At 68.8% G+C, this 45,105-nt stretch carries 38 protein-coding genes, 1 tRNA gene, 1 pseudogene and 2 riboswitches; of the genes and pseudogenes, 19 read left to right on the top strand and 21 right to left on the bottom strand.

Annotated elements, in window-relative coordinates:
- The first annotated feature begins 103 nt into the window (after positions 1-103).
- The 4 genes and pseudogenes from BL254_RS21705 to BL254_RS21690 all read left to right on the top strand — a co-directional run bounded on the left by BL254_RS21705 (position 104) and on the right by BL254_RS21690 (position 1,329).
- Positions 104-433 (top strand): type II toxin-antitoxin system Phd/YefM family antitoxin, encoded by a 330-nt coding sequence (locus BL254_RS21705; RefSeq protein WP_200902511.1) that lies wholly within the window; start codon positions 104-106, stop codon positions 431-433.
- A gap of 135 nt (positions 434-568) precedes the next feature.
- Positions 569-712, top strand: coding sequence for a type II toxin-antitoxin system RelE/ParE family toxin (locus tag BL254_RS27915; RefSeq protein ID WP_200902510.1), 144 nt, complete (start codon positions 569-571; stop codon positions 710-712).
- Positions 713-881: 169 nt separating this feature from the next.
- Positions 882-1,112: pseudogene (locus tag BL254_RS21695) on the top strand (ABC transporter); the annotation flags it as partial.
- Entirely contained in the window at positions 1,102-1,329 is a 228-nt protein-coding gene (locus BL254_RS21690; protein WP_047224420.1) for a hypothetical protein, read from the top strand. The pseudogene BL254_RS21695 and the gene BL254_RS21690, both read left to right, overlap by 11 nt.
- Before the next feature lie 283 nt (positions 1,330-1,612).
- Here BL254_RS21690 and BL254_RS21685 read toward each other — a convergent pair whose 3' ends face one another.
- From BL254_RS21685 to fbaA, 7 genes are all read right to left on the bottom strand, one after another.
- The gene (locus BL254_RS21685; protein WP_235433727.1) at positions 1,613-1,900 is read right to left on the bottom strand and encodes a DUF6247 family protein; all 288 of its coding nucleotides are present in this window, start codon (positions 1,898-1,900) and stop codon (positions 1,613-1,615) included.
- A gap of 215 nt (positions 1,901-2,115) precedes the next feature.
- Positions 2,116-2,832: a hypothetical protein gene (locus BL254_RS21680; RefSeq protein ID WP_047224418.1), complete on the bottom strand. Its 717-nt coding sequence runs from the start codon at positions 2,830-2,832 to the stop codon at positions 2,116-2,118.
- A gap of 355 nt (positions 2,833-3,187) precedes the next feature.
- Positions 3,188-3,568, bottom strand: coding sequence for an ATP-binding protein (locus tag BL254_RS28760; protein WP_235433726.1), 381 nt, complete (start codon positions 3,566-3,568; stop codon positions 3,188-3,190).
- A gap of 115 nt (positions 3,569-3,683) precedes the next feature.
- The gene (locus BL254_RS21670) at positions 3,684-4,118 is read right to left on the bottom strand and encodes a DUF3151 domain-containing protein (RefSeq protein ID WP_047224417.1); all 435 of its coding nucleotides are present in this window, start codon (positions 4,116-4,118) and stop codon (positions 3,684-3,686) included.
- A gap of 250 nt (positions 4,119-4,368) precedes the next feature.
- Positions 4,369-5,109: a transglycosylase family protein gene (locus tag BL254_RS21665; RefSeq protein ID WP_047224416.1), complete on the bottom strand. Its 741-nt coding sequence runs from the start codon at positions 5,107-5,109 to the stop codon at positions 4,369-4,371.
- 5 nt (positions 5,110-5,114) lie between these two features.
- Positions 5,115-5,280: riboswitch (cyclic di-AMP (ydaO/yuaA leader) on the bottom strand.
- Positions 5,281-5,830: 550 nt separating this feature from the next.
- On the bottom strand, positions 5,831-6,571 hold the full coding sequence (locus BL254_RS21660; protein WP_076844867.1) for a transglycosylase family protein: 741 nt from the start codon (positions 6,569-6,571) through the stop codon (positions 5,831-5,833).
- Positions 6,572-6,578: 7 nt separating this feature from the next.
- Positions 6,579-6,734: riboswitch (cyclic di-AMP (ydaO/yuaA leader) on the bottom strand.
- Positions 6,735-7,306: 572 nt separating this feature from the next.
- The gene (fbaA, locus tag BL254_RS21655) at positions 7,307-8,344 is read right to left on the bottom strand and encodes a class II fructose-bisphosphate aldolase (RefSeq protein WP_076844865.1); all 1,038 of its coding nucleotides are present in this window, start codon (positions 8,342-8,344) and stop codon (positions 7,307-7,309) included.
- Between the two features lie 950 nt (positions 8,345-9,294).
- Between fbaA and BL254_RS28755 the strand changes: the two genes are divergently transcribed.
- The 4 genes from BL254_RS28755 (at position 9,295) to BL254_RS21635 (ending at position 13,653) form a co-directional block, all read left to right on the top strand.
- Positions 9,295-10,350, top strand: a complete 1,056-nt coding sequence (locus BL254_RS28755; RefSeq protein WP_235433725.1) for a CAP domain-containing protein — start codon at positions 9,295-9,297, stop codon at positions 10,348-10,350.
- 314 nt (positions 10,351-10,664) lie between these two features.
- Positions 10,665-11,732 carry an NAD(P)-dependent oxidoreductase gene (locus tag BL254_RS21645; protein ID WP_047224413.1) on the top strand — a complete coding sequence of 356 codons (1,068 nt, stop codon included), beginning with the start codon at positions 10,665-10,667 and terminating at the stop codon, positions 11,730-11,732.
- Positions 11,725-12,237, top strand: a complete 513-nt coding sequence (locus BL254_RS21640) for a GNAT family N-acetyltransferase (RefSeq protein ID WP_076844863.1) — start codon at positions 11,725-11,727, stop codon at positions 12,235-12,237. The genes BL254_RS21645 and BL254_RS21640 overlap by 8 nt, the downstream gene beginning before the upstream one ends.
- A 297-nt stretch (positions 12,238-12,534) precedes the next feature.
- Positions 12,535-13,653, top strand: a complete 1,119-nt coding sequence (locus BL254_RS21635; protein WP_047224411.1) for an SMODS domain-containing nucleotidyltransferase — start codon at positions 12,535-12,537, stop codon at positions 13,651-13,653.
- 55 nt (positions 13,654-13,708) lie between these two features.
- Here the strand turns inward: BL254_RS21635 and BL254_RS21630 are convergent, their stop codons facing one another.
- The 8 genes from BL254_RS21630 to BL254_RS21590 all read right to left on the bottom strand — a co-directional run bounded on the left by BL254_RS21630 (position 13,709) and on the right by BL254_RS21590 (position 26,354).
- Positions 13,709-15,889, bottom strand: coding sequence for an MMPL family transporter (locus BL254_RS21630; protein WP_076844861.1), 2,181 nt, complete (start codon positions 15,887-15,889; stop codon positions 13,709-13,711).
- Between the two features lie 104 nt (positions 15,890-15,993).
- Positions 15,994-16,938 (bottom strand): pseudouridine-5'-phosphate glycosidase, encoded by a 945-nt coding sequence (locus BL254_RS21625; RefSeq protein WP_047224409.1) that lies wholly within the window; start codon positions 16,936-16,938, stop codon positions 15,994-15,996.
- 212 nt (positions 16,939-17,150) lie between these two features.
- Entirely contained in the window at positions 17,151-19,745 is a 2,595-nt protein-coding gene (gene clpB / locus BL254_RS21620) for an ATP-dependent chaperone ClpB (protein ID WP_047224408.1), read from the bottom strand.
- Between the two features lie 557 nt (positions 19,746-20,302).
- Complete coding sequence (locus BL254_RS21610) at positions 20,303-20,842, bottom strand: heat shock protein transcriptional repressor HspR (protein WP_047224406.1); 540 nt, start codon at positions 20,840-20,842, stop codon at positions 20,303-20,305.
- Complete coding sequence (locus BL254_RS21605; RefSeq protein ID WP_076844859.1) at positions 20,839-22,041, bottom strand: DnaJ C-terminal domain-containing protein; 1,203 nt, start codon at positions 22,039-22,041, stop codon at positions 20,839-20,841. The genes BL254_RS21610 and BL254_RS21605 overlap by 4 nt, the downstream gene beginning before the upstream one ends.
- A 90-nt stretch (positions 22,042-22,131) precedes the next feature.
- Positions 22,132-22,845 (bottom strand): nucleotide exchange factor GrpE, encoded by a 714-nt coding sequence (grpE, locus tag BL254_RS21600; protein WP_047224404.1) that lies wholly within the window; start codon positions 22,843-22,845, stop codon positions 22,132-22,134.
- Positions 22,842-24,674, bottom strand: coding sequence for a molecular chaperone DnaK (dnaK, locus tag BL254_RS21595; protein ID WP_076844857.1), 1,833 nt, complete (start codon positions 24,672-24,674; stop codon positions 22,842-22,844). The genes grpE and dnaK overlap by 4 nt, the downstream gene beginning before the upstream one ends.
- A gap of 378 nt (positions 24,675-25,052) precedes the next feature.
- Complete coding sequence (locus BL254_RS21590; RefSeq protein ID WP_076844871.1) at positions 25,053-26,354, bottom strand: nuclease-related domain-containing protein; 1,302 nt, start codon at positions 26,352-26,354, stop codon at positions 25,053-25,055.
- 440 nt (positions 26,355-26,794) lie between these two features.
- On the opposite strand from BL254_RS21590, the gene BL254_RS21585 reads away from it, so the two are divergent.
- Entirely contained in the window at positions 26,795-28,990 is a 2,196-nt protein-coding gene (locus tag BL254_RS21585) for a (Fe-S)-binding protein (protein ID WP_076844855.1), read from the top strand.
- A gap of 116 nt (positions 28,991-29,106) precedes the next feature.
- Here BL254_RS21585 and BL254_RS21580 read toward each other — a convergent pair whose 3' ends face one another.
- On the bottom strand, positions 29,107-30,849 hold the full coding sequence (locus BL254_RS21580) for a phosphatidylglycerol lysyltransferase domain-containing protein (protein ID WP_047224427.1): 1,743 nt from the start codon (positions 30,847-30,849) through the stop codon (positions 29,107-29,109).
- A 405-nt stretch (positions 30,850-31,254) separates the two neighbouring features.
- Here BL254_RS21580 and BL254_RS21575 point away from each other — a divergent pair, with 405 nt between their 5' ends.
- Complete coding sequence (locus BL254_RS21575) at positions 31,255-32,073, top strand: HAD family phosphatase (protein WP_076844853.1); 819 nt, start codon at positions 31,255-31,257, stop codon at positions 32,071-32,073.
- 13 nt (positions 32,074-32,086) lie between these two features.
- Positions 32,087-34,441: a glycoside hydrolase family 65 protein gene (locus BL254_RS21570; RefSeq protein ID WP_076844869.1), complete on the top strand. Its 2,355-nt coding sequence runs from the start codon at positions 32,087-32,089 to the stop codon at positions 34,439-34,441.
- Between the two features lie 25 nt (positions 34,442-34,466).
- On the opposite strand, the gene dcd is transcribed toward BL254_RS21570, so the two are convergent.
- Positions 34,467-35,093 (bottom strand): dCTP deaminase, encoded by a 627-nt coding sequence (gene dcd, locus BL254_RS21565; RefSeq protein WP_076844851.1) that lies wholly within the window; start codon positions 35,091-35,093, stop codon positions 34,467-34,469.
- Positions 35,094-35,157: 64 nt separating this feature from the next.
- Positions 35,158-35,940 carry a TNT domain-containing protein gene (locus tag BL254_RS21560; RefSeq protein WP_076844849.1) on the bottom strand — a complete coding sequence of 261 codons (783 nt, stop codon included), beginning with the start codon at positions 35,938-35,940 and terminating at the stop codon, positions 35,158-35,160.
- 205 nt (positions 35,941-36,145) lie between these two features.
- Between BL254_RS21560 and BL254_RS21555 the strand changes: the two genes are divergently transcribed.
- From BL254_RS21555 to BL254_RS21545, 3 genes are all read left to right on the top strand, one after another.
- Positions 36,146-36,219, top strand: a tRNA-Gly gene (locus tag BL254_RS21555).
- A gap of 489 nt (positions 36,220-36,708) precedes the next feature.
- Positions 36,709-36,942: a FitA-like ribbon-helix-helix domain-containing protein gene (locus tag BL254_RS21550; RefSeq protein ID WP_076844847.1), complete on the top strand. Its 234-nt coding sequence runs from the start codon at positions 36,709-36,711 to the stop codon at positions 36,940-36,942.
- Positions 36,939-37,346, top strand: coding sequence for a PIN domain nuclease (locus BL254_RS21545; RefSeq protein WP_076844845.1), 408 nt, complete (start codon positions 36,939-36,941; stop codon positions 37,344-37,346). Before BL254_RS21550 ends, BL254_RS21545 begins: the two co-directional genes overlap by 4 nt.
- A gap of 248 nt (positions 37,347-37,594) precedes the next feature.
- On the opposite strand, the gene BL254_RS21540 is transcribed toward BL254_RS21545, so the two are convergent.
- The 3 genes from BL254_RS21540 to BL254_RS21530 are packed head-to-tail and all read right to left on the bottom strand — an operon-like array spanning position 37,595 to position 39,182.
- Complete coding sequence (locus tag BL254_RS21540; protein ID WP_047224399.1) at positions 37,595-38,491, bottom strand: exonuclease domain-containing protein; 897 nt, start codon at positions 38,489-38,491, stop codon at positions 37,595-37,597.
- Positions 38,492-38,505: 14 nt separating this feature from the next.
- The gene (locus tag BL254_RS21535; protein ID WP_047224398.1) at positions 38,506-38,937 is read right to left on the bottom strand and encodes a type II toxin-antitoxin system VapC family toxin; all 432 of its coding nucleotides are present in this window, start codon (positions 38,935-38,937) and stop codon (positions 38,506-38,508) included.
- Positions 38,934-39,182 carry a FitA-like ribbon-helix-helix domain-containing protein gene (locus BL254_RS21530; protein WP_013872141.1) on the bottom strand — a complete coding sequence of 83 codons (249 nt, stop codon included), beginning with the start codon at positions 39,180-39,182 and terminating at the stop codon, positions 38,934-38,936. Before BL254_RS21530 ends, BL254_RS21535 begins: the two co-directional genes overlap by 4 nt.
- A gap of 524 nt (positions 39,183-39,706) precedes the next feature.
- On the opposite strand from BL254_RS21530, the gene BL254_RS21525 reads away from it, so the two are divergent.
- The 5 genes from BL254_RS21525 to BL254_RS21505 are packed head-to-tail and all read left to right on the top strand — an operon-like array spanning position 39,707 to position 44,872.
- Positions 39,707-40,531 (top strand): SDR family NAD(P)-dependent oxidoreductase, encoded by an 825-nt coding sequence (locus BL254_RS21525; protein WP_076844843.1) that lies wholly within the window; start codon positions 39,707-39,709, stop codon positions 40,529-40,531.
- Positions 40,531-41,838 carry an aminotransferase class I/II-fold pyridoxal phosphate-dependent enzyme gene (locus BL254_RS21520; RefSeq protein ID WP_076844841.1) on the top strand — a complete coding sequence of 436 codons (1,308 nt, stop codon included), beginning with the start codon at positions 40,531-40,533 and terminating at the stop codon, positions 41,836-41,838. Before BL254_RS21525 ends, BL254_RS21520 begins: the two co-directional genes overlap by 1 nt.
- Positions 41,839-41,840: 2 nt before the next feature.
- The gene (locus BL254_RS21515; RefSeq protein WP_371391140.1) at positions 41,841-42,785 is read left to right on the top strand and encodes a diiron oxygenase; all 945 of its coding nucleotides are present in this window, start codon (positions 41,841-41,843) and stop codon (positions 42,783-42,785) included.
- Between the two features lie 7 nt (positions 42,786-42,792).
- Positions 42,793-43,641 carry a tryptophan 2,3-dioxygenase family protein gene (locus BL254_RS21510; protein WP_047224395.1) on the top strand — a complete coding sequence of 283 codons (849 nt, stop codon included), beginning with the start codon at positions 42,793-42,795 and terminating at the stop codon, positions 43,639-43,641.
- Positions 43,634-44,872: an alpha/beta hydrolase gene (locus BL254_RS21505; protein WP_083731295.1), complete on the top strand. Its 1,239-nt coding sequence runs from the start codon at positions 43,634-43,636 to the stop codon at positions 44,870-44,872. Before BL254_RS21510 ends, BL254_RS21505 begins: the two co-directional genes overlap by 8 nt.
- Positions 44,873-45,105 lie beyond the last annotated feature (233 nt).

Below are 45,105 nucleotides of genomic sequence, written 5' to 3'. Positions count from 1 at the left end.
GTGAACGTATCGGGCCACAGCACTAGCGCATCATCTGGTCTTATTTCCGGTCTCAGTTGCAAAGGCGTTGGAGTTGCGGTTGGCGTGGGGTTGGTGTCGGTGAGTGTTCGGTGCGGTCGGTACGCGCTTGGGGTTGGTCATACTTCTGGCTATGGCGATGTTGCCGTTGGGTGAGGTCAAGGCCCGCCTGTTCGAACTGGTCGGTCGCGTGCACGATCACCATGAGCGGGTGACCGTCACCGTGCACGGGCGCCCCTCCGCGATCCTGGTCGCGGTGGAGGATCTGGAACGGCTTGAGGAGACGCTTGCGATCCTCAGCGACCCGCTGACGATGCGTCAGCTCGCGGAGTCGGATGCCGAACTTGCGCGTGGTGAGATCGTGACGGCGGAGGAGCTGGCCGAGGACATGCGGCGCCTGTTCGGCACCGCGTGACCGGTGCTGTCGGTCGCTACGTCCTCCAGATGTCCCCAGCGGATCGCCGCGCGCTGGGCGAGGGTCTTCCTCAGGCTGTCGCCGCGGCGGTCTACGAACTGATCACCGGGCCGCTTCTGGAGGCGCCCTACCCGGGTGGGTAAGCCGCTCATGCCGCCGCTGGACGACCGGTTCAGCGCGCGGCGCGGGACCTACCGAGTCATCTACCGGATCGACGACAAAGCGATGACCGTCACGGTCGTCGCCATCGACCCTCGCCGCGACGTCCACCACCGCTGAGCACCGGCGGGAGAAGCCACCCGCGCCATCCGAGCGTGACGGCCGCCCGGAGCGCGTCGACCCGGACTCGCTTTCGCCCATGGCAAAGCCCCGGCGCACGTCCCCGGGACCAGCACAATAGCGCCGATGGCCGCCCCCCCGGGGCGTTCCCTACGGCCACCCGTTCAGTATGTACGAGCTGGGGCGGTCCGGGGCGCAGGTGATCTGCGCGACACACTCCCCGATCCTGGCCGCGACCCCGGATGCGGACATCATCGAGATAGGCGAGCACGGGTTCCGGCGCACTCGGTGGGAGAAGCTGGAACTGGTGGACCACTGGCGGCGCTACCTGGACAACCCGAGCGCCTACCTGCGCCACCTCGTCGACGGCGGTGGCGATGACGGTGGCGATGACGGCTGAGCGCGACATGGACGTCGAACAGGCGGACGAGCGGTTTCGGGAGTGGATGCGCAGCAACCTCGCACGCGTGGCCGAGCATTTCGGGCTCACCGTGGTCGGGCAACCGGCGTGGGGGTGGCGGCTGCGCACGATCGGCGCGTCGGCCAGCGGTCCTGACGGGCCTCGTTGGCTGCGTGTCGTCACAGAGTTCCCAAAGCGGGCATGCGGGGACACCTGATGGGTCCAGCCGATGCCAGCGCTCGATGGTGGCGCAGGCCAGGAGCCGGGTAGTCATCCCGAAAAAGCCATACTCTACTCTTCTGATTTTACTGCCTATGAACTGCCTTCCTGTCACAGAAGCCGGTTTGCTTAATCAGGTTGTGAATGGGATTCATGCTGCTTGATCAGTGTTTTAACCGATCCAGGTGACTCGGAGCACGGTGATGGTGATCCATCGGTCTTCGATGCTGTATGTCAGCAGCCCGTACCCGAAGACCGCCCGCCACAGTTCGGTGCGCTTGTTATAGGTGTCCTGACGGCGCGGGTCGTTGACCAGCCGCTATGCGTCGACGGTCCGCGAGAGCGCCGGCTTCGATCTCTGGGTTGGCGGTGAGCACCGCCTGCCCCCACCACTTGTCGATCACCGCGTTCACAGGGTCGAGGTTGAGGGTGTTGTCCGCCTCCGCCAGYGCGATCCGCAGTTCCGCCACGAACATGTCGCGATCGTCTGGACGGAGCGCGTCGCGGATCGCGGGCCCGTTCTTCTCAACGCGGTTGCGGACCCCGTAGATCGGGATGGTGTCGGCCATGCGATCCATTGTCCCAGCCCATGGGTGGAGCAACGGGGAGGAGAAGCGGTCGCCCGTGTGATCCGCCGTTCTCGTAGACAGGGCAGGTCAACAGAACGGTTGCCGCCCGCCGGCCTCGGTGCGGAATGCGACCGACCTCGTCACAACCCAGACAGAGACCTTCGCCAAGGGCTGGGCCACCGGCGGCGGGTAGGTGGGATGATCGCTTGGGTGCGCTACTCGTTGACGACGTCGGCGGCGGTGGCAGCGGTGACCGCGCGGCGCAGCCAGAGTTTCAACTGGGCCTGCTCGGTGCAGGCCAGGATCTTCTCGCGCACAGCCTCGGGCACTGGCACGCCGCGCGTGTCGAGCACGGTCAGGACCGCATCCCCATCCCGCCGGGCGGCGATGTTGCGGAACAGTTCGCTGCGGTACTCGTAATCGGCGGTGGTGGTCATGAAAGCCTCCCGACGGGCCCGGGCCGCTCCGGGCAGCCCGGCCAGTACAACGTCATAGTACAAGATCTCTTTCTTCGGGCCCACGGAACGCAACGCCTCCAACAGCGCCGGGAACGCCGTGTCCACCTCGGGGCTACCGCCGTGGCAGAGCGCGGAGAGCACCACCAGCGCCGGGTTCGCCCGGGCCCGCTCCACGTCCACCACCAGCGGCACGTCACCCGGCGTAAAGATCAACGGCTGGAGCAGCAGGCCGCTCGGCCCGTCCGAGGGGAGCAGGCGCCGGTACCAGCGGGCTGTCGCCGGGCCGGGGCAGAAGATCACGAGCGCCGTGTCGACGTCCAGCTCGGCTTCCAGCTGGGCTACGTACAGCTTCCAGGTCCGCTGTTTGGCGAGGTCCCGGCCGCGTTGGACCTCCAGCACGGCAGCCAGTAGCGGYCGGTCCATCGGATCACAGAACAGCACCATGCCGTCGGCGTGGTAGGTGCGCGGGACCATGACGTGGACGTCGGTGGCCTCCGTGCGGGCGTGATGGTATTAGGGCATCTTTACGTTGAACACGGTGGCCAACAGCCAGGCCATCAGGTCCGGGTCGAGCTTGGTCAGGGCGACCGGGGATTCGTGTTCGGCAGAGGGCATGGAAGCACGGTATGCACCGAATCTGCATACATCGGGCCTTGTCCGTACTGAAGCCGGTATCGGCAAACAACAAGGCCACTGTTCCGGCGGCTGTGGCTGTGGCTGCCGAACGATGTGAATTCGGTGTCGCGGCCACAACCCTGGATTCACATCGTTTGTCGTGCCGCCCAGGAAATCCTGGAGACACCGGCCCATTCGAKGCGGTTTACGGACGTCATGGATCGGGATGGTGCCCGCCACGCGCTCCAGCGTCCCCGTCGATCTGCCGACCCGTCGACCCCACCGACCTGCCGACAGCGGACCGGTCCCGGAGCCCGGCAGCGTCAGGGCGGGGAGAAGATGTCGCTGACTGTGATGGTAAGGGTTTCGGGTGGCGAGTTCCGGATCTCCTCACGGGCGCAGGCGGCGCCAGCTCACCCGGGGCGGCGCGGCCGGCGCCGGTATGGAAGATCGACCGCCGTCCGGCGGCGAAGCGGTGCAGCAGGGCGGTCTTGCCGACTCTGCGCCGTCCCCAGACCACCGCCGGCCGTGGGTCGGTCGAGGCCCACCAGCGTTCCAGCGCGGCAAGCTCTTCGGTGCGATTGACGAACGCCATCCGCCCCTACCTACATCACCTGTAACTTACATCGGACGTAACTTACATCGGACGTAAGTAGCCTGCCGGCAGGCTGTGGATACCCCACGCTGGTGAGGCGATGCTCACGAGTGGCTCAGGTGGTCTTGAGCCCTAGGACGCCGGCCGCCTGGGGATCGCTGTCGGCGAGGAAGTCGCGGCAGCGGGTGGCCTCCTCGGTCTCGCCGATCGCGGTGGCCGCGCGGGCCAGTGCCGCGATCGCCCGCAGGAAGCCCTGGTTGGGCTCGTGGGACCACGGGATCGGCCCGTGCCCGCGCCAGCCCGCGCGGCGTAGCTGATCGAGACCGCGGTGGTACCCCGTCCTGGCATAGGCGTAGCTGGTTACCGGTCTGCCGGCGTCGAGAGAGCGTTCGGCCAGGGTTGCCCAGGCGAGACTGGAGTCGGGAAAGCGGCTGGCAACGGTCTCCGGATCTTCGCCGGCGCCCAGCGCCTGCGCCGCGGCGGGATCGATGGTGAGCCTGGCCGGTGGTGGGCCACCGAGCAGATCCGGTCGTCCGGGCGAGGTTGTCATGGGGCTCATCCTGCCGGATCCGATCGGCCGCGCATCCAACTGGGGGAGGGAAATCCGTCAGATGATGAACCCACCGGGAGGGGGTGAACCGGTAGGTCCATCACTTGATCGGGGTACGAGGCGGGTAGGTCACCCGGCCGCGACCCGGCGGCAAAGGAACGGCGTTGAACGTTCCGTAGCCTTTGGCCGTAAAAGCCTTTGGCCGCAAAGTTTCAAGCTACAAAATGGCGCAAAAGGTACACCCGGTATGCTACAGGACGGCCGGGTCGGTGACGGTGACGTCCCAGAGGTTCTTGCCGACCACACCGGTGCTGCCGTCGTCCACCCGGGTCAGATACGAGTAGAGCGATGCCAGGCCCTGGGACTCCTGYCCGAAGCGTCCGTCCACCTGGAGGATGAACTTCTTCTGGCGCATCTCGCTCTGCCAGACGTAGGCGTCGGGGCGGACCTCGCAGGCCAGYGCGGTGGACAGTGCCGTCCCGGTGAAGTCCTCCGAGTTCAACAGGGATTTGGCGCGTTCCAGTGTCATCGCCGGCTGCACCGGAGTGATCGCGCGCTGTATCGGGCTGCTGGGAGCGGGGGCGGCGGTGCTGCTGGACGACGACGGTGCCGGGCCGGTGCGGGTCAGGCCCAGCTTGGCCGAGCAGGACGGCCATGGGGACCAGCCGCGGGCGTTGTAGAGCTTGTAGGCGGCCTCGTCCTGGAGCGCCGGCGGTGCGTCGCTGGGCAGACCGGAGTAGCCCAGGCTGTGCCAGGTCTTGGCGTCGAACTGGTAGGCGCCGTAGTAGCCGTTGCCGGTGTTGATCCGGTAGTTGCCACCGGACTCGCACTGGCGGAGTTTGGCGAAGTCGTCAGCGGTCGCCGCACTCGCGGGTGCGGCCGTGACGGCCAGGCCGCTGCTCACGAGTGCCGTTACGGCACCGGTGGTACGCAGAACCTTCATGACGGTGGAGGGAGGTTGCGGGGCGCGGTGCCTGCCACCAGACGGCATGTGGGTCGGTCCTTCCCGTCGCCTACGAGGTGAGCTGTCGGGTGYGGGCGGGAATCAAGCCCGGCCGGCGACGCCGAGAGACGCTGCCGGCTTTACCCCAAGGACTCCGTGAGAGGACGTCCGGATGGTGGTTCCCCCGATCCTGTCCTTGTGGCTCCGCGGTAGCTCGGGCCGTACCGAACGGGGACAGGACTCGGCGTCCGTCCGGGCGGCCTCACCGATCCGGCGAGTGGGGAGGACTCTAGCGAGTCTGGTTCTATCGAAGCAAATCGGGGTGTCGGATGAACTACACCCACGTGACCGCTATCACCCGAATGGGCTAAGCACCGTGAATGTGTCACCGTACCTGACGGTGCGACCCAGCTTCGCTGCGGGGTCACCTTCTCTGGATTCTGTGACTTATGGTGACGGGTAAAGCTTCTTGCGTATCGATAATGTGCTTATTGTCACTTCTGGAGCACACCGGGGAGCGGGATCGTCCGGGTCGGTTCCCGACCCTGCGGGATCGGCTCCCAGGCCGGCCGGATCCGGGGTTCTCCCGGATGCGGCCGGAGGCCTGACACGAGAAGAGATCATGGCTGTGCTGTCCGTGGTGCTCCAGCCCGATCCGTCGGATGTCCAGCCACGGGTGGGCCGCCTGTTTTCGGGCCGTGCGGGCCGCCGGTGGGCGGTGCCGGCCGCGTCGAGGGCCGTTCGACTGCCGGGTTGTTCAGCCGGTCGTTCAGCCGAAGGTGGCGGCCCGGGTTCGTGGGCCGCAGATGCCGTCCACCTGCAGGCCCCGCGAGCCCTGCAGGAGGGTGGCGGCGAAGGCGGACTGGGGGCCRTAGCGGCCGTCGATCCTGATCCGGTAGCCGAGCCTGTTCATCTGGCGCTGCCAGGTTCGTACGTCCGAGCGCACCTGGTAGATCAGTCCGGTGGTGAACAGCGTGTTGTCCGCGAGACGCTGCGCGCTCTGACTCACCACCCAGCGCTGGGTCCCGGTCGACCCGGTCGACCCACCCGCGCTCACCGAGCCGCTGCCGGACGAACTGGCCCCGGACGAACTGGCCCCGGACGAACCGGCCCCGGACGAACTGGCGCCTGCCGCCAGCTGGTCGGCGCCCATCCCCTGGCCGCAGATCGGCCACTGGCCGAAGCCGGACCGGTTGGCCAGTCTCAGCGCGGCCTCGTCCTGGGTGGCGGGCGAGGCGTTGCTGGGCAGCCCGGTGTAGCCGAGGCTCTGCCAGGTGCTCAGCGAGAACTGGTAGGCACCGTAGTAGCCGTTGCCGGTATTGGTGCTGTAGTTCCCTCCGGACTCGCACTGGCGTAGCTGTGCCCAGGTGGTGGCGGYGCTGGCGGGTTGTGACATCACGATGCTTCCGCTGACCGCCGCGGCCAGGGCGGGAGCGACCACCAGCGCMCGAGCGCCCAGCCGGGTTCGGCCGGTTTCGTGATGTCGATTTCGGGAACGTGCACTGGACATATTGGTTTTATGCCCTTCCCCACGCCTGCGAAGTGAGCTGTCGGGTTCGGGCTGGGACTGCCCGGCCGCATTTGCGGCTTCACCCCGAGGACGCCCGATATCGGCGCCCGGAAGTGGGTCCCCCGTTCCTGCCACAAGTTTGGGTTTTCGTCGGACGAGGGCAGGATTCGGCGTGCCGCCCGACGTGTGTTCGCTGTATCGCGAGCACGGCGCAGACCATAACAACAATTGCTGGGCGCCGAACAAGCGGGGAATCCGCTTCGTGAGGATGCGCACATCGGGCCGACAGCTCTTGCCGGGGCTCGGGAGCGGATGGTAGCGCACGGGTACGCGCGCTTATTGCTTTCATCGTACTTTTATTGCCAGGAAAACTCGGTATCCCGTCGTGGCGGTGACGATCGGAACCAGATTATCCGGGTAGGAACCCGTGTGCGAGCCGGCGGTCTGCGTGCTCCGGGCCAAAGGCCGGGCCCGGCCGGCCGGGCGCACGCGGCGCGGAACACCGTTGATTTCGCTGAAGACACATCGAACGGCAGGACGGTGTGTACCGTACCCGTGATCCGACGATGGTGCGACCTTTCCGGAACCCGCGCCATATGCGGAATGACCGCTGACGGGTGACGGGTGACGGCCACCCGATGCCCGGGGACTGACGCCCACACGCGAACGCTCGCCAGCCGGACGACGAAGCCCGGTCTGGCGAGCGTGTTGTGGAGCCGTCCCGTCCGAGCGGGGTCAGTTGGCGAGGGAGCGTCCCGCGGAACGCAGGTCCTCACACGCCTTCACGACTCGGGCGGCCATGCCGACTTCGGCCGCCTTGCCGTAGCTGCGCGGGTCGTAGTGCTTCTTCACGCCGACCTCGCCGTCCACCTTCAGGACACCGTCGTAGTTCCGGAAGACGTGGTCGACGACCGGCCGGGTGAACGCGTACTGGGTGTCAGTGTCCACATTCATCTTGATCACGCCGTAATCCACCGCTTCACGGATCTCGGACAGGTCGGAACCGCTCCCGCCGTGGAAGACCAGGTCGAGGGGTTTGGCGTCGGCTGGCAGCCCGAGCTTCTGCGCGACATACTGCTGCCCATCACGCAGGATGCTCGGACGGAGTTTCACATTGCCCGGCTTGTATACCCCGTGCACGTTTCCGAAGGTTGCCGCGACCAGGTAGCGGCCCCGTTCCCCGGCGCCGAGGACCTCGACGGTCCGCCACATGTCCTCGGGCGTGCTGTACAGTTTCTCGTCGATCGCGCCGACGATGCCGTCCTCCTCGCCGCCGACGACACCGATCTCCACCTCCAGGACGATTTTCGCCTGGGCCGTGTCCGCCAGCAGCGCGTCGGCGATTTTGAGGTTCTCCTCGATCTCGACCGCGGAGCCGTCCCACATGTGGGACTGGAACAGCGGCTCGCGGCCCTCCCTGAGCACCCGCTCCTTGGAGATCGCGACCAGCGGGCGCAGGTAGGTGTCGAGCTTGCCGGCAGGACAGTGGTCGGTGTGCAGTGCGATGTTGACCGGATACGCCTTGGCGACATGGTGGGCGAACTCGGCCAGGGCCTGCGCGCCGAGCACCATGTTCTTCACCCTGGTGCCGGAGAGAAATTCGGYCCCGCCGGTGGAAATCTGTACGATACCGTCGCTCCCGGCGTCCGCGAAGCCCTTCAGCGCGGCATTCAGGGTTTCACTCGACGTGACGTTGATCGCGGGGTAGGCGAATGCCTCCGTCTTGGCCCGGTCGAGCATCTGGGCGTAGACATCTGGGGTGGCAATGGGCATCGGTCTGGCTCCTGTGGACAGTCGGGGCGCGGCGTGCCCGGTTCGGTGATATTTTACCGATTCGGACGTGTGCCGTGCCGGGAAGTTGCGCGAAGGGTATGACGAACACTCCCCGTCCGGTAGGACGGCCGCAACGGGTGAGTACGGATGGTCTGCCGGGCTTGGTGCACCATGCCGTCGTCCTCACTCTCGGCCTCGTCGAGAGCGGTGTCATCCGTTGGTTTTTGGCTACCCGGTGGCATCGTCCCGCTCGCCGCCGGGGTTGCCCGTGGTCGGCCCGGGCGCGGGCGCGTCGCTCACCGCGCGGGAGCGCATCCAGCGGATCCTCGATCGCGTGGATCTCGTGGCCGCGGCCCGCGTCGATCCGTGCCCGGCAGACGCACCCTGGCGACCGGGGGACCGTCGATCGCGATTTCCGGTGCCATGGCTGGTTATGTTACCGGGAAGCACTCGGCCGCGCCCCGCGCGAATGCGTCGAGAGCCGTCCGTACGACCTGGGCGGTGCCTTCTATCAGCACTTTGGTACTCCGGCCCGTGGCCGTGGCCCGGTTTGTTCCCGACTACGGGCCTTATGCCCCGCCATGCCCTACCGGGATGCCCCGCCACGTGTACCCGCCACATGTCCCTGTCGCGATGCCCTGCCGCATTGCTCCCGCCGTGCCCGAAACGCGCTCCCGTCGCGGCTGGGCGCGTGACGCGACCGAACCGTCCGGTGCCRTCCGCCGGAGCGGGCGAAAAGATGGCCGTCGGGCCGTTCACCGGCGCGGCGGTGGGCGCGCGCCCAGCCCCCGATGGCCCGTTCTGTCTGCTATTCGCTATTGTGAGCGCCGGCTGGACGACCGACGGCGACACGGTAATGACCTTGGTGGCCGATGGTCGGTCCGGTAGGCCCGGATCCATGGGCCGGCGGAGGGGGACATGCGCGGGGGGCCGACCGGACGGAAGGTTCCATGGATCGACATCGCGGGTACGACCACGCCCGCCGGAGGTGGCCTGCCGTCGTACCGGCGGTCGTCCTCGGCGTTCTCGGAACAGCCGTGCTGCTCCTGACACGACTTGCCGCTCCGGCCAGCCCGGCCGGCACGGACGGGTCGGTCGTCGCCGCCCCGGCACTGGCGTCGTCGACGGCCGTGCTCGCGCTCGCCGCCCGGTCRACGGCGCAGCCGACAACCGACCGCGGCACCGTCAGCGGCGTCGTGCGGCTGCGCGCCACCGCTCCCGCGGACACCCGGACCTGGGTGGCGTTCGTCCTGCGAGGGCCCACGACGAACGTTCAGGTGGCGCCCACAGCCCCGTACGAGGCCACCGTGGACACCCGGCTGCTGCCCGACGGCGCCTACACACTGGCCGAGATCGTGTTCCATCCGTCCCAGACCCCCTCGATACGCGCGAGCCAGCTACGGATCGTCAACATGCCGCCGCGGCCGACCGCCACCCAGGTGCCCACCCAGCCGCAGCCCACGGCCGACCTGCCGGCCGTCCCGGCCCCGGTGACGCCGGCGACCCCGGCGACCCCGGCCACGCCACCACCGGCGACATCAGCCGTGCCGGCCCGGGTGGCACCGGTACCGTCCCCGGCGCTCCCGGTCACGCCGGTGACGAGTGCGCCGTCCGACCGGCTTCTGGGTGAGGCGTCCGAAGTGATCGCGCTTACGAACGCCGAGCGGGCGAGAGCGGGCTGCGCGGCGCTCACGACGGATCGCCGGCTGATCACGGCCGCGCAGGCGCACAGCGCTGACATGTCCGCCCACGACTACTTCAGCCACGACAGCCTGGACGGCCGGACGCCCTTCCAGCGCATAACGAAGGCCGGGTACGAGTTCTCCGCCGCGGCGGAGAACATCGCCGCGGGCCAGCGCACACCCGCGGAAGTGGTGCGGGGCTGGATGAACAGCGCCGGGCACCGCGCGAACATCCTGAACTGTTCGTTGAAGCAGATCGGTGTGGGCTATGCCACCGGAGGCCGCTACGGCACCTACTGGACGCAGGATTTCGGGACGCCGTAGGCCGTGCCTGACAGGTGCTGGCCGGTGCCTGACGGGTGCTGGCCGGTGTCCGACGGGTGCTGGCCGATGTGGTCGTCCGGATGCGCTCGGGGTGCTCCAGCGGTTGTCGCGCTCCGCTTCCGGACGGTCGTGCTCGTGGCATCCAGGCGTGGGCCGTGACGGCTGTGACCGTCATCACCGGCTAGTCTGGCTTTCCGGTCACGTCGGGTCGATGTCGAGCCGCTCGAACGACGTATTGACAGCGGAACGTGACGGGATGCGACGCCTATGATGTTGGCTCTTCCAGAGCTGCCAGGAAAGCGATGAGGGGGGACGTGGCTCGCGCGGTCGTTACTGGCGCCGGCGGATTCATCGGGGACGCGGTCGCGCACGAGCTGCGCCGACGCGGTTACCACGTCATACCGGTCGATGTCCGCCGTGGCCCGGGCATTGTCGTGGCGGACGTCACCCGGCCGGCGGATCTGGACAAACTGCTGGTCGGTGCCGATCTTGTCGTGCACGCGGCGGCCGTCGGCACGGGCGGCGGCGGGGAGCTGGGCGCGGTGCGCGCCGGCGTGCGCCGACGTCTGGCACCGCTCACCGACAGTGAGCTACGCTCGGTGACGCTCGGGGGCATCGCCGGACTGCTGGACGCCTGCGAGCGTGCCGATGTCGGCCGCGTGGTGCACCTCTCCTGCGTGAGCGTGCTCGGCGCCTCCTTCCCGGACCTGGTGGACGAGAGCGCGCCGGTCACGGCCACCGGTCTGACGCGCCCGGACGCGCTCGCCGCGGCCGAACGGGCGGCGCTCGCCGCGTCCGCCCGGGGGCTGCCGGTGACGGTGCTGCGGGTCGGCGACGCCTACGGCCCACGGGCCGGCCGGTGGACGCTGTGGCCGCTGCTGCTGCTGCGGGCGGGGCGTTTCGCCCTGGTGGACGGCGGCCGTGGGCTGTTGAGCCCGATCCACGTCGACGATCTGACCACGGCTGTCGTCACCGTCGCCGGTGCCGAGCGGACCGCCGGTGAGATCCTGCACGTCACCGGTGGCGAGCCGGTCACCGCGTCGGACTTCTTCGGCCGGTACGCGCGGATGGCCGGCGTGCCCCTGCCGGGACAGGTGCCGGCGGCGCTGGTACGTGCGCTCGACGCCACCGACCGGCTGCTGGCCGAACGCGGCTGGCTGTCCGGCCGGGTGACCTCGCGGCTGCATCCCCGCGGCTATGTGGATCTCGGACCGCTGACGCTGGCCGAACTGACCCGTACGGGAACCTACTCGATCGCCAGCATCCGAGAGCTGACGGGCTGGCAGCCGCGCGTCGGCCTGGACGAGGGGATGGCCCGCACCGAGGCGCTGCTGCGGGAACGGGGACTGCTCGGCGTCGCGGAGCCCGCCCGCCGTGGCTGATGCGCCGACCCTGACGACCCTGCGTCTGCTCGCGCTTCCGCTGACCKTCTGGAACGCCGGGTTCGTCGCCGAGGAACTTGGGCCGCTGCTGGTGGGCACCCATCTGCACAAGGTGCAGGGGATCACCGTCGACGTCACCGGTGATCCCACCGAGGCGTTACGCCGCGCGCTGCGCCGCCGGGCCAGCGCCGGCCGTGGTGTGATGACCTGGACGATCCGTGGTGACGACTCGGCGGCCATCGGGCTGCTGGCGGTGGACGCGTTCGGCCGGCGCGCGCTGGTGTCGGTGTCCATCGGGCGGCCCTACCGGCGTCACGGCTATGCCACCGAGGTGTTGCGGGCGTTGGCCGGCTGGCTTGAGTTTCGCKGCCCGATCGTGGTTGAGGCCCGGTTGCGCCTGGGCGACCGGACGAGCGAGCGGCTGGCCGTCGCGACCGCGTTCGTGCCCACCAGCGTCATCCTGCCCGACGGCTGGCGGGTCTGGTATCGCCCGCCGCCATTCTGATCATTATTATTCTGATCATTGTGTTGTAATACTGATCGTTTTTGTGTTATCCCTGCTCCGGCCCGCTTTTGCCGGGCCTGGTAGCTGCTGCCTGATCCGGCTGTTTTCGTCACGTAACGCGACCGATCTGGCCCCGGTGTTCACCGCCCGACAGGATGCGGCACCATAAGATGCGATGTCGCGAATCGGGTGGTAAGGCTGGCCGCTCACTTCGCAACTCCGTGTCGGCTGACCGGCCGCGCGTGTCCTGGATKGGGGGCGTACGGCTGGCGCGCAGGCGCTGGGGAGGTTCTCAGAGTGAGCGTGGAAACTCAACGCGAAGCCGCGTTCGCAGGAACCCTGGACGGATCACTGCCCGGGCAGCGTGCCTCGGAGGTCACCTACGACCATTTGATCATTCCGCCGCACTGGCGCCGCTCGGAGGAGTCCGGCCCTGGAGCGCACAACCCGCTGTTCGCGGGCGATCCTGCCGTCAGCCCGCTGAACCCGCCGACGGGCCCGATCACCGGGCCGATCACCGGGCCGATCACCGGTGGCATGACCAGCCCCCTGTTGGTCGGTACCACGGCCCGTGCCTTTGCCAAGCTCGACGACCTGATCCGGCTCAACGCCGACGACCGCGCGGTCATCGACGCCCGCCGCAACGACGCCGAGCAGGCCCTGCGGACGATCTTCCCGCCGCGGTGCGCGCTGCCGCTCGTCGGAGTGGCGACCATCGGCTCCGCGGGCCGCGACACGATGATCCGCCCGGTGGACGAGGTCGACATCATCGTGGTCTTCAGCGCGGCCAACAGCGCCTGGAAGCGCTTCCGCTGGGACTCCCGCGATCTGCTGCTCCGCGTCCGTAACGCGATCGGCGGCGACCGCATCCAGATGATCGGTAGTCGCGGCCAGGCGATGCGCGTCGTCTACAACTGCGCGCCGGACGTTCACCTGGTGCCCGCCTTCGACCATCCGCGGGCGGGCTACGTCATGCCGGACTGTGTCGGCGGCTGGCTGCCGACCCGCCCGGAGCGGCATGCCAGCTGGATGGCGGACGCCGGCCCCCGGGTCGCGTCGGCCGTGCGGCTGCTCAAGGCCTGGAACCGGGTCTACGGCAGCCGGCTGCGCTCCTTCCATCTGGAGGCGCTCGCCGGCAAGGTTCTGATCAATCGTGGGCTGAACACCCGGCAGGGGCTGGCGGCGGTCTTCCGGCACATCGAGAGCAGGGGATTCGCCGCCTACGACCCCGCGGAGGTCGGCGGCGACCTGTCGACCTATCTGCAGCCGCAGGACGTCGACGCGCTGCGGGAGCCGGTGGCCTTCGCCCGTGCCCGTGCCGACGAGGCGGTCGAGGCGGAGCAGGTCGGCCGGCACGAGGAGGCGGTCAACCTCTGGCGTCTGATCTTCGGCCCGGAGTTCCCGACCTTCGGCTGACCAGCCGGCGGCTTTGGCTGGGTAGCGGTCGCCCATCCGAAAGGTCCTGTAAAAACTACTCGTCCGAGGGCTGTGTGAGCATTGTGTTCGTACGGCCGGCGGCTCCATAAAGAGTTCCAACGGCGGCCGCGTCGCTGTCCGCTTCTCGGATGGCGACGTCGGTCGCCGTCGTGGGCTGGTCCGGTGGCAGCTTCGCGAGCCGGCTGGGCCACCAGATTTTCGGGCCGATGTCGATGGCGAGCGCGGGGACGAGAACAGAACGCACCACCAGCGTGTCGAGCAGGACGCCGAAGGCCACCAGGAAGCCGACTTCCGCGAGCTGCACGAGCGGGAGAATGAACAGCGCCGAGAACGTGGCCGCGAGCACGACCCCGGCGGAGGTGATGACGCCGCCGGTGACGGCCAGGCCGTGGCGTACCCCCGGCCGCGTGCCGATTCTCCCGGCTTCTTCCCGGACCCTTGTCATGAGGAAGATGTTGTAGTCGATACCCAGCGCCACCAGGAAGATGAAGCCCAACAACGGCAGGGCGGGATCGGCTCCGGCGAAGTCGAACAGCCAGTCGTAGGCCAGCGCGCTCGCGCCGAGCGCGGCAAGGAAGGACAGCACCACCGTCGCGATCAGGAGCAGCGGGGTCACCACCGACCGCAGCAGCAGCCCGAGAATCACGACCACGATCGCCAGTACGGCCGGAATGACGACTTTCCGGTCGTGCACGGAGGCGGTGCGTACGTCCAGGTTCACCGCCGTGTTYCCGCCGACCAGCGCGTCCGCCGCCGGTATCGCGTGAACGGTGTCCCGAAGCTGTCTGATCGTGTCGAAGGACGCCTTCGTGTCCGGCGGCTGCGAAAGAATGACGAGGAACTGCACCAGCCCCGCGCCGCGGTCGCTTTCCACGACGGTCGCGACCGCGGGATTTTTCGCAATGGCCGCGTGTACCTCGTCCGCCCTGGTGGCGTTCGCGACAATGTATGTCGGTGCGGTGGTACCGGCCGGGAAGCTGCGTTGCACGATTTCCTGGCCGGTGACCGAGTCCATCGGTCTGGTGAATCCCTGGTCCTGACGCAGGCCGGTGTTCAGATGTGTGGTCGCGAGCGCGAGCCCGGCCAGCACCAGGACGGTGGCGATCCAGATCGTGCGCGGCCGGGCGGCAATCGTCGCACCGATCCGTGACCAGGTCCCGGACTCCTCCCGCGTCTGCGCGCCGTAGCTGGGGATGAACGGCCAGAACAGCCTCCGTCCGCACACGACCAGCGCCGCCGGCAGCAGCGTCATCATGGTCACCAGCGCCACGGCGATACCGATCGCGCTGACCGGGCCGAGGCCACGGTTGGAGTTCAGCTCGCCCAGTAGCAGGCAGAGCATGCTGATGATGACCGTGGCGGCTGAGGCGACGATCGCCGGTCCGGCCCGGTGGATCGCGACCCGCATCGCCGCGTGCGCATCGACGTGACGGGTCAGCTCCTCGCGGTAACKGGCGATGAGAAGCAGTGCGTAGTCGGTGCCGGCGCCGAAGACGAGTACCCGCAGAATGCCCGCGCTCTGCCCGTTGACGGTCAGCCCCGCGTGCTCGGCCGCGAGATAGACCAGAGCGGTGGCGGTCTGGTCGGCGATAGCGACCGTCAGTAGCGGGATCAGCCACAGGATGGGGCTCCGATAGACGAGCAGAAGAATGACCGCCACGACTCCCGCGGTGACGAACAGCAGCCTGGTCTCCACTCCGCTGAACACCTCGAAGGTGTCCGTCACCAGCCCGGCCGGCCCGGTCAGCGACGTCTGGAGCCCCGGCGGTGCCGCGTCCCGGGCGATCCGCCGGATTTCCTTGACCTTGTCGGTGAACACCACGACGTCGGCGCTCTGGGCGATACTGGCGGCGAGTAGCAGGGTATTTCCCCGTGGTGAGGAAATAGGCATGCTGACCGGGCGTTCGGAGAATTCACCGATCCGGCGGCCGACCTCCTCGACCACTTTCCGATCGGTAGGCGTCAGCTCAGGGTCACGAGAGAAGACGACAATCGCCGGTACRGAGTCCCCGCCCGGCAGGAGTTTCTGGGCCTCGAACAGCCTGGTGGACTCGGCGCGCGAGGGCAGAAAGGACGAGGCGTCGTTCCGCTGCGCGTCGGACAGCCTGAACGCGAGTGGGCTGGCGACAGCCGCGATGACGATCCAGCCAAGGAGAAGCGCCCATTTCAGACGCGGCCCCGCCGACCATGCCACGGCCTGCCAGATCCTGCCCACCGGACCCCCTCCGCGCTGTCCACGACAATCGATCGTCGCAGGTAGGAGGCCTGACACGAAAGCGGTACGGCTGCTCAGGGGCCGCCGGCGCCTTTATGTCTGGTCTATGTCTGGTCCGGGGATGTCTGGTCCGGGCCGGTCGGGTGGGCGGACCAGGCAACGGCGATGTCGGCGGCGACGGTGACGTTGTTACGGACCACGGCGATGTTGGTCTCCAGGCTGGCGCCGGCCGTCTCGCGGTGGAACGTCGCCAGCAGGAACGGGGTGACGGCCTTCCCCCGCAGCCCCCGGCGGGCCGCCTGCGTCAGCGCCTCGTCCAGGACCCGGTCGTGCAGCTCCTGGTCGAGCTGGTCCGCCTCCGGCACCGGGTTGGCGACGACCACGGCCGCGCGCAGGCCCAGCGCCCGCGCGTCCGCCATGACGGTCGCGACGTCGGCGGCGGCATCCACCCGCCAGTCCACGACAAACTCGGTCCGGGACAGGTAGAAGCCCGGAAAGGTACTCGTCCGCCAGCCGAGCAGCGGCACACCGAGGGTTTCCAGCCGTTCGAGGGTCGCGCCGACGTCCAGGATCGACTTCACCCCCGCGCAGACCACGGTTATCGGCGTGCCTGCGAGAGTGACGAGATCGGCGGACTCGTCGGCACTGTCGGCCCAGCCGCGGTGCACCCCACCGAGCCCGCCGGTGGCGAACACGCTGATACCGGCGCGGGCGGCGAGCAGGGACGTGGACGCGACCGTGGTCGCCCCGGTGCGGCCCAGCGCGGAGGCGACCGGCAGATCCCGTACCGACAGTTTCGCCACATTCGGGGTGTTCGCGATTCTGGTGAGTTCGATGGCATCCAGGCCGATGGTGGGCGCTCCGTCGATCATCGCTATGGTCGCCGGTGTCACACCACGGTCGCGGAGCAGGGTTTCCAGATCGGCCGCCACCTCCAGGTTGCGTGGGCGCGGCAGGCCGTGCGCGATCAGCGTCGACTCCAGGGCGACCACGGGCCGCCCCGCCTCCACCGCCGCCCGCACCTCGTCAGCGACCACCAGCTTCAGCACGACCGAGAGTGTATCGCCGATTTCGGATAGCTACCGCGCGGAAAGCGCTGGTGGTTTTCGGCCCTGTGACGGCCCCGTGACGGCCCCGTGAGGGGCCCTTGCCACCCCACGGCTTCCGCGTCTGTAGGTCGAAAACGTCGTCATGACGACGAAAACCACCTACGGGTCGGAGGCCTGTAGGTGGTTTTCGTCGGGGTGGTGACGGTTTTTGCCTACGCTTTCTGGACGGCCAGGCCGTGCTGGTTCGGGGTGACGTCCACGAGGACGTCGTCGCCGTCCCGGATGGTGCCGGCGAGCAGTTCCCGGGCGAGCGGGTCGCCGATCGCGGTCTGGACGAGCCGGCGCAGCGGCCGGGCGCCGAAGACCGGGTCGTAGCCGGCGTCGGCGAGCCAGGAGCGGGCGGCGTCGGTGACCGTCAGGGTGATCCGCCGGTCGGTCAGCCGGGCGCGCAGCAGGTCGAGCTGGAGATCGACGATGCGGGCCAGGTCGTCCTTGTCGAGCTGGTCGAAGATGAGGATGTCGTCGAGCCGGTTGAGGAACTCGGGCTTGAACGCCTCCTGTACCGCGATCATGACCGAGTCGCGCCGCACCTGCGGGGGCAGGGTCGGGTCCGCGATGAACTGGGAACCGAGGTTGGACGTCAGCACCACGATCGTGCTGCGGAAGTCCACGGTGCGCCCCTGCCCGTCGGTGAGGCGTCCGTCATCGAGGACCTGCAGGAGAATGTCGAAGACGTCGGGGTGTGCCTTCTCCACCTCGTCCAGCAGGATCACGCTGTAGGGGCGGCGCCGGATCGCCTCGGTGAGCTGCCCGCCGGACTCGAAGCCGACGTAACCGGGCGGGGCGCCGATGAGCCGGGCCACCGAGTGCTTCTCGGCGTACTCGCTCATGTCGATGCGAACCACCGCGCGTTCGTCGTCGAACAGGAAGTCCGCGAGCGCCTTGGCCAGCTCCGTCTTGCCCACGCCGGTCGGGCCGAGGAACAGGAACGAGCCGGTCGGCCGGTCGGGATCGGAGATGCCCGCGCGGGCCCGGCGCACCGCGTCGGAGACGGCCCGCACCGCGGCGTGCTGGCCGATGACGCGGGCGTGCAGCTCCTCCTCCATGCGCAGCAGCTTGGTGGTCTCCCCCTCCAGCAGCCGGCCGGCGGGAATACCCGTCCAGGACGCGACGACCTCGGCGACGTCGTCGGGGCCGACCTCCTCCTTGAGCATGGCGCTGCCGGGCTCGCCCGCGCCGGGCAGCGCGTCGGTGGCCGCGGCGAGCCGCTTCTCCAGCGTCGGGATCGTGCCGTAGCGCAGCTCACCGGCCTTGGCCAGGTCGAGATCGCGTTCGGCGAGGTCGAGGGCGCGCCGGGCGTTCTCCAGCTCCTCCTTGGCCTTCTGCACCTCGGCGATGGAGCTCTTCTCACGCTGCCAGCGGGCGGTCAGGCTGGACAGCTCCTCCCGCTTCTCGGCGAGCTCGCGCTGCAGCCGCTCACGGCGCTCCTTGGACGCGCTGTCGCTCTCCTTGGACAGCGCCATGTCCTCGATCTCGATGCGCCGGACGGCGCGCTCGAGCTCGTCGATCGCCACCGGCCGGCTGTCGATCTCCATCCGGAGCCGGGACGCGGCCTCGTCCACCAGGTCGATGGCCTTGTCGGGCAGGAACCGCCCGCTGACGTACCGGTCGGACAGGGTGGCGGCGGCGACGAGCGCGGCGTCGGTGATCCGGACACCGTGGTGCACCTCGTAGCGTTCCTTCAGCCCGCGCAGGATGCCGATGGTGTCCTCGGCCGACGGCTCGCCGACCAGCACCGGCTGGAAGCGGCGTTCGAGCGCCGGGTCCTTCTCGATGCGGGTGCGGTACTCGTTCAGGGTGGTGGCGCCGATCATGCGCAGCTCGCCGCGGGCGAGCATGGGCTTGAGCATGTTGCCGGCGTCCATGGCGCCTTCGGCGGCGCCCGCGCCGACGACCGTGTGCAGCTCGTCGATGAAGGTGATCAGCCGGCCCTCGGCGGAGCGGATCTCGTTGAGGACGGCTCGCAGCCGCTCCTCGAACTCGCCCCGCAGCTTCGACCCGGCCACCATCGAACCGAGGTCGAGCGAGACGATGCGCCGGCCGCGCAGGGACTCCGGCACGTCACCGGCGACGACCCGCAGCGCGAGCCCCTCGACGATCGCGGTCTTGCCGACGCCGGGTTCGCCGATGAGGACCGGGTTGTTCTTCGTCCGCCGGGACAGGACCTGCACGACACGGCGGATCTCGGCGTCGCGTCCGATGACCGGGTCGAGCTTGCCGGCGCGGGCCTGCTCGGTGAGGTCCACGGAGTACTTGTCCAGCGCGCGGTAGGAGCCCTCGGGATCGCGGCTGGTCACCCGGTGAACGCCGCCGCGCACGGTGTCGAACGCGCCGCGCAGGGCCTCCGAGCTCGCCCCGAACTCGGTGAGCACCCGGGACGCCTCGCCGCCCTCCTCCGCGAGCGCGACCAGCAGGTGCTCGACCGAGGTGTACTCGTCGCCGAGCCGGTTCGCCTGCCGTTCGGCGTTGTCCAGGACGGTGATGAGCTGCCGGGACAGCTGCGGCGGGGCAACGGACGCGCCGGTCGCGTGCGGCAGCCGGCTGACCGCCGCCTCGGCGCGGGCGCGCACCTGGGCGACAGGCGCGTCGACGGCCTCGAGCAGGTCCACCGCGACCCCGCCGGTCTGGCTCAGGACGGCGACCAGCAGGTGCAGGGGGTCGACGAGCGGTGAGCCGTCACCGGTGGCGCGGCTGACGGCGGAGGACAGGGCTTCCTGCGAGCGAGCGGTGAGGCGGTCAGCGTTCATCGGAATCCTAAGATGATCGTTTTGGTCGTACCATCTTCATAACGCTCAGGATAGTTGAGTCATTCCCGCTTAAGTTTGCGTGATGCGAAGCTTCGCGACGCGGCGTTCCCAGGCGTTGCTGCCTCCTGGAGCCCGCTGGTGACAGGGCCGTCGAGCGCGGGGCGTGGCAACCGGCTGCCCCACGCTCGACGGCCCTGGCCCTGGCCCTGGCTCGGGCCCACGCCGTCCGCGTCGTTTGCTCCGGCCGCTCCCGCTCACCACTCGGCGGCCTCGCCGCGGATCGTCGACGGCGCGCCGTTCGGTGAAACCGATAGCCGACGAAGAACCGGTGCTCGACGAAGGAGGACGAAGGAATCAGTACCCGACGAGCCGGCGCTCATGGCTGCCGACCTGGTCCAGGGCGTGTCTGACGGATGTTCGATCGCGTGGGCGGCGCCCAGATGGCCACCTCCCGCGTTGTCGTCGTCGCCCATAGCCTCCGCTATGAGCTCCTCCTCCGCCTCGGAGGAGGCCATCTGGATCGCCGCCCGCATCGAGCAAGATCCACAGGAAGCACCCTAGCGGCGGGAGCCGGGCCGCCAGACCACTATTGCGCTGCGGTCGACGGGCACCAGGTCGCGCCGGTGGCTGCGATGCGCCTCGGCGACCCGGCGCTCGGCTTCGGCGCGGACCGCCGCCAACTCCTCGGTCAGCTGCCGGACCTGCGCCTGCAACATCATTACCTGGCCGCCCAGCTCCAGGATCCGTCGGATGCCCTGGAGGTTGACGCCCTCCTCCTGGGACAGCCGCTGCACCTCGCGCAGCAGCGCGACGTCCCGCACGGAGTACCGTCGCCCGCGTCCGGACGTGCGGCCGGGAGTGACCAGGCCGAGACGGTCGTAGGCTCGCAGCGTCTGGGGGTGCATGCCGGCGAGCTGCGCGGCAATGGAGATCACGTATACGGGTGTGTCGTCGTCGTGGGCGGGGCTCGGGCGGGGCGCCGACGGCGTCCCGGGCGAGCCGGCCGGGACGCCCGAGGCCCTCGGTGGCCCCGGGGACGGCGGCGCCGCCGGTGCCGACGCCGGCGGGTCGGCGGTACGGCTCGGTCGTGACTTCATGACCGGCCCTCCATCTGTTCCATCAGTGTTGTGCGGGGATCCTCGGGATGGGCGTGGGCGAACTCCTGCAGCGCCGTCCGCGCCTTCGCGGAGAGATCCGTCGGTTTCGGCACCGTGACGTCGACGGTCACGATGAGATCGCCGTGACCGCCGCCGCTACGCGGCACTCCACGACTACGTACCCGCAGACGACGTCCACTCGACGTGCCGGGCGGGATCTTCACCGTCAGCGGGGCACCGTCGATCGTCGGAACCTTCACCGAGGCGCCCAGGGCGGCCTCCACGAAGGTCACCGGCAGGACGATCGTCAGGTTCTGCCCCTCGCGGTCGAACACCGGATGGGCCAGTACGTGGACGGTGACCTCCAGATCGCCTGCCTGGCCACCGCGTTCACCCGGCGATCCGMGTCCGCGTACCCGCAGCCGCTGGCCGTCGGCGACCCCCGGTGGGATGCGGATCCGCTGTTCGCGTTCGCGCCGGCCGCTGCCCCGGCAGTCCGGGCAGGGCGAATCGATCACCGTTCCCTTGCCGAGGCAGTCCCGACAGGGCTCGGAGAGCGCAAAGCCTCCCTGCGACCGCGACACCACACCCAGCCCCCGGCAGGTCGTGCACGTCCGCGGTGTGGTGCCCGGCCGGGCACCGTTGCCCCCGCAGGTCAGGCAGGTCGCGGCGCCGGGCAGGCGGACCGTCGCCTCCAGACCGGAGAGGGCCTTCTCGAACGAGATCGTGACCTCGGCCGTGATGTCGGCGCCACGGCGTGGCCCACGGCCGCCCGGTGACCGCTGGAACAGGTTGTCGAACAGCCCGCCCAGCCCGCCCGGGGCCGTGCCGGCGCCCGCCCCGCCCAGCAGGTCGTCGAGGTTGAACGCGGTGGATCCGCCATGGTAACCGGGCCCACCGGGCCCGAACCCGCCCGGCTGGAAGCCGTAACCGCCGGCCTGGCCGCCGGGGACACCACCCGCGGCGAACAGCGCCCGGGCCTCGTCGTACTCCCGCCGCCGGGACTCGTCCGAGAGCACGTCGTACGCCTCGGAGACCTCCTTGAACCGGGCCTCCGCCTTGGGGTCGCCGGGGTTCTTGTCCGGGTGCAGCTCAAGCGCGAGGCGGCGGTACGCCTTCTTGATGTCGGCTGCCGAAGCGTCCTTGGGCACGCCGAGAGCGGCGTAGTAGTCCTTTTCGACCATGTCGCGAACACTCACGGCGCCCCTCCTTCCGTCATCATGTCGTCTACCGACGCCCGATGTGGATGCTGTTCAGCAAGAACCGCGATGGCATTGACTACTCGGCGGCTACTCGGCGGCTTCTGCCGAGCCGCCGCCGGCTTCCGGCGCGGCCCCGGCGGCCGTGCCGCCGTCGGCGCCCTGACCGGCGTCGGGGTCTTCCGCCGCCGGTTCGGCGACCGCGACCTGCGCCGGCCGCAGCACGCGGCCAGCGTGCCGGTAGCCGGCCCGGAAGATGTCCACGCAGGTCGGCCTGGTCACCTCGGCCGAGTAGGTGTGCATGAGCGCATCGTGGACGAGCGGGTCGAACTCGTCCCCGCGGGCGCCGAACCGCTCGAGCCCGGCGGTCTCAAGGGTGGCTTCCAGCGACTCCGCCACCGCCTTGAACGGGCCCTCCAGATCGCCGTGGTCGCGGGCGCGGCCGATGTCGTCGAGGGTCGGCAGCAGCGCCAGGAGCAGCCTGCCGGCTGCCTGCTCGGCCAGGGCCTGCCGGTCACGCTCGACACGACGCCGGTAGTTGTCGAATTCGGCCTTGAGGCGTTGCAGGTCACTGGTGCGCTCAGTGACCTGCTGGCGTAGCGACGCCACCTGGTCGGCCTCTCCGGCCGGCGGCACCCCGGCCGGAGACGTGACGGTGTCCCCGGCCGGGGAGGCGGTCTGCGTTCGCGCGGCCTCCACCCGGACCTGCCCGCTCTGTGGGTCTATGCGGCGCTTGTCCCGGACGATCACTGGCTCGTCCGGCGCGGGGGCGCTCTGCGTCCAGTCGTTGGGGGCCGAGGTCACTTCTTGTCCTCCTCGTCCACTATCTCGGCGTCCACCACGTCGTCGTCCGCGCTCGCGCCGGCGGCGCCGCCGGGGTTGCCGGCCGAGCCCTGCGCGTCCGCGTAGAGCGACTGGCCCATGACGGAGCTGGCCTTGGCGAGTTCGGTCGTGGCGTCACGGATGGCCGCGATGTCGGTGCCGCCGACCGCCGCCCGCAGCGCGGACAGCTTCTCCTCCACGTCGGCCTTGACCGCGGCGTCGATCTTGTCGCCGTTTTCGGCCAGGAACCGCTCGGTGGAGTACACCAGGGTCTCGCCCTGGTTGCGGGTCTCGGCCTCCTCGCGGCGCTTGCGGTCCTCCTCGGCGTACTGCTCGGCGTCGCGGACCATCTTGTCGATGTCGTCCTTGGGCAGCGCCGAACCGCCCGTGATGGTCATCGACTGTTCCTTGCCGGTGCCGAGATCCTTGGCCGAGACGTGGACGATGCCGTTGGCGTCGATGTCGAAGGTGACCTCGATCTGCGGGACGCCGCGGGGCGYCGGCGGCAGGCCGGTGAGCTCGAACATACCGAGCTTCTTGTTGTAGGCGGCCATCTCGCGCTCGCCCTGGAAGACCTGGATCTGCACGGAGGGCTGGCTGTCCTCGGCGGTGGTGAAGATTTCCGAGCGCTTGGTCGGGATGGTGGTGTTGCGCTCGATGAGCTTGGTCATGATCCCGCCCTTGGTCTCGATGCCCAGGGACAGCGGGGTGACGTCGAGCAGCAGGACGTCCTTGACCTCACCCTTGAGGACGCCGGCCTGCAGGGAGGCGCCGACGGCGACGACCTCGTCGGGGTTGACGCCCTTGTTCGGCTCCTTGCCGCCGGTGAGCTCGCGGACCAGGTCGACCACGGCCGGCATCCGGGTGGAGCCGCCGACGAGCACGACGTGGTCGATGTCGCTGACCTTGACCCCGGCGTCCTTGACGGCCTGCTGGAAGGGGTGCTTGCAGCGGTCGATGAGGTCCTGGGTCATCCGCTGGAGCTCGGAGCGGGTCAGGGTGATGHCGAGGTGCAGCGGACCCTCGGCCGAGGCGGTGATGTAGGGCAGGTTGATGCTGGTCTGGGTGGACTGCGACAGTTCGATCTTGGCTTTCTCGGCGGCCTCGCGCAGCCGCTGCAGAGCCATCTTGTCCTTGCCCAGGTCGACGCCGTVCTGACCGTTGAAGGTCTTGATCAGATGGTCGGTGATGCGCTGGTCCCAGTCGTCACCGCCGAGGTGGGTGTCCCCGGAGGTCGACTTGACCTCGACAACGCCGTCGCCGATCTCCAGCAGGGACACGTCGAAGGTGCCACCACCGAGGTCGAAGACCAGGATCGTCTGCTCCTTCTCGCCCTTGTCCAGCCCGTAGGCGAGGGCAGCGGCGGTGGGCTCGTTGACGATCCGCAGGACGTTCAGCCCGGCGATGGTGCCAGCTTCGGTGGTGGCCTGGCGCTGCGCGTCGTCGAAGTAGGCGGGCACGGTGATGACCGCGTCGGTCACGGTGTCGCCGAGGTAGGACTCGGCGTCCCGCTTGAGCTTCTGCAGGATGAACGCGCTGATCTGCTGGGGGGTGAAGTCCTTGCTGTCGATCTTTATCTTCCAGTCGGTGCCCATGTGGCGCTTGACCGACCGGATGGTCCGCTCGACGTTGGTGACCGCCTGCCGCTTCGCGACCTCGCCGACCAGAACCTCGCCGTTCTTGGCGAAGGCGACGACGGATGGAGTCGTTCGCGAGCCCTCGGCATTGGCGATCACCGTGGGTTCGCCRCCCTCGAGCACGCTCACGACGGAGTTCGTGGTGCCGAGGTCGATGCCGACCGCTCGTGCCATGTCTGTGCGCCTTTCGAATCAGGATGGATCCGGCTCCACCGGCTCCGTCGGGATGCCGCGTGGGCCGCTCATGTGGTAGTTGAGCCGTGCTGGCTCAGGATCCAACAATAACTCTCCTGCCGTCAAACCTGAGCCTATTCTGCTCATGTTTTTTGCGATGGCCTTTGCGATAGTCGGACGGCGCTGGTGCGCCGCGTCATCACGGGCACGGTTCGGGCGCGACTGGATGCGGGGGCGCACGACCTGCGCGACCGGCACGACCGGCGCACGACTGAGGCCGGCGGGATGTCCGCCGGCCTCAGGTTGCTTCAGGATTTTTGTGCATACTTTCGGCCATTATGTCCTGTTTGACCGTGATTCTGCTGGTCTGCGCCCTGTTCAGGCGCTGGACGGTCCGGTGGGGCCRTATGGCGGTCGGCCCGGTCCGTCGGCAGAGCCGTCGACGTCCAGGTCCGCGCTGGTGCCGCCGTCGTTCGCGACGTCGTCCGCCGGGCGGCTCGCGGCCGGCCGCAGCGGGCGGACCGCGGCCAGTATGCGCCCCCGCCGCCGTCCCGTCGACGGGTCGTCCGCGGCACCGGGCGCGGGCCTGCCGGCCGGGCCGGCCGAGCCGGTGAGTTCGTTGATGAGGTCGTCGCTGTGACCGTCACCGCTGTCACCGTCACCGCTGTCACCGTTGTCGCCGGTACGCGCTCCCGGGATRCCGGACCGCCCGCCCGGCTCGGCGAGCCGGGCGAGATCGTTCTCGATCCGGGTGAGCCGGTCGAGCATGTCGGTCGCGTCCCCGCCGCGTTCCAGGATGGTGCGCAGCGCGTCCATCAGGGTCAGCCACTGGTCGCGGTCCAGGGTGACGTGATCGGCGAGCTGGTTGGCCGTGGCGGGCGGGAACAGCCGCTGGGCGACGGCGACCACCTTCGTCACCTCGGCCGGGTTGAGCCGGTCCGGCCGTCCGCGGACATAGGAGACGAGGTCCTTCAGGCTGATCAGGGTCACCCCGTCGATCGCCCCGTCGCTCCACAGGACACCCGCCTCAACCATGATCAGAATTGGCCGGACCGGCACTTTGAGCATCGGCAGGGCGTCGCGGGTCTGGTTGCGGACCTCTTCCCCGAGCCACCTGGTCAGGTCGAGCGGCTTCTTCAGGGACTGCCCGTCGACCTTCGCGCCGTCCTTGGAGTAACGGACCGTCCCGGGGGAGGCGTCGCTTTTCATCACCATGACGCCGCCCGGCCCGACCAGCAGGTGCCCGATGCTCGCCTCGGAGTGAGCCACCCGACGGTCGTGCATCACCACGTAGCCGTACCGACGCAGCCTGTTGACGATACGTGCCGTCTTGCGCTCGGATTCGGCGCCTTCGCGCAGCGCCTCGATCTCGGGAACCGGATCGAACGAACGACCGATCACGACCAGTGGCCAGCCGAGCTGGACCACCAGGTACGCCGTCACCGCGACGGACGCGGGCAGCCGCAGGCCCGAGGCGACCAGCACGGCGAACACCACCGCGATGGGGAAGGCCCGTAGCGCGGCCCGGGGCACGGTGTAGGCAAGCCGCTCCCGACGCATCTGYGCCTGCTGCTCCCGGGCTCGCCGGTAGGCCACCTCCAGGGAGTGGCCGGGACGGTCGCGGGTGTGGTCGCGCAGCGGGCCGCTGCTCCTGATCGGGCTCTTGGTCGTGCTCGCCATCATGTCCACCGTGGATCGTGAGGTCGTGGTCCGGAACCTGAATCATCAGCGGTCGTCGCCGTGCCGGCGCGGCAGAGCGCAGACATGTTACGGGCTGCACTGATGGTGCAACCGGAGCACGTCCCCGGACAAGAGAATCCCGAAACCGGTCCAAATTTTCCGGGGCCGGTGAGACGTTGATCCCAACTTTATCTTAGACGATCATGTCTGGCTCGATCCTGGTCGGCGGTGCCGGTCGGCGCTGTCCGGGCCCTCGCGCCGGCCGTGTCCGACCGGCGATCGGCTGCGCCTAGCCGGTGCGAAGAGGAAGGTGAAGGCGCAAAGGGGTGAAATGGCCCGTCGCGGATCCCGGCGGTGCCGGCGGCGGTGGGCTGGTTCGGCGTGCAAGTTACCAATGGGTAGCGATACGCTCCCACCGTCGGTAGAAGACTGGAGGACGTGTGAGACTCGCTATCGGCGGCGTGATCGTCGTTGTCGCCCTCGCGGTGGCCGGACGCCGGTTCTACTGGCTGTTCAGACTGATCCGCCAGGGACAGCCTGYTGCTGGCCGGCTCGACGGGGCAGGCCAACGGCTGTGGAGTGAGATCAGCGAGGTCGGCGCCCAGCGGAAGCTGCTGACCTGGACGGCCCCCGGGCTCGCGCACGCCTTCACCTTCTGGGGATTCACGATCCTCATGCTGACCGTCATCGAGGCGTTCGGCGCGCTGTTCGACCACGACTTCCACATCCCGCTGTTCGGGCACTGGGCCGCCATCGGTTTCATCGAGGACTTTTTCACGGTCGCGGTCCTCGCGGGGCTGCTGGCCTTCACGATCATCCGGCTGCGCAACGCGCCCGCCCGGCTCGAGCGCAGGTCGCGGTTCTACGGGTCGCACACCGGCCCGGCCTGGGTCATCCTCGGGATGATCACTGCGGTGATGGTCACGCTCCTGATCCTGCGCGGCGCCCAGTTCAACGCCGGCACACACCCGCAGGGCGACACGAGGTGGGCGTTCGCCTCCTACCTGGTCAGCCGGCCGCTCGATGTCTTCTCCACCGGGGCCAACGAGCACATCGAGACGGTCTTCCTGCTGCTCAACATCGCCATCATCATGGGCTTCCTGGTGCTGGTCGCCTACTCCAAGCACCTGCACATCTTCCTGGCGCCGATCAACGTCATCCTCAAGCGTGAGCCCAAGGCGCTGGGTCCGCTGGGCAGCACCCCGGACATYGAGAGCCTGATGGAGGCCGACGAGCCGATCATCGGTGCCGGCAAGGTCGAGGACTTCTCCTGGAAGGCGATGCTCGACTTCTCCACCTGCACCGAGTGCGGACGCTGCCAGAGCCAGTGCCCGGCCTGGAACACCGGCAAGCCGCTGTCGCCGAAGCTTCTGATCATGGATCTTCGCGACCACCTGTTCGCCAAGGCGCCGTACCTGCTCGCCGCCAACGGGGCCGCTGACGGGGAGGACGCGGCGAAGGCGGTCACCGGTGCCGCCGAGGACGCGTCGGGCGGGCACGCCGTCCACCACGTCCCCGAGTCCGGGTTCGGGCGGGTTCCCGAGCCCGGCCAGGCGCAGGCCGACCGTCCGCTGGTCGGGACCGAGGACGAGGGCGGGGTCATCGACCCCGACGTGCTGTGGTCGTGCACCAACTGCGGCGCGTGCGTGGAGCAGTGCCCGGTCGACATCGAGCACGTCGACCACATCGTCGACATGCGCCGTTACCAGGTGATGATCGAATCGTCGTTCCCCAGCGAGGCCGGGGTGATGCTGCGCAACCTGGAGAACAACGGCAACCCGTGGGGCGTCTCGCCCCGGATCCGCACCGAGTGGGCCGAGGACCTGCCGTTCGAGGTCCGCGTGCTCGACGAGGGCGAGCCCATCCCGGACGACGTGGAGTACCTGTACTGGGTCGGTTGCGCCGGCGCCATCGAGGACCGGGCCAAGAAGGTCTCCCGGGCCTTCGCCGAGCTGCTGCACACCGCGGGTGTCTCCTTCGCCATCCTCGGTACCGGCGAGAGCTGCACCGGTGACCCCGCCCGCCGGCTCGGCAACGAGTACCTCTTCCAGGAACTGGCCAAGGCCAACATCGAGGTCCTCAACGCGGCGGGCGCGAAGAAGATCGTCGCCACTTGCCCGCACTGCTTCAACAGCCTGGCCAACGAGTACCCGGCGCTCGGCGGCGCGTACGAGGTCATCCACCACACCCAGTTGCTCGGCCGGCTCGTGGACGAGGGCAAACTCGTCCCCGTCCAGCCGGTGGACTCCTCGGTCACCTACCACGACCCCTGCTTCCTCGGCCGGCACAACGAGGTCTACACCCCGCCCCGGGAGATCCTCGGCAGCATCCCCGGTATCCGCAGCCAGGAGATGCACCGCTGCAAGGAGCGCGGCTTCTGCTGCGGCGCCGGCGGCGCCCGGATGTGGATGGAGGRGAAGATCGGCAAGCGGGTCAACGTCGAGCGGGTGGACGAGGCGCTCGCTCTCGACCCGGACATCGTCTCCACCGCCTGCCCGTTCTGCATCGTCATGCTCACCGACGCCGTCACCGAGAAGAAGCAGTCCGGCGGGGCGAAGGAGAGTGTCGAGGTGCTCGACGTCTCCCAGCTGCTGRCCCGCTCGCTGGCCGCACCGGCCGGCGTCGACGCCTCCTGACAGGGTTCTGTAGGGGCCCTGCCAGGGCCCTGTAGGTAGGAACCGCTGTAGCGACGACGGTTTCCACCTACGGCCTTCGCGCCTGTAGGTGGAAACCGTCGTGGGAGTGGCGGTTTCTACCTACGAGAGCAGGCGCTGGCTGGGCGGACGAGCCGCCGTAGCCGGTGCGCGGTGGGCCGTGCCCCCAGCCGGGGCCAGTTCAGGAAGGCTTCGGCCTCCAGCATGGCCAGCGCGATGCGCGGCAGGTTCCGGTTCGCCGGGAAACAGATGTAGCGGGGCGACCAGGCCGGCCGGAACTTCGCGTTGAACCGGTAGAGGCTGTCGATCTGGAACCAGCGGGAGAGGAAGACCAGCAGGCTCCGGAAACAACGGGTGACCGGGCCCGCGCCAAGCCGCTGCCCGCGTTCCAGCGCGGCCCGGAAGAAGGCGAAGTTCAGCGACAGACGCTCCACCCCGAGCCCGGCCGCGGCCCGTACCGCCGAGACGATCAGGAAGTCGTTCAGCCCGTTGTCGGCGGTACGGTCACGCACCATCAGGTCCAGCGACAGGCCCTGGCGCCCCCACGGGACGAAGTGCAGCAGCGCGCGCAGCCGCGGCTCGCAGCCCCCTTCACCGCCCGCCGAGTCGTCCCCGCCACGGTCGAAGGCCATCAGGACGACGCAGTCGCCGTCGGCGGGCGCGCCGATCCGGCCGAGCGCCATGGAGAAGCCGCGTTCGGTCTCGGTGCCGCGCCATGCCTCGGCCTGCGCCCGCAACCGGGCCCGTTCCTCGGCGGGCAGGTCGCGCATCCGCAGCGCCCGACAGGTGTAGCCGGCCCGTTCGACCCGGCCGACGGCCTGCCGGACGTTGCGCATGTCACGGCCGTCGAGGGTGAAGGCCGCCACGTCGATGACGGCTTCGTCGCCGAACTCCAGCACGGACAGGCCGGCGCGCTCCCACGCCTTGCCGCCCGTCTCGGAACATCCGATCACCGCTGGTATCCAGGCGTGTTCGGCGGCGATCCGCAGGAACTCCCGGATCGCGCCCGGCCACGCCTCGTTGTCGCCGAGCGGGTCGCCGCTGGCGAGCATCACCCCGGACACCACCCGGTAGGGGACACAGGCCTTGCGCGTCGCCGACCAGACGACGGTCTTGTCGGCGCGCAGGGCGAAGTAGCCCAGCGAGTCGGCGTCACCGTGGCAGGCCAGCAGCGCGCGCATGCCGGCGATGTCGTCGTCGGACAGCTTCGGCCGCGGCCGTGGTGGCCGCAGCACGAGGTACACGACAGCGCTGATCGTGAGCAGGCCCATGGACAGCAGCGTCCGGGTGACAAGGTCCGAGAGCCGCTCGGAGGAGAAACGCAGCGGCCCGTGGATGCCGACCAGGCCGTCCACGACGTGCGCGAACTGGACGGACAACGGGTGCGGCCCGAGCAGCCGCCCACCGCCCACCTGCAGCAGCAGCATGCCGATCGTGACCGAGGCGGCGGCAAGGGTCGTCCCGACCCGCAGTGCCCGCCAGCGGGTGCTCGGATCCCCCTTGGCCTGGAACTGCCCGCGGGCCAGCAGCAGGCCGCCGACGAGTACGGCGGAGGCGGCCGCCTCCTCGTAGTCGAGGCCCTTGATCACGTGCAGGACGACGCTCGCCATGAGCAGCGTCACCACCCCGTGCCAGGCGCGGCGCTTGCGCCGGCGCAGACCGCGCGCCAAGAGCAGCAGCAGGAGCCCGACCACAACCGTGAACGCCGCGGCCTGCCGGGAGATCGATCCGGGCAGGATCTGCCGGATCAGGTCGAGGCGGCTGCGCCAGCCGGGCGTCACCGCGGAGACGATGTCGATGAGCCCCGCGACGAACACCAGGGCGGCGGCCACGGGCGGCACCCATGGGCGGTTCCACGCCGGTAGCGCGGACCGGGCGGCCCGCGTCGGCGACACCGGGTGCGTGGACGTCTCAGATGCCGACGTCTCAGATGCCGACGCCGCGGGTGTCGGTGTTCTGGGTGCCGACGTTCGGGGGRGAGCGGTCCCAGGGGCTGGCGTCCCGGAGATCGTGCCGATGCCGTCGCCGTGCCCGTTGGCCCTGGCCCGGCTGGTCTTCGAGGGACGGCTTCCACGGCTGACCGTTGTCACGGACGCTGGCTCTCCTTTTCTTCCCTTTGCTCAGCCCGTTTTCCGGCCCGACGGGGTGCCGGCCGTGCGTGGGACGTTACCCCGGCCGGTCCGCGGTCAGGCAGGGGCGTTGCGGGTAATAGGACGGTCACAGGTGCCCTCGGGAGGAGGGGATGGATGCTCGGACTACCCGAACAGATCAAGGCGTGTCTGTTCGACCTGGACGGTGTGCTGACCCCGACGGCCGCCGTCCACGCCGCGGCCTGGAAGGAGATGTTCGACGCCTTCCTCGAACAGCGGGCCCGGTACGAGAGTGTCCCGTTCGTCCCGTTCAGCGTCCATGACGACTACCCCGCCTACGTGGACGGCAGGCCGCGGGCGGACGGTATCCGGTCGTTCCTCGCCTCCCGGCGCATCGGGCTGCCCGCGGGCAGCCCGGCGGATCCGCCGACGGCGCAGACCGTGCACGGGCTGGGGAAGCGCAAGAACGAGATCGTGACGGCCAGGCTCCGCCAGGGCGGGATCGCCGCGTACCCGGGATCCGTGCGGTATCTGCGCGCGCTGGCGGACGCCGGGGTCGGACGCGCGGTCGTCTCGTCGAGCGCGAACTGCGCGCAGGTCCTCACCGCAGCCGGCATCGACGGGCTGCTGCCCGTCCGGATCGACGCCGCGGTCGCGGCGCGTGAGCGGCTGGCGGGCAAGCCGGCACCGGACACCTATCTTGCCGCGGCCCGTAAGCTGCGTGCCGAGCCCTGGCAGTCGGCGGTGTTCGAGGACGCGCTCGCCGGGGTCGAGGCCGGGCGGGCCGGTGGTTTCGGTTTCGTGGTCGGCGTCGACCGGGTCGGGCACGCCGACGCCCTGCTCGCGCACGGGGCGAACATCACCGTCCCCGATCTGGCTGTCCTGCTCGAGCCGGGCGGACAGCCAGGCGAACACGGCCGCGCCGGCCGCGCGACAGCGGATGATGGGAACCTCTCGTCCGGTGGCCCTTCATGATCGGAAGCGTGTCGTGATCGGTAACGTGTCGTTCCCGGTCGAGCCGTGGCATCTGCGTGAGTGCGGTCTCGACCCGAAGCTGCTGGCCCGGTCGGAGTCGCTGTTCGCCCTGTCCAACGGCCATGTCGGCCTGCGGGCGAACCTGGACGAGGGCGAGCCGCACGCCCTGCCCGGCACCTATCTGAACTCGGTGCACGAGCTGCGTCCGCTGCCGTACGCCGAAGCCGGCTACGGGTATCCGGAGTCCGGCCAGACGGTCATCAACGTCACCAACGGCAAGCTCATCCGCCTGCTGGTGGACGACGAGCCCTTCGACGTCCGCTACGGGGAGCTGCGGGCCCACGAACGGGTGCTGGACTTCCGCGCGGGCGTGCTGCGGCGCACGRCCGAGTGGGTGTCACCGGCCGGTCAGGCGATCAGGGTGTCGACGGTGCGCCTGGTGTCCTTCGTCCAGCGGGCCATGGCGGCGATCTGCTACGAGGTCGAACCGCTGGACGTCCCGGCGCGGCTGGTGATCCAGTCCGAGCTGGTCGCCAACGAGCAGATGCCGCCGCAGAGCGCGGACCCGCGGACGGCCGCCGTGCTGGAGGCGCCGTTGCAGGCGGAGTGGAACGGCAGCCACGGCACGTACGCGGAGCTGGTGCACCAGACCCGGCGCAGCGGCCTGCGGGTCGCCGCCGCGATGGACCATGTGATCGACCCGCTGCCCGGGCTGGGAGTCACCGCCGAGAGCGACGAGGACTCCTGCCGGATCACCGTGACGGCCGTGCTGGACGTCGGCAGCACGCTGCGCATGGTCAAGTTCATCGCCTACGGCTGGTCGGAGCAGCGTTCCCTGCCGGCGCTGCGGGACCAGGCCGCCGCCGCGCTGACCGCGGCCAGGCAGACCGGCTGGGCTGGCATGCTCGCCGAGCAGCAGGCCTACCTCGACGACTTCTGGGCGCGGGCCGACGTCGAGGTCGACGGCGACGCCGAGGTGCAGCAGGCCGTTCGGTTCGCCCTGTTCCACGTGCTGCAGGCCGGTGCGCGGGCCGAGCGCCGGTCGATCCCGGCCARGGGGCTGACCGGCACCGGCTACGACGGGCACGCCTTCTGGGACACCGAGAGCTACGTCCTGCCGATGCTCGCCTACATCGCCCCGCACGCGGCGGCGGACGCCCTGCGGTGGCGACAGGCCACCCTGCCGCTGGCCCGTGAACGGGCCCGCACGCTCGGCTTCTCCGGCGCGGCGTTCCCCTGGCGGACGATCCACGGCGAGGAGTGCTCGGGGTACTGGCCGGCGGGCACGGCGGCGTTCCACATCAACGCCGACATCGCGGACGCGGTCGTCCGCTACGTCCGCGCGACCGGGGACGACGGCTTCGAGCGCGACGTCGGCCTGGAACTGCTCGTCGACACCGCCCGGCTGTGGCGCTCCCTCGGCCACCACGACCTCGACGGCGACTTCAACATCGACGGCGTGACCGGCCCGGACGAGTACAGCGTGGTCGCGGACAACAACGTCTACACGAACCTGATGGCGCAGCAGAACCTGGTCGAGGCGGCGAACGCCGTCCGGCGGCATCCGGACAGGGCGCGCGAACTCGGTGTGGACGCGGAGGAGACCGCGTCCTGGCGCGACGCCGCCGAGGACATGTACATCCCGTTCGACGAGAAGCTGGGCGTGCATCCGCAGTCGGAGGGGTTCACCCGGCACCAGGTGTGGAACTTCGAGCGCACCCGCCCCGACCAGTACCCGATGCTGCTGCACTTCCCGTACTTCGACCTGTACCGCAAGCAGGTCGTCAAACAGGCCGATCTGGTGCTGGCGATGGTGCGCAGGGGGGACGCGTTCACCGAGGAGCAGAAGGCTCGCAACTTCGCCTACTACGAGGCCCTGACCGTCCGCGACTCGTCGTTGTCGGCGTGCTACCAGGCGGTGATGGCCGCCGAGGTCGGCCATCTCGGGCTCGCCCACGACTACCTGCGTGAGGCCGCGCTGACGGATCTGCGCGACCTGTCGAACCGGGCCGTGGACGGCCTGCACATCGCCTCGCTCGCCGGGAGCTGGATCGCGCTGGTCGAGGGGTTCGGCGGGTTGCGCGACACCGGGGAGACGCTGTCGTTCGCGCCCCGGCTGCCGGAGGGGATCAGCCGGCTGGCGTTCACGCTGTCCCGGCGGGGCCGGCGGCTGCGGGTCGAGGTCACCGACGCCGTCGCGTCCTACGTGCTGCTGCGCGGCGACCCGACCGTCATCGTCCACCACGGCGAACAGGTGCGGGTGACGACGAAGGAGCCGGTGAGCCGTCCCGTGCCGCCGTCGCCCACCCGGCCGGCTCCCGGCCAGCCGTTCGGACGGGAGCCGGTGCGCTTCCGCCCGAACCTGTGAGGCGACCGCCGCGCCCACGTGGATGTCACCCGGTGTGGTCGTGATTGTGGTTACGGTCGCGGTTGTGGTCGTCCGGGGAGACGGCGGCGCGGGTGAAGTCACGGTAGGCGCGGGACGGCGTGGGGCCGCGCTGGCCCTGATAGCGCGAGCCGTAGACGGCCGAGCCGTACGGGTGCGTCGCCGGCGAGGAGAGCCGGAACAGGCACAGTTGGCCGATCTTCATACCCGGCCAGATCTTGATGGGCAGAGTGGCCACGTTCGACAGCTCAAGCGTGACGTGGCCGGAGAAACCCGGGTCGATGAAACCCGCGGTCGAGTGTGTGAGCAGGCCGAGGCGGCCGAGGCTGGACTTGCCCTCCAACCGGCCGGCGAGATCGTCCGGCAGGGTGACGATCTCGAGGGTCGAGCCGAGGACGAACTCCCCGGGATGCAGGACGAACGGCTCGTCGACGTCCGGCGCGACAAGCTCGGTCAGGTCCTCCTGCTCGATGGCGGGGTCGATGTGGCTGTACCGGTGGTTCTGGAACACCCGGAACCACCGGTCGAGCCGCAGATCGATACTGCTGGGTTGGACGAGAACCGGATCGTACGGTTCCAGGCGGACGCGTCCCGCGGCGATCTCGGCTCGGATGTCCCRGTCAGACAGCAGCACGTCCGAGCACGCTACCGTCCGCCGGCCTTGTCGCGGTCGTCGGACGGGGGCATCCGTCGTCCCGTCACTGGCAGAGGTAGGCCGCGTCGGTCGTCGAGCAGATGAGCTGGTTGTCGAGCAGCCACTGGATGGGCAGCGCATCGGAGACCGGATCGACGACCGGCGCCCCCGGGATGAGCGCGCTGACCACCTGGTACTGCTGTCCGTAGCCGGGCTGGTCGAACCACGGCCGGATGGCGCCGCTGTACACGGAGAACGTCTGCAGCACCCGGTAGGCGTGGTAGTTGCAGCTACCCGGGTCCGTGGTGGAGTCCAGGTTGGACGGCGGGATGGCCCGGGCGGCGTATTTCGTCCCCTCCGGGGAGGCGAAGTTGCCGCCCGTGCCACCGAAGCGGTCGAACTCCAGCCCCGGGGTCAGCGATGTCACCGTCCGCTGCGGGGTACCGTCCGGATTGATCAGGTATCCGTCCTTCGGCGGGTACTGCCAGCCGCCCTGGCCGGACCGGGCGGACGGGTCCCACCAGGTGTCCAGGAACTGCTGGACCGGCTCCCCGCCGGTCCGCTGGTAGTGGGACARCTCCCGGCCCACCTCGCCGGTGACCGGCAGTTTTCGGGGTCCCAGCCGTGAGTCGTCCCGGAAGTCGGCCTCCGAACACTCGCCCGGCGAGCGGTGCCCATCCGTCGGATCACCGGTCGTCGAGCCGTCGGTCGTCGCACCGACGGTGATCGCGGTGCCGTCGGTGGTGGAGGCGGGCGCGGCCGAGGCGGATGTGGCGTCGGCGAAGGCGGCACCGGCAAGGAGCAGGGCTCCAGCCGTCAACGAGATCATGCTCTTGCGAAACTGCACGTATTCCTCCCGGACGTGTGCTCTGAGTAGCACATCGATCCGGGAGAGTAGTAAAAGATCTGCTCACGGACATGGATCGCGTTCTCCGGGCGGATATACCGTGTGTCGTCCGCCCTGTAGCGACACGTGCCTCCGGCTGACGCCGGTTGGGTCCCACCGCACCGCATCTCGCCCACGCGAGCCTGTAGGATGCTGAAGGCAGCACGCGGGCGTAGTTCAGAGGCAGAACACGAGCTTCCCAAGCTTGCAACGCGGGTTCGATTCCCGTCGCCCGCTCCACTTTGGGACAGGTCTGTCAGACGGGGTCTGACCTGGGCGTTTCGCAATATCTGTTGGGGGGCCGAGCCCCCCATACCCCCCACGGGTAGGCGCAGGTGGATCATGATTTTTGCCATCCGCGTGCCAGTGGGGGTGGGTGTGCCATCTCAGGGGGTGGGGCGCATGCGGATGGTGCTGCCTCGGGCCAGGCGGGTGGACATGGTTCGGGCGACCTCTGCGGCGCGGTCTCTGGTGGCCTTCTGGTAGATCAGGGCGGCGCGTGGGGTTGAGTGGCCGCCGAGGGCCATGAGTTCGTGGAGGGTGGCGCCGGACTGGGCCGCCAGGGTCAGGCCCGCGTGACGGCAGTCGTGTAGGTGGGCTTTTGGAGACCTGGACGGTCAAACGCCGCATCCACGGGAGCCGCACCAGAGCCGCTTGATGATCGCCTCACGTAACTGATCATGATATCGTAGATGGGGAATCTGATATCAAACGTGTGAGGTGACGCCCATGGCCGACGTCCTCGTCCGCGACGTGCCCGATGGGGTTCTTGCCGAGCTCGACGCCGCCGCTGCCCGCGCCGGGATCTCGCGCGTCGAGTATCTGCGCCGCATGCTTGCTGCCGAAGCCGAGCGAGYGTCGCGCGACGCTCGTCCACCCCTTGGACGGGAGGACTGGGTACAGCTCAACGAGCTGATCTCGGACCTTGCCGACGAGGATGTGATGCGCGGTGCCTGGTCGTGACTGAGGGCTGGCTCATCGACAAGTCGGCGATGGTCCGCATACCGGCCCATCCCGACGAGCCGGTCTGGTCACGGCGAGTCGATCAAGGTCTGATGCACATCTGTGCGGTCACACTGCTCGAAGTGGGGTACTCGGCCCGCAACGGCCCTGAACACACCCGGCTTCTCGGTACCCCGCCGCTCGCGCGCATGGCCATTCAGTGGGACATGCCGACCGCCGTGACCCGACGTGCCTACGAGGTCCAAGGCATGTTGGCCGCGGCCGGCCACCACAGAACTCCCAGTATCCCCGATCTGCTGATCGCAGCGACGGCGGAAGCTGCCGGGCTTACGCTCCTGCATTACGACAAGGACTTTGAGCTGATCGCCGACCTGACCGGGCAACCGTTGTGCCGATTGTCCTGATCCCCCGCATCGCGGCACGGCTGACAGTCAAGATAACCTCCCACGTTCCTGTGGCTGGGGTTTTTTGGGCCATCTGCGGGCCAGCAGTAGCGGATGTGCTGTCAGGATCGGTGCGGTCAGACGCGGTGCGGGCCGCGCCACGTGGCCGGCTGTGCGTGGCCGTGAACAGTCGTGACGACGTACCGCGGCAGTGCCGGGGCGGATGCCGAGCGGGACGCATCCTGGATCGGCCCGGGAGCATCCCGCTTTCAGTCCTTGACCTCGATGCCGTGGGCGCGGGCCTTGCTTGTTCCGCTGCGGATGTCGTTGGTGAGCACAACGCTGGTCCGACGGCTGACCGCGCTGGTGACGTGTAGTCCGGCAGCCGTAGCTTTCTCGACTAATTCTTCACGATCAATAACGGTATCTCCGGTGAAGGCAACCCGCATGCCCTGGACGAGCGGCCCGCCAACGGTGAGCAGCCCCGGATTGAGATAGGGGCAGGGCGGTTTTCGCATGGTTGCCCGGGGCCGGGCGGGCAGGATTGCCACGTCGTCACGCGCTGTGCCGCAGGAGGCGAGGGGCAGGTCCAGTTGCTGGCTGGCGGCGTGCCCCAACGCCCGCGGCAGCAGAGCGGCGAGGACGTCGGCATCGTCGACGGCGTCGTGGGCCTGACGTTGGACGACTCCCCAGTACTCCGCCAGCGTCGCCAGTTTGAGGTTCGGCAGGTCGAGATCGAGCCGGTGGGCGAGAACCCGGGTACACAGCCGCCATTCGACAGGGAGGCGGATGCCCAGCCGCATTGCTTCGGTGGCAAGCATCTGCCAGTCGAAAACCGCATTGTGCGCGACGAAGATCCGGCCGTCGAGCAGCGGCAGCAGAGAATCGGCTACCAGGTCGAATATGGGGCTGCCGGCCAGCCGTTCGCGGGTGAGCCCGTGAATGTGCACCGGCCCGGGATCGCATCCCGGATCGAGCAGGGTCGACCATCGCCGTTCCACCGTGCCGTCCGACGCCACGTGCACTACGGCTACCGAGAGGATTCGGCTACGCTGTGCTATCAGTCCGGCGGTCTCCACGTCCACCACCACATAGCGGTGGGGATAGGCGGCTGCGATGGTCGACGGTTGAAGTAACGGGGAGCTCACAGCGTCGGATCGTCCCATGATGCTCGGCCCGGTCAGTTGGCTGGTGTTGTCTGCCAGGGGTTTGTCAGGTCGATGCCGGTGTGGACGAAGTCCCCGGTGTTGCGGGTGGCGAGGCCAGCGGAGTGTGAGCGGCAGATGGCCGCGATCTGGGCGTCGGCCATGGCGATGGGCAGGCCCCGCCGCTCGCGTCCCATGACGATGTCCGCGTAGTGGGCCGCCGCGTCGTCGTCGAAGGGCAGGACGCGGCCGGCGAAACCCGCCTCGACGGCACGTTGCAGCCGGTCGGCCAGGTCGGTGCGGCGTCGCCCCTCGGGCACCCGGGCGACGCCGTAGCGCAGCTCGGCCATGGTCACCGCGGTCAGGTAGATCTCGTCGGCGGGCTGGCTGTCGATCCAGGCAACGACCCCTGGATCAGCCCGGGCGCGCATCAGCTCCGAGACGACGTTCGTGTCCAGCGTGATCATGAGGAGAGGTCTGCCGCTCTCGGTGGCTCCGTGCGTGGCGGCAGCGCAAGCTCCACGTCCTCGTCGAGGTCCGCGAAGTACTGGTGGATCTGGCTGCCCAGCCCGCGTCGCGGGGCCGGCCCGGTCAGGGCGGCCCGGAGGATCGCCCGGGCCTCCGCCTCCATGGACCGGCCGTTGTGCGCCGCGCGGACCCGTAGCCGCGCCTTCACCTCGTCATCCAGATCCCTGATCGTCAACGTCGCCATGACATACCACCCCTTCCAGCCATCCAATGCTAGCACTGCATGCATTGCAAGCTGGGTGTGCGGAATCCGCGCCAGATCCGGCTGACGTCGCGGACAAGCCTGGAGGCTGCTCGCATTCGATCCGAACCTACTGCGGAAAAACGGGGAGGAGTCCGTGGATACGGGGTGAAAGTGCTGCTAGAGTCCGTACCTGCTGACCGCGACTCGCTATCGTCCCGGACCGCAGGCGCTGCGGGCAGAGTCCGCGTCATGAGATTTCCGTAACCATCCGGCGCAGGCTGAGGCGTGTGCTGTCGTCGCTGACAGCACGGTCCCGGCCATGAGGAACGACCTGACCATCCCGACCACATGACTGCCGATCAAGCTGCCGGAGCTGGACAGCGTGATCGACGGATCGTCTGGGCCGGGTAGTTCGGCGCGCCCTCCTCATGGTTGCTCCGGGCGTCTCGTGGCGGGYCAGCGCAGGCCCCGGCGCGCCGCTCCGCACAGGAGCCGCTCTCCACAGGATCACAGGAAAGGACACGATGCCGCGAAACGTCCTGATCACTGGTGGCTCCAGTGGTGTGGGTCTGGCCACCGTGACACGGTTCGCCCGTAATGATGACAATGTGTGGTTCACCTACCACTCCCGACGGGACGTCGCCGAGTCGGTTGTGTCGGACCTGCGCACGACTGACGGCGCCCGGGTGCGCGCCTTCGAGTTCAGGCAGGGGGAGCGGGGCAGCCATGACGCTCTGCTGGCGGCGCTTCCCGGCCCGGTGGACGTGCTCGTCAACAACGCCGCCGTGGGCACGCGGAGTATCGACCGGTATGTCGAGGATTCGCGCGACCGGGACGAGGCGTTCCTGCGGATCAACAGCATCGGCCCGCTGTGGCTGATCCGGCGCCTCCTGCCGGGCATGCTGGACCGCGGCTACGGGAAGATCGTCAATATCTGCAGCGTCGGCGGCGGGGTGGCGCAGTTCCCGGGATTCGACGTCGTGGACGGCATGAGCAAAGCGGCGCTCGCCTACCTGACCCGCCATCTCGCGGCGGAGACGGCGCATTCTCCGGTCGATGTCATGGCGGTGTGCCCGGGGGCGGTCGACACGCCCATGCTGCGGGAGAGCACGCTCGACCGGCTGGCGCCGCAGGCCCGGCTCGACTTCGAGGCGAATCTGCCGAAGGGCAGGCTGATCCGGCCGGAGGAGATCGCGGAGCTGGTGTGGTGGTTGTGYGGCAACGGATCCGGCGTGCTGCACGGGGCGGTCGTGGACGCGTCGATGGGCCTGGGAGTACGTCCCGGCCTGCTTGCCGAGCACTCCGCGGAATCCGACCGGGTGYGTGGCGGCCGTCCGGGGGGTCGCTGATGGTGTCGAGGCGTGCGGCGGCGTTGGCCGCCCAGCCGCCGGCGATCGCCGCGGCGCACTTCCGAGCGGAGGCGCATCCGTACCATCCCCGGCTGCGCCCGGACGGGTACATCAATCTTGGTACGGCGGAGAACCGACTGGTGTGGGACCTGCTGGCGCCCCGGCTGACCGGCCCGCGTCCACTGAGCGCCGCGGACACCCACTACGCCCCGCTGCACGGCACCGACGCCTTCCGGGAACAGCTCGCTCGTTTCCTCGGCGGAGTCTGCCGGACGGAGGTGGACCCGGAACACCTTGTCGTGGTCAGCGGGGTGACGAGCGCTCTGGACGTCATCGCCTCCGTCCTGTGCGATCCGGGGGAGGCGGTCGTCGTGCCCGCTCCCTACTACGGGGCTTTCGACGTCGACCTGCTCGGGCGTTCCGGCGCCCGCCTGCTGCCCGTGCCCCTGAGCGCTGGCAGGAACTTCCAGGTGACGACCTCGGAGATAGGCCACGCGCTGACCCGTGCTCGCGAGCGGGGTGTCACCGTCCGTGYCGTGGCACTGGCCTCACCGGGGAACCCGGTCGGTCACGTCCACCCGCCGCAGGTCCTCCGGGAGATCGCCGAGGTCGCCGGTCAGCACGGGGTGGACGTCATCGTGGACGAGATCTACGCCAATTCGGTCTTCGGCGAGACACCGTTCGTCAGCTTTCTCGATCCCGAGGTGAGGGCGGCCGGGACCGGACGGGTCCACATCGTGTGGGGATTCGCGAAGGACTTCGGACTACCCGGCTTCAAGATYGGTGTTCTGTGCAGTCCCGATCCCGAGGTCTGTGCCGCGGCCCGGGCACTCGCCTACTTCGCCGCGACATCGACCGACACCCAGGCACTTCTGCGGGATGTGCTCGCCGACCGGGCATGGGTTGCTCGTTTCCTCGCGGAGAGTCGTCGACGGCTTGCCCTTTCCTATGCTTCGTCGGTCGATCTCCTCACCGCCGCTGGTATTCCCTTCGTGCCGGTGGGGGCGGGATTTTCGCTGTGGGTCGACCTGGGGGCGTGGCTGACCGCCCCCACCTTCGCGGCCGAACACGCCCTGTGGGAAAGAATTCTTGAACAGGCCTGTGTCAACGTCCTGCCGGGCCAGTTCTTCGCCAGCCCGGATCCCGGATGGTTCCGGATCTGCTATGCCACCGACCTGGCCGTGGTAACGGAGGGCATCAGCCGTGTTGTTCGGCTCCTTGGCACGTCCGAGCCGCGGGGTGACGAAAGAGCCGCTGTCTCCTCCCGTCCGGTCGGTGCTACGCGGTACGAAAACGTCGAGGGCTGACGATGGAGAAGAAACCGAGCAGGCCGGGAGCGGCTCAACCGATGAACGACTGGTACAGCTCGGCGGGAGTCCGCGGTGGGAGTCGGCGGACATTTCACCGGGACATGGAGGAAGGACGGGTGTTCTTTCCCTCCGAGCTGGTTCCTTATCTTGCCCACGAAGCCGTCCGTGTTCTCCCGGCCGCCCTGACACGGGAACTCACCGTGCGTCACCTGTACCAGTTTCTGCTGTCGGCAACGCACCTGGAGACCAGGATCGTCAACCGTGGGGCGGAGCGGATCGCCGGGAATCGGGTGGGCTTCGACCTRCCTCGTTCGTGTCGTCTGGACGCCTACAAAATATACTGTGACGAGGGGTATCACTCGCTGTACAGTCTCGATCTGGCCGACCAGATCGCCACCGCCACGGGGATCCCAATACCCCGGTGGGACTACGGCKGGTTCGTCGAACGTCTCGAGGAGACCGGGCGCGCCATTCTCCCCGGCGAACCGGTGCTCGCTCATCTGCTGCAGGTGATCGTGTTCGAGACGTTGATAACCGCGGTCCTCAACGAGGTCCCCAACGATCCCACGGTCGTCACCGCGGTCCGGGAGGTGACCCGGGACCATGCCCGTGACGAGGGACACCACCACCGGTTCTTCGTCGCGTTCTTCCACCTTCTGTGGGGACATCTGGAACCCTCGCTCCGGGCCCGCGTGGCGCACGCCATCCCGCCTCTGATCAGGGCATGTCTCGTCTGGGACACCGCGCCGGTCCGCTCCTCTCTCCTGCTCGCAGGCCTCGACGAGCCCACTGCCGACACCGTGCTCCGGGACGTCTACGGGGGTACCGCCGCGACCCGACGAATCCGCGAGGTCGCCCAGGCCACCCGGCGGATGTGCGAGTCCGCCGGCGTCCTCGATCTTCCTGGAGCGAGGGAGACCTTCGCCGCCCACGGCATCGAGTGAGGACACCATGCAGCCTTCCGCCGATCATGACAGCGGACTCACCTACGCGACCTACCTTCGCCTTCCCCACGTGCTCGACCAGCAGCGGTGCAGAAGCTCACCCCCTGCCCATGACGAACTGCTCTTCATCACTGTCCACCAGGTGTATGAGCTGTGGTTCAAGGTGCTGCTGTTCGAGCTTTCCAACGCCAGGGACCGGATGCTTGACGGCGACGCCTACCGGGCCCGCCTCCGGCTGCGCCGCTGCCACGAGATCGAGCGCGTGCTGGTGAACCAGATCGACGTCGTCGACACCATGACGCCGCACGGATTCCTGGAGTTCCGTGGAACGCTGGGGTCGTCCAGCGGGCTTCAGTCGACGCAGTTCCGAGAAATAGAATTCCTGTCCGGTGCCGACGACAGCGGTTGGCTGGACAGGGCCGTCTGGCTGAGCACCGAGGACCACCAGCGGCTGTCCCGGCGACTGACCGAACCGGACCTGTGGGACTCTTTCATCACGCTTCTGGCCGTCGCTGGTTTCGCCGTCGGCACCCCACAGCAGCGAGCCGCGATCTTCTACGAAATAGCGGTCGGCGACGATCGGTACAACGAGCTGTGGGAGCTCTCCGAAGCGCTGATCGACCACGACCAGATGTGGTCGACCTGGCGCCTGCGGCACCAGATGACGGTGGTGCGCCAGCTCGGTGGAAAACCTGGGACAGGTGGCAGCACAGGTGGCGGCTACCTGGCGGAACGGGTTCCGATGAAATTCTATCCGGAACTCTGGGAGGCAAGGAGTCGTTTCGGCCCGCCGAACGACGGAAGCCTTCCGCGGGTTCACGCCCCCGAATCCCTTCGACAGGAATCCGATGGCTAGGCCGGCGAGAACCCACGACGGCACGGGAAACGACGGCACGGGAGACGGCAGGACCACGGCCGGTGGGACGTCACCGCCCCCGTGGGAGACCAGCCGGGAACTACGCGACCAGGCGTACTCGCCCAGCCTGACCGTAGCCGACATGAGAACTTACCTACGCATGTACGCGGACAGGTCGGCTGATGCCCGCGCAACCCTGCCATGGAAAGAAATCTCCTACGGAGACACCTCCGCCCAGCGGCTCCACTTCTTCCCCGCCGCTGGTCCCGACGCGCCGCTACAGGTCTTCATCCACGGCGGCTACTGGCAGGAACTGAGCAAGGAGGAGTCGTCCTTCGCCGCGCCGGACTTCGTCACGAGAGGAGCGTCCTTCGCCGCGTTGGGGTACGGGCTCGCGCCCGCTCACCGACTGGACGAGATCGTCGCCATGGTCCGCAACGCCATACTGTGGATTTTTCGGCACGCCGCCGAGCTGGGCGTCGACCCCCAGCGGATCTTCCTGAGCGGTTCCTCCGCCGGGGCTCATCTCGCCGCGATGTGTGTGATGGACGGTTGGCTCTCTCCCGCGCTGCGCCCCTTCGACGTGATCCGCGGTGCCTGCCTGCTCAGCGGTATCTACGATCTCGAGCCGCTGCGGCACACCTATGTCGGAGAACAGATCGGGCTCACCGCAGCCGAAGCGGCCCGCAACAGCCCGATTCGTCATGTCCACGGCGACGCCCCACCGCTGATCGTCGCCCGCGGCGACAACGAGACGGCCGCCTTCGCCGCCCAGCACAGACAGTTCGTATCATCCCTGACCCGAGCGGGCACGCCAGTTGCCGATCTTGTGGTGCCCGCCCGGAACCACTTCGATCTCCCTCTCGTCCTCGGGGACCCGGAAACACCACTCGGCCGGGCAGTCCTGACGCAGATGGGCCTGCTGTCACCCCCCCGGAAATCCGGCGCTCGAGGTCGGATCTGGCCGGTCTCCGCGGTGAGTGCGAGGTGTGCTCTTCGCAGTATCCATGTCGTGCGGTCCGAGTCACTGGTACCCGTTCCTGTTGGAGGAATGGTACGGCGGAGCCGTCTGGTAGCTCCATTGATGGCTCTCCTTTCCCTGGATGTTCTCAGAACTGCCGTACGCATGATTCAGATCGCGATCCGGTCAAAGATTTTGAATGGAAAACTTGAAGACCTGGTTCGATCTTCTTCTCCCGTCCGGTTGTCGGGGTGCTGGCAGGGGATTTGAAGGGGTGCKTGCGTGCCGGTGGGGCGTTGCGTCCTGGCGGACGGTTAGGAATGGAACAGCGGTCGATAATTGACACCGCCTCCTTCTGGGTGTATTGGCCACAATGCCGCTAAGATAAGAACGGGCGCCGACAAGATCAATATCTGCTTGATCGTTTCAGTGCGGTTTTTGGCGTATGCACTCGGGCGGTGCGTCATACTTCCATGCGCGGACCACCACGATAGAATGGATTG

The organism is Protofrankia sp. BMG5.30, from assembly GCF_001983005.1.
Classification (GTDB): Bacteria; Actinomycetota; Actinomycetes; order Frankiales; family Frankiaceae; genus Protofrankia; species Protofrankia coriariae.
The sequence above is the reverse complement of the archived record's forward strand: the minus strand, read 5'-3'. Positions and strand labels throughout refer to the sequence as shown.

Bases quoted from the DNA above. Each gene is read 5' to 3' on its own strand.
- BL254_RS21670 (WP_047224417.1), bottom strand. From the start codon at position 4,118: ATGACAACCTCGCCCGGACGACCGGATCTGCTCGGTGGCCCACCACCG.
- clpB (WP_047224408.1), bottom strand. From the start codon at position 19,745: ATGAACGCTGACCGCCTCACCGCTCGCTCGCAGGAAGCCCTGTCCTCC.
- BL254_RS21575 (WP_076844853.1), top strand. From the start codon at position 31,255: ATGCTCGGACTACCCGAACAGATCAAGGCGTGTCTGTTCGACCTGGAC.
- BL254_RS21510 (WP_047224395.1), top strand. From the start codon at position 42,793: ATGCAGCCTTCCGCCGATCATGACAGCGGACTCACCTACGCGACCTAC.
- BL254_RS21505 (WP_083731295.1), top strand. From the start codon at position 43,634: ATGGCTAGGCCGGCGAGAACCCACGACGGCACGGGAAACGACGGCACG.
- BL254_RS21610 (WP_047224406.1), bottom strand. From the start codon at position 20,842: ATGAAGTCACGACCGAGCCGTACCGCCGACCCGCCGGCGTCGGCACCG.
- BL254_RS21530 (WP_013872141.1), bottom strand. From the start codon at position 39,182: ATGGCGACGTTGACGATCAGGGATCTGGATGACGAGGTGAAGGCGCGG.
- BL254_RS21690 (WP_047224420.1), top strand. From the start codon at position 1,102: ATGACGGCTGAGCGCGACATGGACGTCGAACAGGCGGACGAGCGGTTT.
- BL254_RS28760 (WP_235433726.1), bottom strand. From the start codon at position 3,568: ATGGCGTTCGTCAATCGCACCGAAGAGCTTGCCGCGCTGGAACGCTGG.
- BL254_RS21535 (WP_047224398.1), bottom strand. From the start codon at position 38,937: ATGATCACGCTGGACACGAACGTCGTCTCGGAGCTGATGCGCGCCCGG.
- BL254_RS21540 (WP_047224399.1), bottom strand. From the start codon at position 38,491: ATGGGACGATCCGACGCTGTGAGCTCCCCGTTACTTCAACCGTCGACC.